We start from the raw sequence: 57490 nt of genomic DNA on the forward strand, positions 1-57490 counted from the left end.
GCGGTATATCAGTTTGCAGAGAGGCTGGATTTACCGACGCCATCGCGAGCAAGCTCGCTCCCACAGTTTTTTTTGAGCGTTCACAGATCAGGCGTCCACCATCGATCCTCTGTGGGAGCTGAGCTTGCTCGCGATAGCCGTATATCAGTTTGCAGAGAGGCTGGATTTACCGACGCCATCGCGAGCAAGCTCGGCTCCCACAGTTTTTTTGAGCGTTCAAAGATCAGGCGTCCACCATCGATCCTCTGTGGGAGCTGAGCTTGCTCGCGATGGCGGTGGGTCAGCTTGCATTGATGCTGGATGCAAGACCGTCATCGCGAGCAAGCTCGGCTCCCACAGGGGGATCTCCACAGGCTGCAACATCAGTTGTCGCTGCTGATGGCGATTTACGGATAGCTGAAGCTCTTGACCAGCGTCAGCTCGCCCACCGCCCGCATCGGCACGACGAAGGTTTCCATCTTCTCGTTCGGCGTGCCTTCCTCCGTGATCACGGTGACTTGTGCGGTGGTCAGGGCTTGTTGCGCTTGCTCTTCGCCGTCCTCTTCACTGCGATAACCGCCGCCGTAGTAGTTCACATACACCAGGTACTGGCCTTTGATCGGCGCCGGCATGGCGAAGATTTCCGGGCCGTAGCCGGTGGTGACGTCGACGTCGAGGGCGGCGCCGTTGGCAGCGGCGCGGTCGCCGTACCAGATGTGGGCACCATCGGGGGTGACCAGGTGCAGGTCCAGGTCGGTGCCGTCACTGTCCCAGGTCAGCAACACCCGCAGCTTGGCCGGCGTGGCGCCGCCACTGGTGTTGAGAAATTGCGTGCGGTGGCGCTGCTGGCCATCGGCGCTGCGCACTTCCACGCTGTTGCTGCCGTTGGGGAACGAGAACGGCCGGTCGAAGCGACCTTCGCCATCCAGCTTCAGCGGCAAGCTGACACCATTGACGATCAACTGGCCCGGCGCATTGCTGTCCTTGGGCGCGCCTTTGATCTGCCCGGTAATGCGGGCGGTGTTGGCCTGGCCTGGGGGCGTGTTGACCGACGAGGCCGGGTAGTTGACGGTCTGGCTGAAGCTTTCGCCTTCACCACCCGGCGCCCCGCTGCGCCAGCCGCCAACGGGAGTGTCGAGCTTGATGGCGTCAGCGGCCATGGCCGATGGCAACGCGGTCAGGGCGCAGAGCAACAGCAAGACCTGTGGATAACGGAGTGTCATGGTCTATTCCAGCAAGAGGTGACGGGCGAGCCCTTCGATATAGGTTTCGTCCTGGCCGTTGGGGTGAGCTTCGAAGGCCAGGTGCAGATATTCATGGGTCAGGTCGAGACGGTCTTGCAGCGACAGCACGCCGCGCACATAGATGCGCTGGCGCTCGCGGTCGACATAAGGCCGGCCAAAGGCAACGCGGCAGACGGCGAAAGTGCTGATTTCGTTGTAGCCCACTTCACCTTCCAGCCGCTCACGCCAGCCCCGGCGCTGCTTCAGCAGCCAGTCCTGGGCGGCGGGCAGCGCCTCGCAGGACGCCACCGGATTGTCCCAACGGCTGAGGCTGGCACGCGGGTAGGCGTGCAACAGGATGGCGTCGTAGCGTTGACCGGCATTGGCTTGTTCTACGGCTTGCGCCCAGGACAGTTTGTCCGGGCCGGGCTGGTCGGAATGGTAGGTGACGTCGGTGCCGGCCAGGACCAAGTCGCTGGTCCAGGCGGCAATGGCGCGGGCTTCAGGCGCCGCCGGGCGTGGCGCGACGCGCTGGCGATGGCTGCTGTCGTCGATGCTCAAGCAATCACCGTTGCGTTGGGCGTTCTGCAGCAGATAGGTGCGGATCGCCACGGCCAAGGCCTTGGCGGCTTCGACGGGCTCGGCCTTGGCTTCGCGCTGCAGGACCCGGGCGACGTACTCCTCCCGGTCCAGGCGCGCCACCAGTTTGCCGGGCATCAGGAACAGCTCGCCATCGCTGTGGATGTCCAATTGGTTGCCGTTGGTGAATTCGACGCGGTAATCACCGCGCAATTGACCCGGCGCGGCAGGCCGGTCACCGGCCATCACCCGCTGCCAGGGATAGCGGGCAAACAGGCCGACTTCCACGCAGCGCCCGGTTTCCGCCGGCCAGCGGGACGGCAATGCCGCCGCCAAACCTTCGCCGTAGACCTTCAGGACCTGCTGGCTGGTGCCACGGCCCCCGGCCCACACCGGGGTGCCGTCAGCCAGCCAACCGGCGAAACCGCCTTGTCGGGAGGAAGGCCCCTGGTCACCCAGCCAGCTCCAGGTCTTGACCCGCAGGCGACTGCCCAACTCGCCGACCAGCCGCCCGTCCGCCGCGCCGAGCACCACATCCAGCAGCACCCGACGGGCCTGGTCCTGAGCCGGCAGCATGGCCAGGGCCTTGAGCAGTTCCGCGACCGACACCTGCGTCTGGGGCTGCAAGGCCGGCAGGTCCGACAACCAGGCCGGCGCCTGGCGGGCCTGCCAGTAATCGCGCCAGTTCGAGGCCGAAAGCCCAAGCCGCTGCGGTTCGAAATACAAACCGCAGGATTTCACCAAGGCTTGATCGCGACCGATGCTCTGCCCGGCACTGCAGCAATAGACCTCTTCCTTCGACTCGCCGCGGCACTCATAGACCGGCTCGCGAGCGTCGGTGTCCACCAACCAGGCGTAGACAAACAGTTTCCACAGACTGCCCAGTGGCGCCTGCAAGGAAGCAGGCAGCGGCTGGCGATCCAGCACCTGGGCCTGGCTCACTCGCAGCAATTGATCGTCGAAGGCCAGGCGCAACGGCTCGTCCTGCGCCGTTGCCAGCGCAGGGATCAAGCACAACAACCACCCAACCCACCGCCCGCGCATGTCAGTTGACCGTGACCTGACCAAGCGCCGGTTTCTGTTCACGAGCCTGATTCTGCGGCGCGTAGACCTGGGTGAAGCGCACCGGTGGCAAGGTGAACTGGCCCTTCTGGGAGAAGCGCACCAAGTGCCGCAGGCGCAGCTCGCCACTGAGGGCGTCCACCGGTACCGCGTACGCCATCTGGCCGGGCTCGAAGCGGGCCTTTTCCAGGGACGTCGGTTCGCTGTCGGCCTTGCCCATCAACTGGATGCCCCACGTGGTGCGCTCCACATCGGCGCCCGGCGGCAGCGGCACTTCGAGCATGCCGTAGCGCAGCGGCGTCGAGGCCTTGCTGTTGATGATCACTTCATCCAGATAGAGGCTGTCGCTGGACAACGGTTTGTTGCCCACGGCTTCGAGCTTGAAGGTGAAGGCCTCGTCCCCTGGCACCAGGCGCGACAGGCGCCGGGTGATGGACACCGCCATTGGCGCTACCGGTGGTTGCTGGCTCTGGAAGCTCAGTGCCGCTTGCAATGGGCGCTCCTGGGCACCGGTCAGGGTCAGCGCCGTTGGAAGCTGCGCGCCCTGCCACTGCCAGTAGGTTTCACCGGTCGCGCCCTGCTTGGCGGCCCAGCCTTCGCCCGGTGCCAAGGCCACGGCCGGCGCTGCCTGTTCGATGCTGCGCTGCAACCAGGTCAGGGCCAGGGCCCGTTCCAGGGTGGACTGCTGTGGCAACACGCGCTCCAGCAGCGCGGTGGCGCGGGCCTGATCGAAGTTCTGCAACGACAGCACCAGGGCCTCGACGAATGGCTGGGAGCTGAGTTCCAGTTGCTGTTGCGCCGCATCGGCTTGACGGCTGAAGGCCGCCGGCAACGGCACCTTGGCCTGTTTCGCCAGGGACGCGGTCAGGACACGGGCGCTGGCCAAGCCAAGGGCCGAATCCGGCGCGTACATGACCAGGCTGTCTTCGCCGCTGTCCAGCACGCTCTCGGTGCTGTCTTCACTGGCCTTCGCCAGATCGTCCATCAGGCCGCTGAGCAAGGTGTTCACCGGCAGTTGCATCTGCTTGGCGAACGACAGAATCAACGCCCGTTGCAGCAGCGGCGTATCACCGGCCTGCTTGGCGTAGACCTCCAGCACCCGCTGCCAGTGCTCCGGCGGCAGGCTCAGGGCCAGGGCCTGGCTGGCGTGCCAGTCGGCGTAATAGGCATAGGCGGTGAGGAAGGCATCCGGCTCACCGTCCTGGCCCCACCAGGTGAAGCTCGCCGACGGTCCGGCCATCTGCACCAGGCGCAAGCGGCTGTTTTGCATGATCAACCGCAAGCGGTCGCGGATCTGCGGGTTCGACGCCAGGGTCGGATAGGCGATGCTCAACGGCAGCAGACGGCTGGCGGTCTGCTCGACGCCTCCGTACGGGTAGCTCAGCAGGTCGTCCAGGGCTGAACGGAACAACGCTTGCGGACTGTCATCCAGGCGCAGGCGAATATCGCTGGCGTCGGCCGGCAGGGTCAGCGGGGTGTCGGTGCCCAACACGTCAACGCGCTGGCTCTGGGTGACTTGCCAGCCGTTGCCAATGGCGTTCAAGTGCATGGCCAGGGCATCCTGGGTTTCGCCGTTCAACTGCAACTGCACGCTCAAGTCGCCACTGCTCAGCTCCATGGCTGGCAGCGCCACGTAGTTGATGCCGTTTTTCAGCTCCGCCACCACACGCTGTTCAGCACCGGCGTAACGAATCAGCAGTTCGGCCTTCAGTGGTTTTTCCGATTGGCTGAACGCGAACAGGCCCAGTTGCGGCTTGTCGCCCGTGCGGAAACGGGTCGGGCCGCTCCACTTCAGGTACAGCGGTTTTTCCGAGGCGATGAACTGTTTCTTCTGCCCCACCTGGCCGTCGTCAGCGATCGCCTTGGCCGTGATGCGCCAGCGGGTCAGGGAGTCCGGCATCTTGAAGGTGAAGCGCGCCTTGCCGCTGGCGTCGGTGACCAACTCCGGCTGCCAAGCGGCGGTGTCGACGTCTTCACGCCGCGGCCGCTCCAGCACCTTGACCCCACGTTCGCTGCGGTTGGCCTTGCCCGGCGCACCGGGGCTGCCTGGCAGCGCCACGTCGTAGCTGATGAACGACAGGCTGGCACTGGTGCGCACGTTGTTGCGGCGCGGGTGATAGAAGAACTGGTCGATGGTCGGCGCGACTTCCGGTTGCAGGGCATAGACCATTTCGTCCACCACGCTGACCGTCAGGTGCGCCGGGATCGCCTTGCCGGCGAACTGGGTGCTCAGGTCCACGGTCACCGTGTCGCCGGGGCGGTAAGTCGCCTTGTCGGTGACGACGGCAACGTCGATCTGCGGCGTGACCACCTTGATGCCGGCGTTCTGGAAGCTGTACTGGCCGCCCTTGGTGTACAGCACCGAGAAGGTCAGGTTGGGCGCAAAGCTATCCTTCACGGCGATGCGCGCGCGGTATTGGGTGTCGCTGAGTTTTTCCATCTTCAGCCAGTCGCCGCCCTTGGACAGCAGTGCCGTGGCCTCGACCTTGTCCCGCTCCAGCGACAGCAACGCATCGCTGACCGGTTCCGGGAAGGTGATCAGCGCCAGCGCTTCGTCACCGGTCTTGTATTCAGGCTTGTCGAAGACGATCTCGACCGTGCCCGGCACGGCCTTGATGCCTTCACCGGTCACCGCATGGGCGGCGGCGCCGATGACCCGGCCATGGTCGTCCTTGAGCGTCAGGTTGTAGGTGCCCGAGCGCTCGAAGGTCAGGTTGAAGCCCTTGTCCTTGGCCGCCAGCTTGCCTTCGCCGGTGCTCTGGTCTTCCAGGCGCACCCAGGCGTAGCTGCCGGGTGTCACGGCCTTGGCTTGCTCGTTGCCACCTTCGTTGGCGTAGCTGAACGCCACTTTCTGGCCGACGGCGCTGAACCGCTGGGGAGCACTCAGGCGGAAGTTCGCCGCGCCACGGTCGATGAGGATTTCCTTGGTGGTCTTGACTCGATACGCCGCACCATCGCTGGCGAACACGGTGAGGGTGTAGCGGCTCGGCTTGTCGGCGGCCGGCAGGTCGAGGGTCGCGTTGCCCTTGGCGTCGGTGGTCACTTCGCTGCTGGTCAGTTCCACCGGGAATTGCCCCAGGTATTGCAGCTCGTTATCCACCATCGACAGTTGCTGGGCGCGCAGGCTCAGGCTCACTTTGGCATTCACCACGGGCTTGCCGTCCGGGTACAGCAACACGAGGTTGCCCTTGACCGGCTCGCCGGTCCGGTAATCCTGCTTGGCCAGGTTCAAGGCGATCTCGAAGTGCGGCTTGATGTATTCGGCCACACGGAAGGCGCTGCTGTAGAGCTGGTCCTTGTAGCTGAAGCGCAGTTCATAACCGCCGGCCACGGCGTTTTCCGGCAGTTGGAAACGGCCTTGGGTGCCGGCCTTGGCGTCCAGCTTCAGGGCCAGGGTTTGCAGCGCGGTGCCGGTGGCGTCCAGCACGCTGACATTCACGTCGGCGGCGGTCGGCTGTACCGAATCGCGGGCGTTCTTGAACTCACGGCCAACGATTTTCAGCGACACCCAGTCCCCCGGACGGTACAGCGGCCGGTCGGTGAAGGCATAGAGCTTGGTGTCGTAGATTTCGCTGTCGTAATAGAAGTTTTCCGAGACGAATACCCCGCCCTCCTCGTCTTCACCGATCACGAACGAACGTTCCGGACTGACGTGCTTGAGGCGCAGCAGACCGTCTTCATCGGTGGCACCGCTGCTCATCACACCCAGGCCGTCGGTCCACAGCACATTGACCTTGGGCACCGAACGCCCCTCATGCTTGCGTGCGGCCCAGACCAGCAATTCGTCGCCGGCAATCTTGCTCACGGCCACGGTGTTGGAAACGAAGACCATGGTGGTCGCGCGGTATTTACCGATCAGCGCTTCCACCAGGTACAGGCCCGGCTTCAACTGGCCCAGCGGCACATAGACATTGCCCGGCGCGACGCTGACGAACTCACTGGAGGAACCGGCCAGGTTGACCCCGGCTGGCGGCTGGATCGGCTTGGCCTGCCACAGCGGATAACGGAACTGGCTGACCACCGGCAAGCCCGGGATCAAGGCGAACTGTGCCGGCGCTTCATACGGCGTCGGCGCGACCAGGGCGTCGCCAATCTTCAATTCCGGCACTTCTTCGGTGACCTGCTGGCGGGACTCGTAGGAGAACGCCCGTTGCATCACCCGACGGGACTTGCGGTACCAGTTGTCCCACAGGTACGCGAGGGTGTTCGACAGGCCTTCGCCCTTGAACTGGCCGTCGCTGACCACACGGTGCAGGTTCTTCTGGCGCTTGAGGAAATCCAGCGGCTTGTCGATGCGATAGACGCGGATGTCGGCGCCGCCGTAGGGCTCCATGCGGAACCGACGGTAGTCGCGGCCCGGCGCTTCGAGGCGAACCATGGCCTGTTCGTCGCTGGCGAAGCTGCTGTCGGCCAGCAGGAAGAAACTTTCACCGGCCACCGGCGTGTAGCCGCTGGGCTCCACCGTGTCTTCGGCATTCACGACAGGTGCCAGCAACAAGGCGAACAGCAGGGGCAATTTTGAACACAAGCGCAGCATGCGGGCACCGGTCATTGGGAGAGAAAGTTGAGTCGATAGACGCCGATGAAGTTGGGGTTGGCTGCGTCGGGTATCCATCGGGTGTCCTTCCAGTTCATGAGTTGTTGCAGGCTTGCGGAGCGCATGCCGTTGTCGGTAGGGGTTGTGGTGCCGGTGTGATAGGCGATGTAGCGGCCCATCCAGATCATCAGGTGCTGGTCGTCGCCCTGGTCGAAGAACATCAGGTCGCCGGGACGGGCCTGGGCGACATCGCGGCCCACCAGGCGACTGTTGAACTGGATCAGCTTGATGGCGTTGACGTAGGGCCCGACCTTGCCGCCGCCCTGCTGCCATTGCTGGGCGAGGCGCCGTTGCGCATCGCTGAGCGGCAGTTCCGGCGGCAGGTAGCGATTGGACAGGCCATTGCTGCGCAGCCATTTTTCATCGTGGACCTTGAGCGCTTCGTTGGCGGCGAAACGCACCAGCCCGGCGCAGTCCTGCTGATACCAGCGCGGGCTCGGGCCTCTACTCAGTTGTTCCTGGGCAATGCGCACGAACCAGGCGCGAAAGACCTGGGATTGCTGTACATCCAGCGCCGGCGCCTCGACGGCAAGCGCCGGCCCGCCGAGCAGCAACGCCAGCAGCAACGTCAACGCGGGGTTGCGGATCAGTGCTGTCACAGCGCTTTCCATTCCAGCGGCAGCCACTGCCAGTGACCATCCGGTTCGCTGCCTGCAGGCAAGGTCAGCGCGTACTTGCCATAGCCACCGAGGGTGCGCAGTTTCGGGATCAGGTAGGTTTGCGCGGCGTTGTAGAACACCGGTTCCATGTCCTGGGGCAAGCTGTCGAGGGTTTCACGCTGCATCAGTTGCGCCATGGAATCCGGGCCGAAGTAGACCGGCATCAGCAGGTCCTTGGGCACGACGTCGGCCATGGGCGGGAAGCGTTTGTCGAGGGTGCCGAGGGCCTTGTCCACGAGTTTGTCATCGAGGGAGAACAGCAAGGTCGAACCGTGGCGTGCCAAGCTGACCCGCAGGAACGCCTTGCCGGTAATCGCCTCGGGCTGCTCCGCTTCCTTGGCCAGGTAAGGGCCGAAATTGGAGCTGACCTGACGCAGCCACTGGTGGGTCGAGCCTTGTTGTTTCTCGACGACCGGGAATGCATGTTCGGCGACATTGTTTTCGTAGGCGCCGACCATCGAACCGAACAGGTTGCCCAGGTCGGCATCGAGCTTGCCATCGTCTTCATTCAGGCTCGCCACCAACAGCGGCGTGTACAGGCGCGAATCGGCGTACCAGCACAGGCCTGCGGCGCCGGCCACATGGTCGACCATGGCCTGGGCGGCTTTTTCGTCGGCGCCGAGTTTGACCAGCAACGGTTTCTGTTGCTCGGCGGCCAGGGGCAAGGCTACGCAGGCGCTGGCGCCCATGGGCATGGCTTGCCAGATCGGCTTGAAGTCGAAGTCCGGCTGGTTCTCCAGCTCGTCCATGGCCAGGAAGCTGTGCCAGCCCTTGTCGTCCATGTCGAAACGCAAACCGGCGAAGTTCGGGATGAAACGCTGGTAGCCCATGGCGAGCACGCTGGCGTTGACCGAGATGCGTTGCTTGACCTCCGGCGCCTTGGGCGGCAGGCCGAAGGCTTCGGGGAACAGTTTGTCGCCGTTGAGCAAGGCAGCCAGGGCAGTCGTCGAAACGCTGCCCGGTTCAACCGCGGAGCCGCTGGCCGGGTCGTACAGCTTGGTCGGGTTGGACAGCACGACCAGCTTGTCGCCATGGGAGGCGAAGAGCAGGGATTTGCTGGCGTTGTAGCTGAGCTGGTAGAGCGCAACGTCGTCACCGCCGACCTTCAGGTCACTGAGCTTGCTCAGTTGCGCGTCATCCAGTGCGACTTTCGCCAACGGCTCCAGCACCTTCGCCAGGCCGCCGCGATCCATCACCAACAGGAAATCCTTGAGGCGACCGTCCGCACCGCGCCACAACGCGACATCGGCCGGCTGGTCGAAAAGCTCTTCGATCAGGCTGTCCTGCAGCTTGAGGTCATGCTCGTAGATGATCCGGCGCAGGCTGCCGATCAGCCCGAGGCGGTCGGCGTGGGCCTCGTAATAGAAGACAAAGTCCTCGGTGAGCGTGGCCTTGAGGAACGGCACCGCCAACAGGTCCTTGGGCAACTGGCTCAGGGAATGCGCCTCGAGCAAGCCGTCGGGGCGACTCAGGCCGAGTTTTTCCAACGCCAACTCCATGGGCGGCGCCTTGGGCTTGGTCATGAACCAGCCCAACCCGGCAGCCACACCCGCGACCAGGCACAGCCCGATCAGTATCGCCGGCCAGCGGCGCACAGGTTTGGCGACAGGGGTCGGCGTGGTCGGGGAAGCAGTGTTGTCGCTCATATTCACAAGGGCCTGTTCATCCGTGGAGCGGATACTTAGTAGTTGAAAGTCTTGACCAGCAACAGATCGCCAATGGCGCGCAGGGGCACGACAAAGGTCTCGCGTTTTTCATCGACGGTGTTTTCGTTGAGCACCAGGTTGATCTGCGAGGTGATCACCTCGTTCTGGTTGCTGGCCTCATCAAAGTTGTAGCCGCCGCTGCCGTAGTTGCCCCAATAATTCACGTAGACCAGGTAGGTGCCGTGCATCGGCGCGGTCATGGTGAACATTTCAGGGCCGGGGCCGTCGACGCCATCCGGGTCGAGACCGCCGCCGTTGGTCAGCGCCGGCCGACCGAAGAACGCATGCTGGCCGTCGGGTGTGACGATATGCAGATCGAGTTCGGCCTGAGGGTCGTCCCAGCCCAGCACCACGCGGATCTGTGCCGGGGTGCGCAGGTTGTTGGCTTCATAGAATTGCACGCGCTTGAGGGAGCGGCCTTCGGAGCTGCGCACCTCGACGCTGTTGGAACCGGCGCCGAACGCATACGGCCGGGCGAAACGGCCCTCGTCGTCGGTATAGAGATTCAGTGGATTGCCGTTGACCGCCAGGCTATGGGGCTGGCGAGCCGTGCCCATGTCCTTGATCCGGCCCTCGATCATCGTGCGGTTGCGTTGCACGCCCCGGTCAATGGGCGGGGTGGGATAGGCGACCTGCGGGTTTTCCGTGCGATCGAGCAGGCCACTGTAGCGCCAGCCCCCGACCGGCTCCGACAGCTCGGCCGAAGGCTCGGCCCACGCCAACGGCGCACCGAGCAACACGATCAATAAAGAAAGAAAACGCACGTATGCCTCCTGCCATGCACAACGCAACCCGGCGCCCTTCCTCGGCGCTGCTTGTCATTATTCGGGTTTCGTCTGGAGGCCCCGTTACAAAGGGCCGTAGATGGCGCGAAGAGTAGCTATTCGGCGGATTTTCCACAATCGGGGAACACGCGATTCTGTGTGGGAAATCACGTACTGGGAGGTGCGTGAGCCGAATAGCAGGCGTATTCGGCTCACGAAATGAGCCGAATACGAAAACTGACGTTTATTTCGGAGGCAAACCCGTGGCGAGGGAGCTTGCTCCCGCTGGGCTGCGAAGCGGCCCCAACCTGCGGGGGCTGAACCGGATTGCGACTGCTGCGCAGTCGAGCGGGAGCAAGCTCCCTCGCCACAAAAGCAGGTCGGTGCAAGCCCGTTGTCCCGCTTCGATCCCCCCGCCCTGATTTGCCCCAAAACCCCATGTCTGCTAGTGTCGCGCCGGTTTAACAGTCAACCGGAATAGCCGCCATGGCCCGCAAAAAAGCTGCACTGGATTTCGAACAATCTCTGGCCGACCTGCAAACGCTGGTGGAACGGCTGGAGAACGGCGAATTGTCGCTGGAAGACTCGCTGACCGCCTTCGAGCAGGGTATCGGCTTGACTCGCGACTGCCAGGCGGCGCTGGCCCAGGCCGAGCAGAAGGTGCAATTGCTGCTCGAGCGCGACGGTGAGCTGACCGAAGAGCCTTTCGACGCGGAACAACCTGAATGATCGGTGCCTATCAGGCCAGCAGCCAGGCCCGGGTCAATGCTGCACTGGATACGTTGTTCAGCGCCCCGAGCCCGGAACTGGCGCGCCTGTACGAAGCCATGCGCTACAGCGTGATGAACGGCGGCAAGCGTGTGCGTCCGCTGTTGGCCTATGCCGCGTGCGAAGCCTTGGGCGGCCAGGCCGAACAGGCCAACGGCGCGGCCTGCGCGGTGGAGCTGATCCACGCGTATTCGCTGGTGCACGACGACTTGCCAGCCATGGACGATGATGACCTGCGCCGCGGCCAGCCGACCACCCACAAGCAATTCGACGAAGCCTGCGCGATCCTCGCCGGCGACGGCTTGCAGAGCCTGGCCTTCAGCGCCTTGCTGGACCCGGCCCTGAGCGACTGCCCGGCGCAGATTCGCCTGGACATGGTCAGCGCCCTGGCGTTGGCGGCGGGCCCCGCTGGAATGGTCGGCGGCCAAGCCATCGACTTGGGTTCGGTGGGCCTGAAGCTGGACCAGAGCGCCCTGGAATACATGCACCGGCACAAGACCGGCGCGCTGATCGAGGCCAGCGTCCAGCTCGGTGCCCTGGCCAGCGGCCGGGCCACGCCCGCCCAGTTGCAAGCCTTGCAGACCTACGCCCGGGCCATCGGCCTGGCGTTCCAGGTGCAGGACGACATCCTCGACGTGGAAAGCGATACCCAGACCCTCGGCAAACGCCAGGGCGCCGATATCGCCCGGGACAAGCCGACCTACCCGGCCCTGCTCGGCCTCGCCGCGGCCAAGGTCTACGCCCTGGAGTTGCGCGACCAGGCCTTGGCCGCGCTGCGACCCTTTGACGCGGCGGCCGAGCCGTTGCGCGACTTGGCGCGCTATATCGTCGAACGACGCAGCTGATACAGGGTCAACCCATTCATAAGTGCGTATCGGCCAAGTTCCGGCCTACGCGTGGGCAGCTTGCGATGCATAAGGTAAACTGCCGCCTCTTTCTATACCTATAACGATTCGCCTGATGCCCACGACGTTTCAAGAGATTCCCCGCAAGCGCCCGACCACGCCCCTGCTGGACCGCGCCAACACGCCGGACGGCCTGCGTCGCCTGGGTGAAGCCGAGCTGGAAACCCTGGCCGATGAGTTGCGCCTGGAACTGCTCTATACAGTCGGCCAGACCGGTGGGCACTTCGGTGCCGGCCTGGGCGTCATCGAGCTGACGATCGCGCTGCACTACGTGTTCGACACCCCGGACGACCGGCTGGTGTGGGACGTCGGGCACCAGGCCTACCCGCACAAGATCCTCACCGATCGTCGCGAGCGCATGGGCACGCTGCGCCAGAAGGACGGTATCGCCGCCTTCCCGCGTCGCTCCGAGAGCGAATACGACACCTTTGGCGTCGGCCATTCCAGCACGTCCATCAGCGCCGCCCTGGGCATGGCGATTGCCGCCCGCCTGCAAAACAGCGAGCGCAAGGCCATTGCCGTGATCGGCGACGGCGCACTGACCGCGGGCATGGCCTTCGAGGCGCTGAACCATGCGCCGGAAGTCAACGCCAACATGCTGGTGATCCTCAACGACAACGACATGTCGATCTCGCGCAATGTCGGCGGGTTGTCCAACTACCTGGCGAAGATCCTCTCCAGCCGCACCTACGCCAGCATGCGCGAAGGCAGCAAGAAGGTGTTGTCGCGCCTGCCCGGCGCCTGGGAAATCGCCCGCCGCACCGAAGAGTACGCCAAGGGCATGCTGGTGCCCGGCACGCTGTTCGAAGAACTGGGCTGGAACTACATCGGCCCCATCGACGGCCACGACCTGCCGACCCTGATCGCCACCCTGCGCAACATGCGCGACCTCAAGGGCCCGCAGTTCCTGCACGTGGTCACCAAGAAAGGCAAAGGCTTCGCCCCGGCGGAGGTCGACCCGATCGGCTACCACGCCATCACCAAGCTCGAACCCCTGGACGCACCGGCCGCCGCGCCGAAAAAAGCCGGTGGACCGAAGTATTCCAGCGTTTTCGGCCAATGGCTGTGCGACATGGCCGCCGCCGATCCACGCCTGGTGGGCATTACCCCGGCGATGAAGGAAGGCTCGGACCTGGTGGCGTTCAGCGAACGCTACCCGCAGCGCTATTTCGACGTGGCGATTGCCGAGCAGCACGCCGTGACCCTCGCCGCCGGCATGGCCTGCGAAGGCGCCAAGCCGGTGGTGGCGATCTATTCGACCTTCCTGCAACGGGCCTACGACCAGTTGATCCATGACGTGGCGGTGCAGAACCTTGACGTGCTGTTCGCCATCGACCGTGCCGGCCTGGTGGGCGAAGACGGCCCGACCCACGCCGGCAGCTTCGACCTGTCGTTCCTGCGCTGCATCCCCGGCATGTTGGTGATGACCCCGAGCGATGAGAACGAGCTGCGCAAGATGCTCACCACCGGCCACCTGTTCAATGGCCCGGCGGCGGTGCGCTACCCTCGTGGCACCGGCCCGAACGCGCCCCTCTCGACCGACCTCGAACCCATCGAGATCGGCAAGGGCGTGATCCGCCGCCAGGGCAAGCAAACCGCCCTGCTGGTGTTCGGCGTGCAACTGGCCGAGGCCTTGAAAGTCGCCGACTCCTTGGACGCTACCGTGGTGGACATGCGTTTCGTCAAACCCCTGGACGAAGCCCTGGTGCGCGAGATGGCCGGCAGCCATGACCTGCTGGTGACCATCGAGGAAAACGCCATCATGGGCGGTGCCGGCGCGGCGGTCAGCGAGTTCCTGGCCCGGGAGAACATCCTCAAGTCGGTGCTGCACCTGGGCCTGCCGGACAGTTACGTCGAACACGCCAAGCCGGCACAGATGCTGGCCGAATGCGGGCTGGACGAGGCGGGGATCGAAGCGGCGGTGCGTCAGCGGTTGCAGTTGTTGGGCCTGTAAGTTCAGCCAACACAAGCCCCTGTGGGAGCGAGCTTGCTCGCGATAGCGGTGTGTCAGCCAATGGATGACTTGACTGATCTTCCGCTATCGCGAGCAAGCTCGCTCCCACAAGGGGTTTGTGCAGACCAGAAATGTCCGGAACCCCATGAAACTCCGCCTCGCCCTAACCCTGTCCCTACTGCCAACCCCAGAACTGCTGGCCGACACCTTCGAACGCGACCAGGCCTTGAAGCTGCCCGACATCGTGATCAGCGCCAACCGCCAGGTCGAGGCCCGTAACGACAGCAGTGCCGCCAACACCGTGTTCACCCGCGACGACATCGAGCGCTTGCAACCGGCCAGTGTCACGGACTTGCTCAGCCGCGTGCCGGGTGTGCAAGTGGCGCCGCTGGGTGGGCGCGGCAGCCTGCCGGGGATTTACATTCGCGGGACCAAATCGGCCCAGAGCCTGGTGCTGGTGGACGGCCAGCGCATCGGCAACGCCACCTCCGGTGACAGCAACCTGCAACGCCTGAACATCAACCAGATCGAGCGCGTGGAAGTGCTGCGTGGTTCGCGCTCGGTGATCTACGGCGCCGACGCGGTGGGCGGGGTGATCCAGATTTTCACCCGGCGCGGCAACACTCAAGGTCTGCAACCGCGCCTGCACGTGGGGGTCGGCAGCCACCAGACCTGGGAGCGCAGCCTGGGCCTGTCCGGCGGCGACGAGCAGACCCGTTTCAACCTCGGCGCCAGCCTCGACGACAGCGCCGGTAGCAACCGGACCCACGAGTCCTACGCCAGCGACCGCGACGACGATGCCAACCGCAACCAGTCCTTCAGCCTGAGCCTGAGCCATGCGGCCAGCGATGACCTGGAAGTTGGCCTGAACCTGCTGGATAACCGCGGCAAAAGCGAATACGACAATCCGTTCGGCCGCTTCGACCCGAGCACTTTCGAGTCCCTGCCCCAGCAACCCTACAGCGAGTTCGCGGTGAGCAGCTTCAGCACCTATGTGGACGGGCGCATCAACGACACCTGGAAATCCCGCCTGGAACTGGGCCACAGCGAGAACCGCGAAAAGACCTTCGACAAGCTCAGCGATGTCCGCGAAGTCTTCAACACCTATCGCGATTCGGTGACCTGGCAGAACGATGTGACGCTGGACGAGCGCAACAGCCTGATCGTCGGCGGCGACTGGTATCAGGACCGGGTCAACAGCAGCACGCCGTTCGACGAGGACAGCCGCTGGAACCGTGCAGCGTTCATCCAGCACCGCTTCCAGGCCGAAACGTTCTCGACGGAACTGGGCCTGCGTCGCGACCAGAACCAACAGTTTGGCGGTCAGAACAGTTGGAGCGGCACCCTCACCCTGCCGATCAATCCGGCCAATGACCTGTTGCTGACCTACAGCGAGAGCTTCCGCGCACCGACCTTCAACGACCTGTACTACCCGGACTTCAGCAACCCTGACCTGAAGCCCGAGACGGCCAAGAGCTACGAGCTGCAATGGCGCAGCCAACTGAGCGACAGCGCCCGCCTGGAAACCTCGCTGTACCGCACCGACCTGGAAGACGCGATCATTTTTGGCCGCGACTCACGCCCGCAGAACGTCGCCTCGGCGCGGATCAACGGCTTTGAAATGGCCTACCTGCAGGATGTCTTCGGCTGGCAAGGCAATCTGGCCCTGGCCATCATCGACCCGCGCGACCGCGACAGCGGTCACACCCTGGCCCGCCGCGCCCGGCGGACCTTGAGCCTGGACCTGGACCGGCAATTCGACCGCCTCGGCCTGGGCGCCACCTGGCAAGCGGTGAGCGGCAGCTATGACGATGAAGACAACCGCAACGCCCTGGGCGGCTATGCCCTGCTCGGGTTGCGCGGCAGTTGGGCGCTGACCCGGGAGGTGAAGCTGGAGATGAAGGTGGATAACCTGCTGGACAAGGGTTACAGCCGGGCGCTGTATAGCCATGATGGGGGGCAGTATGGGTATAGGGAGGAAGGTCGGGCGTGGTTGTTTGGGGTGACTTGGACCCCGTCACTCTGATCCAGAGCTTGTGGTGCTTGAACTGGCCTCTTCGCGGGCAAGCCCGCTCCCACAGTTGATCGATGTTGCCGGCTAGGACGCGGTCCACTGTGGGAGCGGGCTTGCTCGCGAAGGTCGCGCCGCGGCCTATCGGTCTGGCGCAATCAACTCACATAACCGCGCCGTCGCCTCGATCATCTGCCCACTGGGCCGCTCCAGGCCTTTGTCATTGACCAACAACAACCGCCCCTGCGCCACCGGCCAGGTTTTCCAGGCATCGAGCTGCGTCTGTTCCGTGGCCAGGATGACGTGCGGATTACGTTGCAGCACCGCTTCCACACTCACCTGCGGCGCCGGCACGCTCAGGTCGGCAAAAACGTTGTGGGCACCGCATACGCTCAGCGCATCACTGATGATCTGCCCGCCACCAACGGTGTACAGCGGCCGGTCCCAGACCTGGTAGAACACCGGCAACGGCGGGTCCCGTCGATAGCGCTGGCGTAGCGCCTCGAGACGCACGCGCAACTGCGCCGCCCGCTGCACGCCCCGCTCCGGGCGGCCTAGCAGCTTGGCGATGGCTTCGATTTGCGTAATGAGTTGGTCGAGGCTGCGGGGCTCGGCGACATGGATGGGGATGCCCAGGCCCTTGAGCTGCTCGCGCTGGGCCGGGCCGACACTGCCAGGCCAGAGCAGGAGCAGATCGGGCTTGAGGCTGAGCAAGCGCTCCATGTCCAGTTGCCCGTAACGGCCTACCGAGGGCACGTCCCTGAGCGCCGGCGGGCGATCCCCGCCATCCAGCACGCCCACCAACAGGTCGGCGGAGCCCAGTTCAACGACGATTTCCGACAGCGACGGCGCCAGGCTGACGACCCGCGAGGCCGCCATCGTCGAGGCGCTGACGGCCAGCAGCAAGACCGCCAGCCAGCGGCTCATCAGCCGAGTTGACGCGGGATGCGGTACAGGTAGAACAACACGGCGGTCGACAAGGCCAGCAGCATCAACGGCACGGCTTCCAGGCCCACGAACACCGCCAGGGCGCCGATCCAGGCCGGCAACCCGGCCACCAGGAAGGCGGCGCGACGACGGGCCGCCAGGTCGATCCAGGCCTGGGGCTCTTCGGGTGTGTCGAGGGCTTTCTGGGTGGCGACCAGGGCCTGCTTGTACGGCCCGAAGAATCGCAGGCTGACAAACATCGACGCCAGGCCGGCAATGAACAACGGCATCGCCAGCACCGGCAGAATCGCTTCGCCCTGGCCGAACACCGCATTGATCACAAACAGTGGCAGCAAGGCCAGGGCCAGGTATTTCCACCAACTGACCGACAGCCGCCGCCGAACCTGACCGCGCGTCACGCCCGGTCAACCTCGCCTTGGTGCTCGTTGCCCATCATGTGGTCGAGCTTGCTGGCCTTGGTTGCCAGGTAGAGTTTGTTGTGGGGGTTGTGACCGGTGTGCAGCGGCACACGCTCGGCCACCACGATGCCCATGTCGGTCAACGCCTTGACCTTGCGTGGGTTGTTGGTCATCAAGCGCAGCGACTTCACGCCCAGATGCTCCAGCATCGGCAGGCAGATGCTGTAGTCGCGCAGGTCGGCGGCAAAGCCCAGGCGCTCGTTGGCTTCCACGGTATCGGCGCCGCCATCTTGCAGTTCATAGGCGCGGATCTTGTTCAACAGGCCAATGCCACGGCCTTCCTGGCGCAGGTACAGCAACACGCCACGGCCTTCACGGGCGATGGCCTGCAGCGCGGCCTCGAGTTGCGAACCGCAATCGCAGCGCTGGCTGAACAGGGCATCACCGGTCAGGCATTCGGAATGCAGGCGGCCCAGCACCGCAGAACCGTCGGCGAAATCACCCAGGCTGAGCACGACGTGCTCGCGGCCGGTGGCTTCATCGAGAAAACCATGCATGGTGAATTGCGCAAAGGGCGTTGGCAGCTTGGAAGCGGCAACAAAAACGACAGGCACCGGTGTGCTCCTGATCTAGTACTGGAGTTTCGCAGAGGCGGGCATTGTAACAGCACGTCCCGACCGACGCTTAGGCTGAATTGTCGGCCATAACCATCGAAAAGTTTGATTACGGCTTCGGTGGCTTGCCATTCTCGTCGAAAGGATAGGGTTGCTTCCAGTGTTCGAAAATCGGCTTGAGCTGGCCGCTTTTCACCAGCACTTCCATCCGCCGATCGAACAGCTCGCTCAATGCCCGTCCGTTGGCGGTGTTGGCAAAGCCCAGGTAGAGAGGCAAATTGATCAGCGGCGAGAGTTTGAACTGCTTCGGGTTATCGGCCTTGGCGAGCACTTCTTCGATTTCCATCGACGCATCGATGTAAAAATCCGCTCGCTCATGGATCAGCATCGGCAAGATACCCACCGCCCGGTGGATCTCATTGAAACGCCGGATGTTGGGCAGGTAGTTGTTGTATTCGTACCCGCGCATCCAGACCAGCCGATAGTTGCCAATCGTCGCCAGGGTGGGCGTCGGCTTGGAGGCCAACCCCAAGGCATAGATGTGATCGACGTCGTAGTGCCACTTCGGGTAAAGCACGCCTTCCGATTCATCCCGATAGGCGCCGACCTGCACGTCGACCTCGCCGCGCTGCACCAGCCCGATCGAACGGGTGTAGGGCACGCTGCGGATTTCCAGCTTGACCCCTTCAGGCTCGAACACCGCGCGCAAGATGTCCCAGCCCATGCCCTGTCCGTCGGCCTGGGTGTAATCGGCCCACTCCTCACTCGCCGCGCGGACCTTGTCAGGCAGCGGCGCCGACTCGGCCACCCTCACCCCCATACAGGCTCCTAAACACAGCAACAGCAGTAGTGCGCGGCTTACGCCCATGCCTGGCTCCTTCAGGTGAAACACCACACCAATCCTTGCATTGCCAGCCAGGCGAAAACCCCGGCCAATACATCGTCGAGCATGATCCCGACACCTCCGTGCACCTGTCGGTCGATCCAGCGGATCGGCCACGGCTTGAGGATATCGAAGAAACGGAACACCAGAAATCCCGTCAGCAACCAATACCAGCCTTCCGGCACCAACCACAAGGTGATCCACATGCCGACCATTTCGTCCCAGACGATGCCTTCATGATCGTGCACCCGCAGGTCGTCCGCCACTTTGCCACACAGCCAGAAGCCAAACAGCATGGTGATGCCAAGCATCAACCAGTAGCCCCAGTCCGGCAACATCTGCCACAACGGAATGAAGGGTAGCGCAACCAGCGAGCCCCAGGTGCCCGGCGCTTTAGGTAAAGTGCCCGAACCAAAGCCAAATGCCAGGAAATGCCAGGGATTGCGCCAGACCGAAGGCGGAACGAACTCTGCCGGGACCTGGTTGGGATGATCTGTCACGGTGTCTCCCGAAAATGTTGATAGCCCCGTACGTGCGGGGTGATGTCGTGCCCGTCGCTGTCCACCAGCGTGACGCCTTGCCCGGCCAGGACGCTGCCGATCACATGGATCGGCCAGCCTTCGGCCTGCAACGCTGACAATCGGTTCGGTGGCAGGGCGAACAGCAGCACGTAATCGTCACCACCGCTCAGGGCGGCCTGCGCGGCATCGGCCTCGCCAAGAAACGCGACCAGAGCGTTGGACAGCGGCAGTCGGTCCCGTTCAACCTGCAAGGCTACCCCGGACGCCAGGGCAATATGCCCGCAATCGGCCAGCAGGCCATCGGAAATATCCATCGCCGCGCTGGCCTTTCCCCGCAACGCCAGGCCCAAGTCGATCTGCGGTCGGGGCGACCAATAATGTGCCAACAGTGGCTCGGCAATCCCAGGCTCGGCGCGCCGCTGGCCAAGCACCAACGGCAAGGCGCCGGCGGCATTGCCCAGTTCGCCGCCGACACACAGCAGGTCGCCGGGCCGTGCGCCGCTGCGGGTCAGGGCCTGGCCGGAAGGCACGTGGCCGAACACGGTCATGGTCAGGCTCAACGGCCCACGCGTGGTGTCCCCTCCCACCAGGGCCACGCCACAGGCCTGGGCCATCTGGTTCAAACCGCGGGCATAGGCTTGCAGCCAATCGGTGGTCACCGCCGGCAAGGTCAGGGCTAGGGTAAAGGCCAAAGGCTTGGCGCCCATGGCAGCCAGGTCGCTGACCGCCACGGCCAGCGAGCGCTGGCCGAGCAGGAACGGATCGCAAGGCTCTGGAAAATGCACACCGGCCACGAGCGTGTCGGTGGAGACCGCCAGCTGTTCCCCGGGAGGAGCTGTCAGCAAGGCGCAGTCGTCGCCGATCCCCAGCGCAACGCCCTCGCCGCCTTGCGCGCAAGGCGCGGCGGCGAAGTAGTTACGGATCAGCTCAAACTCACCCATTGGGATAACAAGCGCCAATCAGCGCTTGAACGCCTTCACTTCAGCTTCACGCAGGCGCGGGGCGAGCTTGTCGAGCACACCGTTGACGAACTTGTGGCCATCGGTGGAACCGAAGACTTTCGCCAGTTCGATCCCTTCGTTGATCACCACGCGGTACGGTACGTCGACGCGCTTGAGCAGTTCCCAGGTGGACAGGCGCAGAACCGCCAGTTCAACCGGATCCAGCTCTTCGATGGTCAAGTCCAGGCAAGGCGTGAGCGCGGTGTCGATTTCGGTCTTGAACTGCGGGACCCCATGCAGGATCTCGCGGAAATAAGCACCGTCGACATCACTGAAATCGTTATCGACCCGAAACTGCGCTTCGATCTCGTTCAGCGATTGCTTGGCCATGTGCCATTGATACAGCGCCTGGGTCGCGAGCTGACGGGCTTCGCGACGCTTGACGCTTTTCGATGGCTTGCCGGCGTCCGCAGGCTTTGGATCGCGCGGGTTGAAACGATCGCTTTCGTCGCTAATCACTTGGCCTCCAACTGCGCCAGCAGGCTGACCATTTCCAGGGCGGACAGGGCAGCTTCGGCACCTTTGTTACCGGCCTTGGTGCCGGAACGTTCGATGGCTTGTTCGATGGAATCAACGGTCAGCACGCCAAAAGCGACCGGCACGCCGAATTCCATGGACACCTGGGCCAGGCCCTTGGTGCATTCGCCAGCCACGTATTCGAAGTGCGGAGTACCGCCACGAATGACCGCGCCCAGGGCGATGATCGCCGCATATTCGCCCTTTTGAGCGACTTTCTGCGCAACCAGCGGAATTTCGAAGGCGCCAGGGGCACGGATGATGGTGATGTCGCTTTCGCTCACGCCATGGCGAACCAGGGCATCGACCGCACCGCCAACCAGGCTCTCGACCACGAAACTGTTGAAACGGCCCACTACCAGAGCGTAGCGGCCTTTAGGGGCGATGAAGGTACCTTCGATGGTCTTCAGGGTCATTCGTCAGATCTCTTAAAGAGCCAGAGCGCATTCTATACGCGCTCCTTCAGTGATATTAGCCACGAATTACAGCACTCGCAGATCCCGCATTGCCGCTCACTTGCGTACCTTTGTGGCGAGGGGATTTATCCCCGCTGGGCTGCGAAGCGGCCCCTTTTTTGGGACTGCTGCGCAGTCCAGCGGGGATAAATCCCCTCGCCACAATAATCTAACAAGCCTGAACAATAATGCCGGAATCCGCAGGCCATTATTCGGAGGGCACGTATTCTACAACTTCCAGATCGAAACCGGATATCGCATTAAATTTCATCGGTGCGCTCATCAGGCGCATTTTACGCACGCCCAGGTCACGAAGGATCTGCGAACCGGCACCGACGATGCTGTAGGTGGTCGGTTTTTTCACCGCTGCCTGATCGCCGGTTTCACGAATGTGCGCCAGCAGCACGTCGCCATCGAGCGGGTGGCCGAGCAGCAACACCACGCCGCTGCCGGCCTCGGCCACCGCGGCCATGGCGGCCCGCAGGCTCCAGCGGCCGGGTTGCTTGACCATCAGCAGGTCGCGCAGCGGGTCCATGTTGTGCACGCGCACCAGGGTCGGCTCTTCGGCGCATACAGTACCCAGGGTCAGCGCCATGTGCACGTCGCCTTCCACCGAGTCGCGGTAGGTCACCAGGTTGAACTGGCCCAGTTCGCTGTCCAGCGGCTGCTCGGCAATCCGCTGAACGGTACGTTCGTGGATCATCCGGTAGTGGATCAGGTCGGCGATGGTGCCGATCTTGATGTTGTGTTCGGCGGCGAAGGTTTCCAGCTCCGCGCGACGGGACATGGTGCCGTCGTCGTTCATCACTTCGCAGATCACGCCGCTGGGCTCGAAACCGGCCATGCGCGCCAAGTCGCACGCCGCTTCGGTGTGGCCGGCGCGGGCCAGGGTGCCACCGGCCTGGGCCATCAGCGGGAAGATGTGGCCGGGGCTGACGATGTCTTCGGCCTTGGCGTCCCGGGCGGCGGCAGCCTGTACGGTGCGCGCGCGATCAGCGGCGGAGATCCCGGTGGTCACGCCTTCGGCGGCCTCGATGGACACGGTGAACTTGGTGCCGAAGCCCGAGCCGTTGCGTGGCGCCATCAGCGGCAGCTTCAGCAGTTCGCAGCGCTCGCGGGTCATCGGCATGCAGATCAGCCCACGGGCGTGCTTGGCCATGAAGTTGATGTGCTCGGCCTTGCAGCACTCGGCGGCCATGATCAGGTCGCCTTCGTTCTCGCGGTCTTCGTCATCCATGAGGATGACCATCTTGCCTTGGCGGATGTCTTCAACCAGTTCTTCGATGCTATTGAGCGCCACGCGGCACCCCCTTGGGTCAGGATTTGAGGTAGCCGTTGGCGGCCAGAAAACTTTCGGTGATGTTACCGGCCCGCCGTTGTGAAGAGTCAGGCTCTGCGGCCTTGTCTCCCATAAGCAGGCGTTCCAGGTAACGGGCCAGCAAGTCGACTTCCAGGTTGACCCGGCGACCAGGCCGGTACGAAGCCATGATGGTTTCGCTCAACGTGTGGGGAATGATCGTCAGCAGGAATTCGGCGCCATCCACCGCGTTGACCGTCAGGCTGGTGCCGTCGACGGTGATCGAGCCTTTATGGGCGATGTACTTGGCCAGCTCCTTCGGGGCGCGGATGCGAAACTCCACGGCCCGGGCGTTATCCGTGCGCGAGACCACTTCGCCGACGCCGTCCACGTGGCCGCTGACCAGGTGCCCGCCCAGGCGAGTGGTGGGGGTCAGGGCTTTTTCCAGGTTGACCGGGCTGCCGCTCTTGAGGTCGTTCATGGCCGTGCAGTCGAGGGTTTCGCGGCTGACGTCCGCCAGGAAGCCATTGCCTGGCAGTTCAACGGCGGTCAGGCAAACGCCGTTTACCGCGATGCTGTCGCCCAACTTGACGTCGCTCAGGTCGAGCTTGCCGGTTTCGACGTAGACCCGCACATCGCCGCCCTTGGGGGTGAGTGCACGGATGCTGCCGATGGATTCGATGATGCCGGTAAACATGGAGTCCTCCTCGAGAACGGGCCGCCGCGTGAGCGAAAGCCGGGAATTATACGCTGGCCGGTGGCACGGGAACGGCGATGACTCGCCAGTCATCGCCCACGGCGCGGATTTCGGTGATTTTCAGCTGGGGAGCGTCCTTCATCTGCGCCAGCGGCCAGTCCAGCAGTGGCCGCGCCGAAGAACCGAGGAACTTGCCGGCGATGAAAATCTGGAACTCGTCCACCAGCCCCTGCCGGGCGAAAGCCCCCGCCAGGCGCGGACCGGCCTCCACCAGCACTTCATTGACATCCCGGGCAGCCAGCGCCACCAGCAGCCGACGCAGATCGACCTGGCCGTCATCGCCCGCCACGATCATGCATTCAGGACCGTTGGCGTATTGTTCTTCCACCGCCATGCAGGTAGCGACCAGCGCCGGGCCGGCCTTGAAAAACGGCGCATCCAGCGGCACCCGCAGGCGCCCGTCCACCAGTACCCGCAACGGCGGACGGCTCATGACCAACGCAGTCTGCTCGGCATCCAGCCCGAGCTCATCGGCGCGCACGGTCAGCCGGGCATTGTCCGCCAGCACCGTGTCGGCGCCGGTCAGCACCACACTGGCCTGGGCGCGCAGGCGCTGGACCGCCGAACGTGCGGCCGGGCCGGTGATCCACTGGCTTTCGCCGCTTTCCATGGCGGTGCGGCCATCCAGGCTCATGGCGAGCTTGACCCGCACGAACGGCAGGCCCTGTTCCATGCGCTTGAGAAACCCTTCATTGAGCTTGCGCGCCTCACCTTCCAGCACGCCGCTTTCGGTGGCGATGCCGGCCTGGGCCAGGCGTTGCAGGCCGCGCCCGGCGACTGCCGGGTTAGGGTCCTGCATCGCTGCCACCACCCGCGCCACGCCGGCGTTGACCAGCGCATCGGCACAAGGCGGGGTACGCCCGTGATGACTGCAAGGCTCGAGGGTCACGTAGGCCGTGGCGCCCCGGGCGTTGTCACCGGCGGCCCGCAGGGCATGGACTTCGGCATGGGGCTCGCCAGCGCGGATGTGCCAGCCTTCGCCGACAATCTGCCCGTCACGCACGATCACGCAACCGACCCGGGGGTTGGGGTGGGTGGTGTAGTGACCGCGCCGCGCCAGCTCCAGGGCACGGGCCATGTAGTGGGCGTCGAGGACGGCCTGCTGCGCCGGGACAGTCATTCTTTCACCGGTTCGCGGGCCAGGCGGTCGATTTCTTCACGGAACTCGTTCAGGTCCTGGAAGCGCCGGTATACCGAGGCGAAACGGATGTAGGCGACTTCGTCGAGCTTCTGCAACTCGGCCATCACCAACTCTCCGACCACCAGGGACTTGACCTCGCGCTCGCCGGTCGCCCGCAGCTTGTGCTTGATGTGCACCAGCGCCGCTTCCAGGCGCTCGACGCTCACCGGGCGTTTTTCCAGGGCGCGCTGCATGCCGGCGCGCAGTTTTTCTTCGTCGAACGGCTGGCGGCTGCCGTCGGTTTTGATCAGGCGCGGCAACACCAGTTCAGCGGTCTCGAACGTCGTGAAACGCTCGCCGCAAGCCAGGCATTCGCGGCGGCGGCGGACTTGTTCGCCCTCGGCGACCAGTCGCGAGTCGATGACCTTGGTGTCGTTGGCACCGCAGAAGGGACAGTGCATGGTGGCAGGCAACAAAAAAAGGGAGGGCCATGGTAGCGCATCCCACTGGCAAGACAAGCCATAGGGTTTACGGTATACAGACGGGCTTACCGTCAGATCCATGGAATTCACCTTGCTGGAGCCACACATGCCGCTACGATCGCTCGTTTTGCTCAGTTTTTTCAGCCTGCTGATGGCGTGCAGCAGCGATGCCCCCAAGCCCGCCGCTCCCGCTCCGGCCCCCGCGCCGAAACAGGCCCAGGAAAAGGCCCGGCAGGCCACCGAGCTGGGACCGCTGCCGGCGTACCAGCGCGAGTTGAGCGGCACCCTGCAAGGCGTGCCGGCCGGAGCCGAAGTGGAACTGGCGCTGCTGGTGATCGACGACAAGGACCGTCCACAACAACTGCTTGCCAGTTCCAGCCTGATCGGCACCAACCAGGTCCTGCCCTTCCGCTTGCGCTTCAACCCGGAAGCCTTCCCGGTGGGCGCCCGCGTGGAACTGCGTGGCCGCGCCAGCCAGTCCGGCCAGTTGATCCTGCACTTGCCGGAACAACGCATCAGCCAACCGACCACCCAGGCGTTGGGCACCCTGCAATTCGTCAAAGCGCCATGAGTGCACCGCAAGACCTGCAGTTGGCGTTGAGTGAATTGCTTGGCGACGCGCGTCTGGTGGCTTGTCCGCTACCCGGCGCTGACTTGAAGTTGTGGCTGATCGACGGCGACAACATGGACCGCGCCTTCAGCCCGGAAGAAACCCGGCGCATTCTCCACGAGCCGCCCTATTGGAGTTTCTGCTGGGCCAGCGGCTTGGCGATGGCCCGCTACCTCGCCGAGCAGCCGCAGTGGGTCGAAGGCAAGCGGGTGCTGGACTTTGGGGCCGGTTCCGGCGTGGCGGGCATCGCAGCGGTCAAGGCTGGGGCGCTGGAGGTGGTGGCCTGCGACCTCGACCCACTGGCGATTGCCGCCTGTCAGGCCAATGCTGCGCTCAATGACGTGGCGTTGGATTATTCGACGGACTTTTTCGCCGAGGCCGATCGTTTCGACCTGATCCTGGTCGCCGACGTGCTCTACGACCGGGCCAACCTGCCACTGCTCGACCAGTTCCTCAGCCGTGGTCGCGAGGCGTTGGTGGCCGATTCCCGGGTGCGGGATTTCCAGCATCCGCTGTACCGACGCATCGAAATGCTCCAGGCCATCACCCTGCCGGACCTGGCCGAACCGGAAGAGTTTCGGCATGTGAGCCTGTACCACGCGCGGCGCGCCTGAAAAGCTTCGCGAGCAAGCCCGCTCCCACAGGGGGCTGAGATCCCTAGTGGGAGCGAGCTTGCTCGCGATGGGGCCCTGCCAATCTCCACACCTCTCACCGCCACCCCGCTTTCAGCCACCCCCCACCACGCCGTATAGTTGCCCCATTCAAGCGCTCTACGAGATTGCCCATGACTCAGGAAACGCCCTACATCTTCGACGCCACCACGGCCGATTTCGACCAATCGGTGATCGCGAACTCTTTCCACAAACCGGTATTGGTGGATTTCTGGGCCGAGTGGTGTGCACCGTGCAAGGCTCTGATGCCAATGCTGCAAACCATTGCCGAGAGCTATCAAGGCGAATTGCTGCTGGCCAAGGTCAACTGCGACATCGAGCAGGATATTGTGGCCCGCTTCGGCATTCGCAGCCTGCCGACGGTGGTGTTGTTCAAGGACGGTCAGCCCGTTGATGGCTTTGCCGGTGCCCAGCCGGAATCGGCGGTACGCACGATGCTCGAACCCCATGTGCAGATGCCACCGCCGGCCGCCGCCGACCCGTTCGAACAGGCCCAGGCGCTGTTCGACGACGGTCGCTTCGCCGACGCCGAAGCCGTGCTCACCGTCTTGCTGGGTGAAGACAACACCAACGCCAAGGCGCTGATCCTGTATGCCCGCTGCCTGACCGAGCGCGGCGAGCTGGACGAAGCGCAGACGGTGCTCGACGCGGTGAAAAGCGATGAGCACAAGGCCGCCCTCGCCGGTGCCAAGGCGCAGATCCAGTTCCTCGGCCTGGCCAAGCACCTGCCGGACGCCGCCGATCTCAAGGCGCGCCTGGCAAAAGACCCGCAAGACGACGAAGCGGTGTACCAACTGGCGATCCAGCAACTGGCGCGCCAACAGTACGAAGCGGCCCTGGATGCGCTGCTCAAGCTGTTCGTGCGTAACCGCAGCTACAGCGAAGGCCTGCCTCACAAGACCTTGCTGCAAGTGTTCGAACTGCTGGGCAACGATCATCCGCTGGTGACGACCTATCGTCGCAAGCTGTTCGCGGCGTTGTATTGACTCCCCTGTAGGAGCTGCCGAAGGCTGCGATCTTTTGATCTTTCGCTTGAGACTCAAGCGTCTGGGGAAAGATCGCAGCCTCGCTTCGCTCGTCAGCTCCTACGCGGTTTCGTGCCAGCTATAGAGTGGTGTGTCGCCGCCACTGATGACTTCTACATCCGGGCTATGGCGCAGGCGCACCAACAGGCGCTTGCCCGCCGAGGCGCTGCCGGTCAGGCCTTCGAGCTGCTCCAGCAGGTCCGGACCGCTCAGTTGGCCGGCCTTGCGCAGCAGTTCCTTGGCGATCTGCCATTGGGCATCGTCCTGGTTCGTCGGTTTGGCCGCCGGTGCCGTCGCGCCTTCGGATTTGGCCACTTGCAACTGCGCGCCGAGCTGCGCCCAGTCGCCCTCATCCATTTCGATCGTCAAGTCCACCGGCCACTCGCCGACGGTTCCGCGTATCCGCAACATCACCGTGCTCCTGAATATTTCATGTACGCATGCTCCCATGGCCCTTGCGCGACGCCAAGCAGACGGTCAAACTCTCCGCACTTTCGTTATAAGATTACATAACCTTTTCGGAGACTCGTCATGCGTCGTCTGCTTCTCGCTTTGCCGTTCGCCCTGCTGCCATTGGCTGTCGCTCATGCGGCGGTGGAGCATGACCACGACCATGATCACGAACATGGCAGCCTCGGCGCCCATGAACACGGCGTTGCTCGACTGAACGCAGCACTGGATGGTCAGACCCTGGAGCTGGAACTGGAAAGCCCGGCGATGAACCTGGTGGGCTTCGAACACGCCGCCACCAGCGATGCCGACAAGGCCAAGGTCGCCGCGGTACGGGCGCAGTTGGATAAGCCGCTGGCGCTGTTCAACCTGCCGGCCGCCGCCAAGTGCACCGTGGCCCAACAGGAACTGGAAAGCCCGCTGTTCGGCGATGAACCGGACCACGATGACCATGACGAAGACGCCGATGGCGACGAACATCACGAGCACAGTGAGATCCATGCCCATTACCAGTTCAACTGCGCCGCCGCTGGTGCATTGAAGAACCTGGACCTGGCGACACTGTTCAAAACCTTCCCGGCCACCCAGAAAATTCAGGTACAACTGATCAGCCCGAGTGGCCAGCAAGGCGTGGAAGTGACGGCCAAGGCGCCAACCCTGAAATTCTGATTCACCGCAAAACCCAATGTGGGAGCGAGCTTGGTGGGAGCAAAGCTTGCTCGCGATAGCGGTCCAACAGTCAACATCCAAGTTGAATGTGATGGCCTCATCGCGAGCAAGCTCAGCTCCCACAGGTCTCCCGCAGGTTCCACTTTGAAGCGACAAACATGACCCAAGCACTCATCGAACTGTCCGACCTGGGCTTCAGTTGGCCCGGGCATCCGCCCTTGCTGGATATCCCGGCGTTTCGCCTGGAAGCGGGTGAAACCTTGTTCCTCAAGGGCCCGAGTGGCAGCGGCAAGACCACGCTGCTGGGGCTGTTGGGCGGGGTGCAAACGCCGGATCGCGGCAGCATCCGCCTGCTCGGCCAGGAACTAAGCGAACTGGCCGCCGGCCGCCGCGACCGCTTTCGCGTGGACCATACTGGCTATATTTTCCAGCAGTTCAACCTGCTGCCGTTTCTCTCGGTACGCGAGAACGTCGAACTGCCCTGCCACTTCTCGAAACTGCGCGCGCAGCGGGCCACCCAGCGCCATGGCAGTGTCGATCAAGCGGCCGCCACACTGCTGGCCCACCTGGGCTTGACCGACCCGAACCTGTTGGAGCGTCGCGCCGACTCGTTGTCCATCGGCCAGCAACAACGGGTCGCCGCCGCCCGGGCCTTGATCGGTCAACCGGAACTGGTGATCGCCGACGAACCGACTTCAGCCCTGGACTACGACGCCCGGGAAAACTTCCTGCGGCTGTTGTTCGCCGAATGCCGCGAGGCCGGGTCGAGCCTGTTGTTCGTCAGCCACGACCAGAGCCTGGCGCCGCTGTTCGACCGCCACCTCTCGCTGGCCGATCTCAATCGCGCCGCCACGCCACTCGAGGTCTGAGATGTATTTGTTCCGTCTAGCCATGGCCAGCCTGGCGAACCGCCGCTTCACCGCGATCCTCACCGCGTTTGCCATCGCCCTCTCGGTCTGTCTGTTACTGGCGGTGGAGCGAGTGCGCACCGAGGCGCGAGCCAGTTTCGCCAGTACCATCAGCGGCACCGACCTGATCGTCGGTGCCCGCTCCGGCTCGGTGAACCTGCTGCTGTATTCGGTGTTTCGCATCGGCAACGCCACCAACAACATCCGCTGGGACAGCTTCGAACAGTTCGCCAAAAACCCGAAAGTGAAGTGGGCGATCCCCATGTCCCTGGGCGACTCTCATCGCGGCTACCGGGTGATGGGCACCACCGAGGCCTACTTCGAGCATTACCAGTACGGCCGCCAGCAGCACCTGGAACTGGCCGATGGCCGGGCCTTCGCCACCGATCCGTTCGAAGTGGTGCTCGGTGCCGAAGTCGCCGAGGCTCTGCACTACAAGCTCGGTGACAAGCTGGTGCTGGCCCACGGCGTGGCGGCGATCAGCCTGGTCAAGCATGACGACAAGCCCTTCACCGTGGTCGGGATTCTCAAGCGCACCGGCACCCCGGTGGATCGCACGCTGCACATCAGCCTCGGCGGCATGGAGGCGATTCACATCGACTGGAAGAACGGCGTGCCGGCCCAGGGCAATGGGCGCATCAGCGCCGACCAAGCCCGCAACATGGACCTCACGCCCCAAGCGATCACCGCGTTCATGCTCGGCCTCAACAGCAAGATTTCGACCTTTGCCTTGCAACGCGAGATCAATGAGTTCCGTGGCGAACCGCTGCTGGCCATCCTCCCTGGCGTAGCACTGCAGGAGTTGTGGAGCCTGATGGGCACGGCGGAAAAGGCCTTGTTCGTGATTTCGCTGTTCGTGGTCCTGACCGGGTTGATCGGCATGCTCACGGCGATCCTCACCAGCCTCAACGAGCGTCGCCGGGAAATGGCGATCCTGCGTTCGGTGGGGGCGCGGCCGTGGCATATCGCGACGCTGCTGGTACTTGAAGCCTTTGCCCTGGCGCTGGCCGGGGTCACCGCCGGGCTGGCGTTGCTGTACATCGGCATCGCCGCCGCCCAGGGTTACGTGCAGTCGGCCTACGGCTTGTACTTGCCCCTGGGCTGGCCGAGCGAATATGAATGGACGCTGCTGGCTGGCATCCTGGTCGCCGCCCTGCTGATGGGCAGCGTGCCGGCCTGGCGCGCCTATCGCCAATCGTTGGCCGACGGCCTGTCGATCCGTCTATGAGGACCTTGAAGATGCCCCGCGCCCTGCTAGCGCTGTTGATGATGGTCGCCCTGCCGCTGTGGGCGGCCGAGCCGAGGGACCTGGCCTGGTCGGAAATGATCCCGCCGGACGCACCGCCGGAAGTGCCGAACATGACGCCGCTGCACGACCTGTCGAAGATGAGCGACGCCCTGGCCGCCGAGTCCGCTCCAGCCGCCAAGCAGGATTTGCCCAACGCGCCGGTGGTCAAGGCCCTCGATGGCCAGCAGATTCGCTTGCCGGGCTACATCGTGCCGCTGGAAGTCAGCGAGGAAGGTCGCACCACGGACTTCCTGCTGGTGCCGTATTTCGGCGCCTGCATCCACGTGCCGCCACCGCCGTCGAACCAGATCGTGCATGTGAAAAGCGAGGTCGGCGTGAAGCTCGACGAGTTGTACCAGCCGTATTGGGTCGAGGGGCCGATGCAGGTCAAGCCGTCCACCAGTGAACTGGCCGACGCCGGGTATCAGATGGAGGCGCAGAAGATTTATGTGTATGAGTTGCCGGAGTGAATCGGGTGGTGATGGGCAGTCCGTCAGATAGCTATCGCGAGCAAGCTCGCTCCCACAGGAGATCTCAGTGCCTATGCGACCTGTGTGGGAGCGAGCTTGCTCGCGATGGGGCCGTCAAGGCTTGCTCATCATCATTTCATTGAGCTGAGTCAATTAATCGGCCAAGACTCATTGAGCTGTGTCAAAAGACCGGGCCAGGCGGCTCCGTACCATGGGACATCAATTTTGAAATGTCCTCTGGAGCCCCCATGCACAAGTCCTTGCTCAGCGCTTCCCTCGTTGCCCTCGCGCTCGCAGCCCCGCTCGCCCAGGCCCATACGGCCGGTGACATCATCGTTCGCGCCGGCGCTATCACCGTCAACCCAGAGGCCGACAGCTCCAGTGTCAAGGTCGACCGTGGCCCGCTGGCCGGCGCCGACCTGGGTGGCAAGGCGACCATGAGCAGCGACACGCAACTGGGCCTGAACTTCGCCTACATGCTGACCAACAATTGGGGTATCGAACTGCTGGCGGCCTCGCCGTTCGAGCACGACGTGAAAATCAAAGGCACCGCCCTCGGCGCGGCCAATGGCAAGCTCGGCACCCTCAAGCACCTGCCGCCCACACTGAGCCTGGTCTACTATCCGCTCGACGCCAAGTCGGCGTTCCAGCCCTATGTCGGTGCCGGTATCAACTACACCTGGATCTACGACGAACACGTCGGCAGCGAAGCCAGCGCCAATGGCTTCAGCAACTTCCGGGCGAAAAACAGCTGGGGCATGGCGTGGCAAGTCGGTGCCGACTACATGCTGACCGACAACATCATGATCAACGGCCAGATCCGCTACATCGACATCGATACCACCGCCTATGTGGACAACAACGCCGTGGCCGGCGGTACCCGGGCCAAGGTGGATGTCGACGTGGATCCGTTCATCTACATGGTGGGGTTGGGCTACAAGTTCTAAGCCGAACTTAAAGGTACGAATATCCCTGTGGGAGCGAGCTTGCTCGCGATGACGGTGGATCAGCCAGCAATGATGTTGACTGACCCAGCGCTATCGCGAGCAAGCTCGCTCCCACAGTTTTGGGGCGGTGGGAAACTCAGCGCCCCAGCAACCGCGCCAACCCCACACTCATCGGTGTTTGCGGGGGAAAGCTGAAACGCTCCAACAACCGATGGTTGTCGGCCCGGGAATGGCGAATATCGCCGGAACGCGCCGGGCCGTAGCTGATCGGTGGCAGGTCGCCCACCACGGCGGCCAGGGCCTGGAGCATCTGTTTGAGGGTCGTGGCCTGGTTCCAGCCGACGTTCACCGCGCCCACTTCCACCTCGGGCTTCTCGATGGCCTGCACCAGCAAGTCCACCAAATCTTCGACATAGACAAAGTCCCGGGTCTGCTCGCCGTCGCCGAATACGGTGATCGGCAGGCCTTTCTGTGCCCGTTCGCTGAAGATGCTGATGACCCCGGAATACGGCGAGGACGGGTCCTGGCGCGGGCCGTAGATGTTGAAGAAGCGGAACACCACCGGTTCCAGCGCGTGCTGGCGGCGATAGAAATCGAAGTAGAACTCGCTGGCCAGCTTGTCCGAGGCATAGGGCGTGAGCGGGGCCTTGGGGGTCTCTTCGTCGATGGACTCGCCTTCACCGTTGTTGCCGTAGACCGCTGCGCTGGAAGCGAACAGCACCCGCTTCACACCGGCCTGGCGCATGGCTTCGCAGACATTCAGGGTGCCGATGAAATTGCTCTGGTGGGTGCGCACGGGGTCGTCCACCGAGGCTTGCACCGAGGCCACCGCCGCCAGGTGCGCCACGGCGCTGCAACCGGCCATGGCCCGGGCCACCAGCGCGGCATCGGCGACGTCGCCTTCGATCAGTTCGACCGCCGGGTTGTCCAGGGGCAGGTTGCTGCGCTTGCCGGTGGACAGATCATCGAGGATACGCACCGCATGCCCCTTGGCGAGCAAGGCGTCGGTCAGGTGCGAACCAATGAAACCCGCGCCGCCGGTGATTAAAACAGGGCCTTCAGCCATGGCGATAAAACCTATCCAGTAAGCCCGGGAGTGCGGCGCGCCAGGCGCGGGGCTTGATCCCGAAAGTGTGCAGAATTTTCTTGCAGGCCAGCACCGCGTGCTGCGGTTCTTCCGCGGCGTCCGGCCGTGCGGCATGGGCCTGGGGCGTGGGCGACTCGATGGCCAGCGGATGCAGGGCGCGGGCTTCGGTGAGGATCGCCTGGCCCAGCGCCAGTGGCGTGGTCGCCTCATGCCCGGCGTAATGATAGGTGCCCCACAGCGGCGCCGCGCAATCGAGCTGCTTGAGCACCGAAATGATCACCCGCGCGGCATCGTCCACGGGCGTCGGATTACCCCGGCGGTCATCAGCCAGCAACAGCTCTTCGGGCTGCTCGGCCCGGGCCAGGAAACGGCCGAGGGTACCATCGGCGCTGTCGTCCAGCAGCCAGCCGAAACGCAGCAACACATGTTGCGGGCAGGTGGCGCGCACGCTTTGCTCGATCCGCCACAGCGCCTGGCCGCGCACGCCCAGGGGCACGGGCTCGTCCTTCTCGCTGTAGGCGGTGGCACGGGAACCGTCGAACACTCTATAGCTCGACGGTTGTAGCAAGATGATGTTGTGATGCTGGCACAGCCCGGCCAGACGCTCGACAGCGCGCTCCTGGCTGGCCAGGCGCTGCTCGCTGACGGCCTCGGCCTGGAACCAGTCGAAGTAGTACGCCAGGTTGATCAAGGCGTCCGGGCGGGTGTCGTCGAGCAGTTGCGTCAGGCTCGCGGCATCCCAGCCGTCTTCGGGCGGGCGGGGGGCAAGAAAACCGATGTCTTCTTCTGCACCGAGGCGAATCAGCGCCTGCCCAAGGGCATTTCCGCCGCCCAGTAACATAAGGCGCATTCGCATAAAGTCAGCAGGCCCACTCTATTGGCACAAAAAATTGGGTCGACAACGCCCGCAGGCGTTGCCGGAATCGTTGCATTTTGCGGGTTTAGTGCGCAACCGTCATCCGTAAAGTGTGGATCCGGCATTTGTGTGCGTCTTGAGGCCGCTATCGCGAGCGAGCTCGCTCCCACAGGGATCGCATAGGCACTGATATCTCCTGTGGGAGCGAGCTTGCTCGCGATGAGGCCCTGACAGACGATGGATCTCTCAGCCGATACTTGCATCTCCCCCGCTCCGCCCGCATAAACTGCCCTATGAATCTGCCCCTTGCAGCCGACCACGCCATGGCAGGCTTTCACCCCGCCGTTCGCGCCTGGTTCAGCCAGACCTTCCCGGCGGTCACGGCCGCCCAGGCCCGGGCGTGGCCGTTGATCGGCCAGCGTCGCTCGGTGCTGGTCGCGGCGCCCACCGGCTCGGGCAAGACCTTGACCGCGTTCCTCGCGGTGCTCGATGACCTGGTGCACCGCGGCCTGGAACAAGGCGGCCTGCCGGACCAGACCCTGGTGGTCTACGTCTCGCCGCTCAAGGCCCTGAGCAACGATATCCAGATCAACCTGCAGAATCCCCTGGCCGGCATCACCGAGCAGTTGCAAAAAATGGGCTTGCCACCCTTGCCGATCACCACCGCCGTACGCACCGGCGACACGCCGCAAAAAGACCGCTCGGCGATGCGCAAGACCGCGCCGCACATCCTGGTCACCACGCCCGAATCGCTCTACGTGCTGCTGGGTTCCGATTCCGGCCGGCAGATGCTCGCCAGCACCCGCACGGTGATCGTCGATGAAATCCACGCCATCGCCGCCAGCAAGCGCGGCAGCCACCTGGCCTTGAGCCTGGAGCGCCTGCAAGCCCTGTGCGCCGAACCCCTGATGCGCATCGGCCTGTCGGCCACGCAAAAGCCCATCGAAGCGGTGTCACGATTTCTCGTCGGTGAAGGCCGTGCCTGTGAAATCGTCGACATCGGCCACGCCCGTCCCCGGGACCTGGACATCGAGGTGCCGCCGGTGCCGCTGTCGGCGGTGATGGCCAATGACGTGTGGGAGCTGGTCTACAACCGCCTCGCCGAGCTGGCCCGGGCGCATCGCACCACCCTGGTGTTCGTCAACACGCGGCGCCTGGCCGAACGCCTCAGTCGTCATCTGAGCGAACGCCTGGGCAAGGACGCCGTGGCCGCCCACCATGGCAGCCTGGCGAAGGAGTTTCGCCTCGACGCCGAACAACGCCTCAAGCGCGGCGAACTGCAGGTACTGATCGCCACTGCATCCCTGGAGCTGGGCATCGATATCGGCGATGTCGACCTGGTCTGCCAGATTGCCTCGCCCCGCTCGATCTCGGCGTTCCTGCAAAGAGTGGGACGCTCTGGCCACCACGTCGGCGGCACGCCCAAGGGCCGCCTGTTCGCCACCACCCGCGACGACTTGATCGAATGCGCCGCCCTGCTCGATTGCGTGCGCCGTGGCGAACTCGACATCCTGCACATCCCCAAGGCGCCGCTGGATGTGCTGGCCCAGCAGATCGTCGCCGAAGTCAGTTGCCAGGAATGGCCGGAACAGGCGCTGTTGGAAACCTTCCGCCGCGCCTCGCCCTACGCCGAGCTGGACGAAGGGCATTACCAGGCGCTGTTGCAGATGCTCGCCGAAGGCCTCAATGGCCGCCAGGGCGTGCGCAGCGCCTACCTGCACCGCGACGCCGTGACCCGGACCCTGCGCGGGCGTCGGGGCAGCAAACTGACGGCGGTGACCAGCGGCGGCACCATTCCGGACAACGCCGACTACAGCGTGCTGCTCGAACCCCAGGGCTTGAACATCGGCAGCGTCAACGAAGACTTCGCGGTGGAGAGCATTGCTGGCGATGTGTTCCAACTGGGCAATACGTCTTACCGCATCATCCGCGTCGAGACCGGTCGCGTGCGGGTCGAGGACGCCCAGGGCCAACCGCCGACCATTCCGTTCTGGCTCGGCGAAGCCCCGGGGCGCAGCGACGAATTGTCTTGGGCCGTGGCACGCCTGCAAGCCCAGCTCGACCACCTGCTCGGCGCCACGCCGGGCAACCTGCAACCGGCCCTCGACTGGCTGACCGGCACCTTGCGCCTGAACCTCGCCAGCGCCGAACAATTGGTCGATTACCTGGCCCCGGCGCGCCAAGCCTTCGGCGCCCTGCCGTCCCAGGACACGCTGCTGATGGAGCGGTTTTTCGACGAATCCGGCGGCACGCAACTGATCATCCACACGCCCTTCGGCAGCCGCATCAACCGCGCCTGGGGCCTGGCCTTGCGCAAGCGCTTCTGCCGCACCTTCAACTTCGAATTGCAGGCCGCCGCCAGTGAAGACGCCATCGTGCTCTCGCTGTCCACCAGCCACAGCTTCGAACTGGACGAGGTCTGGCGTTACCTGAACAGCCACAGCGCCGAACAGATCCTGATCCAGGCGGTGCTGGATGCACCGCTGTTCGGCGTGCGCTGGCGCTGGAACGCCGGCGTGGCCCTGGCCCTGCCGCGCTACACCGGCGGGCGCAAAGTCGCCCCGCAGATCCAGCGGATGAAAAGCGAAGACCTGATCGCCAGCGTGTTTCCGGACCAGATCGCCTGCCTGGAAAACCTCGCCGGCGAGCGGGAGATCCCCGATCACCCGCTGGTGGAACAGACCCTCGACGATTGCCTGCACGAAGCCATGGACAGCGAAGGTTGGCTGACGCTGTTGCGGCGCATGGAAGCGGGCCAGATTCGCCTGATCAGCCGCGACCTGCCGGCGCCCTCGCCGCTGGCGGCAGAAATCCTCAGCGCCCGTCCCTACACCTTTCTCGACGACGCGCCGCTGGAAGAACGGCGGACCCAGGCGGTGATCAACCGGCGCTGGAGCGATCCACAATCCACCGACGACCTTGGCGCGCTGGACGCCGAAGCCATCCAGTCGGTCCGGGATGAGGCCTGGCCGACGCCGGCCAATCTCGATGAGATGCACGAAGCCTTGATGAGCCTGGCCTGCATCGCCGACAGCGAAGCCGACGCCCACCCATCGTGGCGGGATTGGCTGCAAGCACTGGCCGCGAGTGGGCGCGCCAGCCACATACAGATCAGCGCCGAGCGAGGTCTGTGGGTGCCGCTGGAGCGCCTGACCTGCTTGCAAGCCCTTTATCCACAGGCTCGCTGGGAACCGGCGCTGACCCCACCAGCCGATTTCGATGAAGCCTGGAACGTTGACGAAGCCCTGGTGGAAGTGCTCCGCGCCCGGCTCAGTGCCTTCGGTCCACTGCCGTTGAAGGCCATCGCCTACCCGCTGGGGTTATCGACCCCGCAGGTCACCCAGGCCCTGGCGCAGCTCGAGCAGCAAGGCTACGTGCTGCGCGGGCGCTTCACGCCGGGCATCGGGCAGGAGGAATGGTGCGAGCGGCATTTGCTGGCGCGGATCCATCGCTACACGGTCAAGCGCCTGCGCCGGGAAATCGAGCCGGTGATGTTGCAGGACTTCATGCGGTTCCTGTTCGACTGGCAGCACCTGTCGTCGTCCACCCAGGGCCGGGGCAATGCCGTGCTGCCGTCGATCCTCGGCCAGTTCGAAGGCTACCCGGCCGCCGCCTCGGCCTGGGACAGCGACCTGTTGCCCGGGCGGATCAAGGACTATTCGCCCAGTTGGCTCGATGAGTTGTGCCGCAGCGGCAAATGGGTATGGACGCGCCTGAGCGCGCGCCAGAAGCCGTCCGCCAGTGCCCTGCGCAGTACGCCGGTGGTGTTGCTGCCGCGCAGCCAGGTGGCGTTGTGGAGCAGCCTGGCCGGGCAAACAGCCCTTGATGAGTTGTCACCCAAGACGCAGAAAGTCCATCAGGCCCTGAGCGAGCATGGCGCGCTGTTTTTCGATGAACTGGCCCATGAAGCCCACCTGCTGCGCAGCGAACTGGAAATCGCCTTGCAGGAACTGGTGGGCGCCGGGCTGGTGAATGCCGACAGCTTTGCCGGCTTGCGCGCGCTGATCACCCCGGCCAGCAAACGCCAGGCCCGCAGCAGCCGGCGCGGGCGCGGCGCGTTTGTCGGCGGCATGGACGACGCCGGGCGCTGGGCCTTGTTGCGCCGCAGCCAACCCGCCCCCGTGGAAGGCCACCGCCCGGCGCCCACAGCGCCGCAGACCCTGGAACACATCGCCATGACCCTGCTGCGCCGTTACGGCGTGGTGTTCTGGCGCTTGCTGGAGCGGGAGGCCGAGTGGCTGCCGAGTTGGCGCGAGCTATTGCGCACTTTCCATCGCCTGGAGGCGCGGGGCGAGATTCGCGGCGGGCGGTTTGTCAGCGGCCTGGCGGGGGAACAGTTCGCCCTGCCCGAAGCGATTCCGTTGCTGCGCGAAACCCGCCGCCGCCCCACTGACGGCAGCTTAGTGGCGGTGTGCGGGGTCGACCCGCTGAACCTGGCCGGCACCTTGCTGCCGGGGGCGAAAGTGCCGGCGCTGGCGAGTAATCGGCTGGTGTATCGGGACGGGTTGCCGGTGGCGGCGCAGATTGCCGGCAAGCAGCATCTTTGGATGGAGTTGGATGCTCAAGGGATGGCTGAGGTCCGGAATAAGCTTGTTCAGAAAAGTTGAGGGTGTCTGGGCGGGCCCTATCGCGAGCAAGCTCGCTCCCACAGGGGTTGTACATTCACCACAAACCTACTGTGGGAGCGAGCTTGCTCGCGATGGCGCCGGCAGCCCCACCCAAACCTCACCCACTACCGAGATGGATCAGGCACCTCTTCCCCCTCTTTCTTCTCCTCAACCAACCGCTTGGGCAACATCACCTGCTGTGGATAAGTCTGCGCAAAGTGCACCGCCGGGTGGTTATCCACAAGCTTCTTCAACTGCTGGTTGAACGCCCGGCTCACCGCATATTGCCCACCCGACACGGTGCGGAACTGCGCCGTGAGCACCACGCCGTTGAGGTCCATCTTGTCCACGCCGAACACATCCAGCGGCCCTTGCAGGTTGAACTTGAGGAACGGGTCTTCGGCGATCGAGCGCCCGGCTTCGCGGATCAGCTCGATGGCCTGGTCGACATCGGTGTCGTAAGTGAATTGCACGGAGAAAAACGCAAAGGCGAATTGCCGGGACTGGTTGGTCACCGCCTTGATCTGGCCGAACGGCACCGAGTGCACGAAACCCTTGCCGTCGCGCAGGCGCAGGGTGCGGATGGTCAGGCCTTCGACCGTGCCGGCGTGGCCCGAGCTGAGCACCACCCAGTCGCCGATGGACAGCGTGTCTTCAATGATGATGAACAGCCCGGTGATCACGTCCTGCACCAGTTGCTGCGAACCGAAACCGATCGCCAGCCCCACCACTCCGGCACCGGCCAGTAACGGTGCGACGTTGATGCCCAGGTTGGCCATGGTGGTGATTGCGCAAATCACCACCAGGATGATTTTCGCTGCGTTGCGCAACAGCGGTAGGATGGTCTTGACCCGGGTGCTGGGCTGGCGGGCCCCGCGCTTGTTCAGTGGCGGCTTCAAGGCCTCCTGGATCGCCGTGTCGAGCACCACCCACGTGAGCCAGGTCATCAGGAAGATCAGGCCGATGCGGCTCAAGGAATCGCTGATCGCCCGGCCTATGGCGTTGCGCGAGGCGAACTCGAACAGGGAAATGCCCCAGATCCGCCCGAGGACTTCAATGAATACCACCGCCATGACGATCCGCAACAAAGCGTGCAACAGGCTCAACAGCCGCCCCTTGTAGGCGCTGTTGTGCTGGATGGCCTCGGCCTTGGGCGACTTGAAGACATGCTGGAACACCGTGCTGAGAAACACCGTGGCGATCAACAGGATGGTGGTGAACAGCGCGCAACGCAGGGCTTTCTGGTTGTCCTCGCCGACACCGATCAGGCTCACCGCCGACACCAGCACCATCAACAGGATCGGCCAATACCAGAGCCCGGAAAAAATCCGCAGCGACTCCTGCAAGGCCGGTTGTTTCAAGCGCTGGGCCAGCGGGCGGTTGCGGATCAGGTGCGCCACCGGGCGGCGCATGCGGATCACCAGCCAGCCAAAGATCATCGACGCCGACAACCCGGTGAACACCGCGATGCTGCTGGTGATGTTGCCGCCCAGTTGCCGGGCGATCTGCGGGCTGGTCAGGGCATCGCTGAGGGCTGCGAGAAAGCCGATCAGGAACAACGGTCGGGGGCTGAAACGCCGGATCATCGCCACCGCCCGGCGTTTGTGGCCGGCGTTGAACATCACGATCACGCACAGCAACACCGAGGTGGAGAAAATACCGCTGCTGGTGGCGTAGGCGAAGCACAGCGCCAGGGCGCGACCGACCGAGACTTGCAGAAAGTGGCTGACATAGAGGGTCAGCGGCAGGCAGATCAATGCCGCAGCGGTGTACGGCAGCAGATAACCGAGCAGGTCGCGCAGGCGCCGGCGGGTGCGCAGCCAGCGCCGGTGGCCCAGATGTCGCAACAGCAACCGCGCCGCAGACCAGATCAGCGCAAACGCGCCGATCCAGACACTGGACAACAACAGGAAATCCCCCGCCACGCGCCAGGACGAACGGGACGTCTGGTCCACCAGCCGGTCCACCTCATCCGCCGCCCGGTCCGCCCGCAGGCGCCAGGCATCCACCAGGCTTTGGTTGAGGTCGAGTTTGTCCTGGACGTCGTCGATGCTCGAACTGATGGCCCCCAATAAACCGCCCTGCACCAGCGGCGCAGGTTCGGCGGGCGGTTCATCGGGCTTGGAGGTGCCAGGGACGGCGGCGGTCCCGTAGGCGCTGGTGCCGGTCAGCGCCAGCAAGAACAGCAGCAATACAGTGCTCAATCGAGACAAAACGCGAGGCTCCTTCACGCGGGATCGGTAAGGAACTGATCAATATTGCGCCAGCAAGTTCGGTTTTGGCGGGATGTGAGCATCGAGAGCCAATAAATCTCTGTAGGAGCTGCCGAAGGCTGCGATCTTTTGATCTTGAGCTTTCACTCGCGATTCAATTGTCTGGGACAAGATCGCAGCCTCGTTGCACTCGGCAGCTCCTACAGGCGTAGTCCAGCAGGGAGCCCCTCGCCCCGACAGTATTCACTGCCGCCGGGCATCCCATCGAAACTTTCCGGGCCGCGCAATAGTCATCAAAAGACACAGGCGGTACGAGGTCATTGGCACGGGAGGGATACATGACGGCGATCCACATTGGTATTTCCGGCTGGCGCTACACGCCTTGGCGGGGAGATTTCTACCCCAAGGGGCTGACCCAGAAACGGGAACTGCAATTTGCCTCGCGAGCGGTCAACAGTATCGAAATCAATGGATCGTTCTACGCCCTGCAACGCCCCGAACGGTATGCCCAGTGGTATGCCGAGACACCGTCCGGCTTCGTGTTCAGCGTCAAGGCCCCGCGCTTCATCACCCACATCAGGCGTCTGCGGGACATCCGCAAGCCTTTGGCCAACTTCTTCGCCTCCGGCGTGCTGGAACTCAAGGAGAAATTGGGGGCGATCCTCTGGCAGTTTCCACCCAGCTTCAAATTCGATCCCGAGCTGTTTGAAGATTTCCTCAAGCAATTGCCCCACGACACCGAAGGCGCCGCCGCCCTGGCCCGGGAGCATGAGCCGCGCCTGGACGGCCACGCCAGCACCACGACTGACAAAAAGCGCCCACTGCGCCACGCCGTGGAAATCCGTCATGAGAGTTTCATCGACCCGCACTTCATCACGTTGCTCAAGCGCTACGACGTGGCCCTGGTGATCGCCGACACAGCCGGCAAATGGCCCTATCGTGAAGACGTCACCAGCGATTTCGTCTACCTGCGCCTGCATGGCGCCGAGGAGCTGTACGCCAGCGGCTACACCGACGAGGCGTTGAAGCGCTGGGGCGACCGGATCGAGGCCTGGAGCCACGGCAAGCAGCCGAGCGACGCGCACCTGATCGACCCGGACAAGAAACCCCGGGCACGCCAGAGCCGGGAAGTATTCTGCTATTTCGACAACGACATCAAAGTCCGCGCGCCCTACGACGCACGCCATTTGCTGGAACATTTCCATCTGGACAAGGACCTCGCCACCGCGCCCGGCCAGCGACCAGCCGAAGGGGTGTTGCCATGAACCGTCCGCAAACCAGCGAAGCGACCTGCGAGCCGACCCGACAAGGGGGGCAGGATCTCGACAGGGTGAGCCGTTTCACCGTGCTGACCGTCAACACCCACAAGGGCTTCACCGCCCTGAACCGGCGCTTCATCCTGCCGGAACTGCGCGAAGCGGTGCGCAGCGTGTCCGCCGACGTGGTGTTCCTGCAGGAAGTCCACGGCACCCACGAACACCATCCCCAGCGCTACAGCAACTGGCCGAGCATGCCGCAATACGAATTCCTCGCCGATACCCTCTGGCCACAGTTCGCCTATGGGCGCAACGCGGTGTACCCGGCGGGCGACCATGGCAATGCGTTGTTGTCGAAATTCCAGATCATTCGCCACGACAACCTGGACGTGTCCATCAGCGGCCATGAAAACCGCGGCATGCTCCACAGCGTGCTGCGCCTGCCGGGCGATGGGCAGGATGTGCATGCCATCTGCGTCCACTTGGGGCTGCGCGAAGGTCATCGTGTCGAGCAACTCAAGCTGCTTCGCCAACGCTTGAGCGAACTGCCGCCCGATGCACCGGTGATCGTTGCCGGCGACTTCAACGATTGGCGCGGCAAAGCCAGTGAACTGCTCGAACCCTGCGGCCTGCGGGAAGTGTTCGCCGAGCAGTGGGGCAAGCCGGCCCGCAGCTTTCCGGCGCGCCTGCCGATCCTGCGCCTGGACCGCATCTACGTGCGCAACCTCAAGGCCCATCATCCCAAGGTGTTGAACGTACGACCCTGGTCGCACCTTTCCGACCATGCACCGCTGTCGGTGGAGATCGAATTATGAGCGCGACGATGGACAAGGCGACGGTAGAACAGGTCGACACGACGCCCACCGAACGCGACCCGGCGCTGGCCGATATCGAATACGGCTGGCACGGCAACAATCGCGTCACGTTGCTGGAAAACGGCGAGGAATATTTCCCCAGGGTCTTCGAGGCCATTCGCCGGGCCGAAACAGAAATCCTGCTTGAGACCTTCATTCTGTTCGAGGACAAGGTCGGCTACGAACTGCGGGACCTGCTGGTGGAAGCCGCCCAGCGTGGCGTGCGCATCACCGTCAGCCTCGATGGCTTCGGCTGCGGTGAGTTGACCACCGGTTTCCTGGCCTCGTTGAGCGACGCCGGGGTGCGCTTGCAGATGTTCGACCCGGCCCCCCGGCGCTTGGGCATCCGCACCAACTGGTTCCGCCGCCTGCACCGCAAGATCGTGGTGGTGGACGGGGTGATTGCCTTCATCGGCGGGATCAACTTTTCCGCCGACCACTTGGGGGATTTCGGCCCCGAGGCCAAGCAGGACTATTCCGTGGAGATCAAGGGGCCGGCGGTGGTGGACATCCATCACTTCGCCCTGCTGCAAAGCGGCCGTCCGTCCCGGGCCAAGTATTGGTGGCAACGCCGCCGCAGCCGCCGCAATGAGCTGGCCGTCAACGACCATGACGGCCAGGTGCGCCTGGTCTACCGGGATAACCACGAGCATCAGACCGACATCGAAGAGGTCTACCTGCAGGTGCTGCGCAGCGCCCAGCGGCGGGTGGTGATCGCCAACGCGTATTTCTTCCCCGGCTACCGGTTGCTGCGCGAGATCCGCAACGCGGCGCGGCGCGGCGTGGAGGTGCGGCTGATCCTGCAAGGGCAACCGGACATGATGATCGCCAAGCTCGCGGCCCGGATGCTCTACAGCTACCTGCTCAAGGCCGGCGTGGTGATCTACGAATACTGCGAGCGGCCGCTGCACGGCAAAGTCGCCTTGGTGGATGAGGACTGGAGCACGGTGGGTTCAAGCAACCTCGACCCACTGAGCCTGTCGCTGAACCTGGAGGCCAACGTGCTGATCCGCGACCGGACGTTCAACCGTGAGCTGTTCGAGCGCCTCGACTACCTGAGCCGCAACCATTGCACGGTCATGCCCGAAAACCATGCGCCGCGGGGCCTGCTATGGCGCATGACCATCGGTTTCATGGTGTTCCACTTTTTGCGCCATTTCCCGGCCTGGGCCGGCTGGCTGCCGGCCCATAAACCACGCCTGAAACCTTTTTCACCGCCGACGGCGGTCCGGAGCGAACCCCATGAACCACTCTGAAGCGCACACCGCGCCGAGAGATGCCCATGCGCCGGAACAGGCCAAGCCCAAATCCCGCTGGAGCCGTTGGAAAAGACCGCTGACCCTGGCGTTTTTCCTGCTGTTGATCGTGCTCTTCACCGCCCTGGCCCGGCGCATCGATTGGTCCGAGGTGTTCGCCACCCTGGCCGATTTCAAAGTGCGCACCTTGATCATCGCCGCTGCGCTGACCATCACCAGCTTCATCACCTACGCCTGCTTCGATCTGATCGGACGCACCTACATCCGCCAGAAACTCGGTTGGCGGCAGATTTTGCCGGTGGGGGTGATCAGTTATGCCTTCAATCTCAACCTCAGCGCCTGGGTAGGCGGTATCGCCATGCGCTATCGCCTGTATTCGCGGCTGGGCGTCAGCAGCGGGAACATCGCCAAGATCCTCGGCCTGAGCCTGGCCACCAACTGGTTCGGCTACATGACATTGGCCGGGGTGGTGTTCAGCAGCGGCCTGGTGACCATGCCGCCGGGCTGGAAACTCAGCAGCGATGCGTTGCAAGGCGTAGGCGTGCTGTTGTTGCTGGCGAGTGCCGGGTACCTGGCGGCCTGCCGGTTTTCCAAGCGTCGGGCCTGGACCATCCGCGGCATGGAGATCAACCTGCCGTCGCTGCGCATGGCGGTGCTGCAACTGGCATTGGGCGCACTGAACTGGTCGTTGATGGCGGCGGTGATTTTCACCTTGCTGCCCAGCAAACTGGATTACCCGATGGTGCTCGGGGTGTTGCTGATCAGCAGCATTGCCGGGGTCATCACTCACATTCCGGCGGGGCTCGGGGTGTTGGAGGCGGTGTTCGTTGCCCTGCTGCAACATGAGGTGTCGCGGGGCAGTCTGCTGGCGGGGCTGATCGCTTACCGGGCGATCTATTTCATCCTGCCGTTGCTGATTACCGTGGTGATGTACCTGGTGATCGAGGCGAAGGCCAAGGCGTTGCGGGTCAAGCCTGGGGTCAAGTGAAGTGATGGGTTGCCTGGCCTGGCCTCATCGCGAGCAAGCTCGCTCCCACATTGGATCGGTCGTGAACACACCTATCTCGATCGCCACACACCCTCCTGTGGGAGCGAGCTTGCTCGCGATGAGGCCCCACGATCAGCGCGCCTGAATAATGCTCAACCGCTCTCCCACCACCATTTCCGTGATCCAGTCCACCAGGATCGAGGTGTAGGCCTGTTGTGACACGGGGTCGCTCAAGGCATGGTCGGCGCCGTCGATGATCCGGTGGGTCAGTGAATGGGTCTGCTGGCACGCCGCCCGGTAGCTCATGATGGTGGCATGGGGCACGTAGGCATCGGTCTCGGATTCCACCAACAACACATCGCCGGTGAACTGCGAGCACGCGTGCAGCGCGCGATTGGTGCTGGCGTGCACCAGGGTGCTGCGGTAATCCAGCAGGTCAGTCTTGTCCAGGTCGCGCTTGGGCGTGTGCCATTGCTCGTCGCGGTACAACGCCGGCACCCGCAGGGCCAGCCAGCGCACCGGGCGCAGCGACGTCAGGATCGAGGCCAGGTAACCGCCATAGCTGGTGCCCACCACGGCAATCGCCGAGGTATCCAGGGCGGGGTGGGCGAGCAAGCGGTCGTATGCCGCCAACAGATCCCGCAGGTTGTCCTCACGGGTCACTCGGGACAACGGGATGCCCGCCCCGCCGGTGTGCCCGCGCAAGTCGAAGGTCAGGCACACGCAACCGAGGCCGGCGATGCCTTTGGCCCGTTCCAGGTCACGCTCCTGGCTGCCACCCCAGCCGTGTACGAACAACACGCCAGGGACCTTCGATTTGGGGCTCAGGAACGTCCCGTCCATGCGTTCATCGTCTATTTCGATTTGAATGGTTTCACTTCTAGCCGTCATAGGATTGAACCGTTACGTATTTGAGAAGAAAGTCGCTGTTGTGGGCCTCGCCGCGATAAACCTCCCTGGCCCCGGCTGGCAGCGGTTGGTCGAGGTAGGTTTCCACCGAAGACACCCGGACCGCGTTGGTCTCAGGCGTTTCGACGAACACCTGCAACGCCGCCAGTTCGGCGCTGCTGGCCCCGCCCATGCGCCACGACTGTTCCAACACGCCGCCACGGGGCTGGCCGGCGGCATCCAGGCCCTGGGCAATGTCGTAATTGCGCCGCGACGCAAAAAAGCTCGGGTAGGCCTGGTTGGCGGCGTCATCGAACACTTGCGCCAGCCGCACCGCCTCGCGCACGTCGTCGGGCAGTTCGAGCCTGAGCAGCTCGATGTAGCCGCCCTGCACCACCAGCAGGTCCGACCCGCCGTACACCTCCAGCCCTTCGCTGTCGTGGGTCAGGTGTTGCACGCCGCAATAGCTCAGGACCTGGCCGTTGATGAAGCTCTGGCCGACGCTCTGGGTCTTGACCTCGTTGAGGTGCTGTTCCAGCACCACCCCTTCACCAAACAGCGCCTGGGCGTCGGGCCCGGCGGCGATTTCATCGAACTGCTCCAGGCTCTTGATCAGCCGTTGACCACGTCCGGCGCAGGCATGGATCGGCTTGATGCGGATCGGCCCGGTGTAGAGCAAATGTTCGGCGGCCGGGCGGGCGTCCTTGAGCGAAAAGACCGTCACGCCGTCGAGCACCGCGCCTCGCGTCAGCTTGGCAAACAGCGGCGACCAGCCTTGGGGCGCCACCGCGTCCTTATTCAACAGACCGTGGGTAATCGCCTTGGTGCAGATAAAATCATGCTCGACATACCCACCCCACACATCCTCCGGCCCCTTCACCCCCAGGCGCATCAAGGTTTCGGGGCCGATCAGGGTTTGCGTGGGCAACAGATAAAGATCCTGACCGGCACTGAAGTCATGGCTGTCGCCGTACTCCCATCCAAGGATCTGTGCCAGCCACTGGGCCAGTGCACGGTTGGTCTCGACCTCATGGCGCGGCGCTTGTGGATTGACCGAATAAGCCACGACCCGTTTGTTGCGATTGACTGATGTCATGCGATGCCCTTCCTCCTGCGCTCGATGGCTTTAGGTAAGGATAGGTGCAGAGATCAGGCCAATGATGTCATCGGCCAGGAGGGGTCAGCCAAGCGGGCGCCTTGTGTGCAGTTGATAGCAACGGGCCTGTTTCATTCTGCACGACACAGGCTTGGCATCCCGCAAATTGCACGATATCCAGCAGCAGACGCAGCCCCCTGTGGCGAGGGAGCTTGCTCCCGCTGGGGTGCGCCTGTAGGAGCTGTCGAGTGCAACGAGGCTGCGATCTTTCCATCACCCATTGAGTCTCAAGCGAAAGATCAAAAGATCGCAGGCTTCGCCAGCTCCTACACCCAGCGGGAGCAAGCTCCCTCGCCACAAAAGGTCCAGTGTCAGCCTTTGGGAATGCCCAGCGGGCTCACCCCAAACCTCGCCCGATAATCACTCGGCGCCAACCCGGTGATTTTCCTGAACGTCGCGCGAAAGGCACTGGGATCCTGGTAGCCGACGGTCCAGGCAATGTGGTCGATGGTGCCATTGGTGAACTCCAGCATTTCCCGGGCCTTGCCGACCCGCAGGTGCTGGCAGTATTCGGTGGGTTTGAGCCCGGTGGCGGCACGGAACCGGCGCAGGAAGGTGCGCTCTTCCAGCCCGGCCCGTTCGGCCATCGCACCGAGGGAAACCTCCACCGCGCCGTTGCTTTGCAACCAATGCTGGACCTTGAGAATCGCCGCATCGCCATGGCCGAGGATGGGCGCGAAGTTACTGCCGCACTGGCTCGCGCTGTCGCTGTGTTCGATCACCAGAAATTGCGCGGTGCGCGTGGCGATGCTGGGCCCGAGCAGGCGGTCCACCAGGCGCAGTCCCAGTTCCGACCAGGCCATCAGCCCGGCGGTGGTGATCAGGTCGCCGTCGTCGACAATCGGTTTGTCGGCATTGAGCTTGATCTTCGGGTAACGGGCGGCGAAATCCTTGGCCGAGCTCCAATGGGTGGTGGCGCTGCGCCCATCGAGCAGGCCGCTTTCGGCCAACAGGATCGAGCCAACACACACACCGCCCAACACAGTGCCGCCCGCATGCTGCGCACGCAGCCAATCCATCAGCGTCGGCGAGGCCAGGTCGTCATCGAAGCCGGCGAGGGACGGCGGAATCAGCAACGCCACCAAATGGCCCGCTGGGCCGGTTTCGCTGTCGAACACCCGCCGCGGCGCCTCGCCGTTGTCGGTCTGCCAGTGACTGACCCGCAACCGTGGCAATTGTGCACTGGCGTGCTCGGCCGCGATCCGCTGGGCCACGGCGAACAGATCGGTCAAGCCATGCACCGCCGCCATTTGCGCGCCGGGGTAGATGAGCACGCCAAGCTCGGCGACTGCCCTTTGCTGCGCCATTGTCAGTTTTCCCTCGCTTATTGTCGTTGCGGCCAATCCTCGAACCGGCGGTAAAGGCCAATACTGGCGCCCTACCCCACCTGATCAAGGAAGCCCTCATGTCCAAGCAAGCGCTCATCGTAGTCGATATCCAGAACGACTACTTCCCCCAGGGAAAATGGCCGTTGGTCGGTGCCCATGCCGCCGCCGATAACGCCGCACGGTTGATCGAAGCCTTTCGCCAGGCCGGCGACAGCGTGGTGCACATCCGCCACGAATTCACCTCCGCCGACGCGCCCTTCTTCACCCCAGGTTCCGAAGGCGCACAGTTGCACCCCAAGGTGCTCAACCGCGCCGATGAGCCGGTGGTCCTCAAGCACTTCGTCAACTCGTTTCGCGAAACCGAACTGCAAGCACTCCTCGACCAGCACGGCATCGAACAATTGGTGGTGGTCGGCAGCATGAGCCACATGTGCGTCGATGGCGTGGTGCGGGCGGCGGCGGACCTGGGCTACGGCGTCACGGTGATCCACGACGCCTGCGCGACCCTCGACCTGGAATTCAACGGCGTGGTCGTGCCGGCTGCCCAGGTGCATGCGGCGTTCATGGCAGCGCTGGGGTTTGCCTACGCGAGCGTGGTGAGTACCGAGCAATTCCTGGCCGACCATCAGTAAACCCACGGCACAGCTAAAAAACCGCGCTTCATCACCCAAGTGCGGTTTTGCCTCAGGCATCAACGGCGTGTCTGAAGGCGATCAAGTCTCCAGCGCGAGCAACAACCGCGGCATCGTCGCCACGAACCCCATCTGCTGCGCTTCGCGCGCCATCCCCTTCAGCTTCTCGCCGCTGGCTTGATCGCCGTTGCGCAGCCACTGGCCCGCCACATCGATCAGCCGCACATGATGGTTGATCCAGGCGCACGACGCCGACTCGGGCAATGCCGCCATCTGTTGCCCATGCCAGATAGCCTTTTCGGTATTGCCCGCCAACAGGCAGGTTTCAGCGGCAGCCACGCGAAAGCGCAAGGCGTTGTGGGCCAGGCAGGCTTGGGTGAGCTGGGCTTCGCCCTTCGCCAAGGCCTGCTGGCTGAACGGTCCGTCATCGCTGATCATCGCCAGGCTGCCGTAGACCCAAGGCCCGATGTAGCGCTGCAACTCGAAGCGCTCCACCAGGCTCGCCGCCTCCATGATCAAGGTCTGCGCCAGCCCGCGCTCGCCCTGGCGCAACGCCACCCGCGCCAACCCTTCCAGCAGGATCGCTTCGAAACGGCTGGCGCCAAGGCTGCGTGCCAGCGTCAGGGCACTGCTCAGCTCTTGTTCCGCCAAGGCATCCTGGCCGCCCGCCACCAGCACCCAGGCCGCAGTGAGCCGCGAGAAAACCTGCGCTCGATGATTGCCCAGCCGGGCGCTGCATTCGATGGCCTCCATGGCGTCACGCAAGGCGGGCTCTGGCTGGCCCAGGTACAACTGCGCCGATCCACGGGCGCTGCGATTGGCCGCCTCCACGTGTGTCCAGCCATTGCGCTCGCACAGGCGTACGCATTGATCGAAGACCTCGTAGGCGGTCTGCATGCGCCCTTGTGCGTAGTAGGAGTCGCCAATGCCACTCAAGGCCTTGGCCTCGGTTTCCAGGTCCCGGCCGATGCGAGCAGAAGACAAAGCCTCTTCGTGAAGGCGGCGACACTCGGCGTAATCACCCCGTGGGAAATAGATATTCCCGCGCAAGTGATTCAACCGGGCAAGCGCCGCATGGGCCTGCATGGACCGGGCGATGGGCAGCATGTCCTCGATCAGGCGCTCCTCCTCGTCCAGGCAATCGAGGGTATTGAGGACTGCCGCCAGCCCCAACGCGGCCTCGATTCGATCCTGCGGCTGCTCGGCCAATGCCAAGGCGCGCTGGAAATGCGCCCGGGCCTCCACGGTCTGGCCCAGGCCCGAGCACGCCTGGCCGCACAGCAACGCGAAAGGAAAATTGCCCTGCGCACGTTCGGCAAACGCCGAGCATTGCCGCGCCAGCGCAAGGACACTGTCGTACTGGCAGGCCAGCCGTTTTTCGCCCATGGCCACCAACAGTGCGTCGAACGCCGCCGGATCGTTGGCCCGCAGTAAATGCTGGGCATAAAGCACCCGGTCGCGCGCGCGATAGAGATTCGCCACCTCACCGTGCAACTGCTCGCGCAGCAACGTGGGCATTGAATCGTAGAGGCAGTGCATGACCAGGTCGTGGACAAACAGATAGCTGCCTGGCTCGACCTCCCGCAACAGCCCCTGGCGCATGTCCGCGGTCGGCAGATAACCGGGCTGCCCCAGTGCTTCGCGCCACAGCGTCAGCTCGAAGCGATTGCCCAGCACCGCGGCGTAATGCAGGGCGCGACGTTGCTCGGGGGCCAATTTGTCAAAGCGGGTCTGGACCAGATGCCGCAGGCTGTCAGGGAAAACCCCTTGCTGGCTCGACAGCAGTTGCGTCAGGTACAGCGGGTTGCCTTGGGCACGGGCGACACATTCGGCCCGGTAACGCGGATCGACCTCAGTGAACTGCTCCGCCAGGACCGTGGCCTCCCGCGCCCGGATCGGCGCGATGTCGAGCAGACTCATGGGGCTGGAGGAATGCGTACGGATTTCGCTTTCCAGCGGATCGCCTTCGGGACGGGACGTCAGCAGCCAGACCACAGGCGCTTCGTCAGTGGCATCGAGCAGCCTGCCCAGCAGCATAAACAGCGTGGCATCGCCCCAGTGCAGGTCTTCGACGCAGATCAGCAAAGGCTGTTGCACCGCGCTGCGCAGCAACACGTCGAGCAAGGCCTGGAACAGCCCCTGGGTACGGGCCTGGTTGCTCATCGCGGCATACAGGGCCGGAGGCTCGGCAGACAACACCCCCGTCAGCACTTGCAAGAACATGCGATGTTCGGCGGCCACTTTCAGGCGGGACAAAGCGGCATCCAACAGCGAGGCGCTGACGGACGCCGCGCGCCCCAGGTTGAGCAGGCTGGCCAGCAGTTGCCCCAGGGGCCAAAGGCTGTTGTCCATGCCGAAATCCAGCACATCGCCGCGATGGCAGGCAAAGCCACGCTGCCGGGCCATTTCGAAAAACTCGCTGACCAGGCGGGTCTTGCCAATGCCCGCCATGCCGCGCACATAGACGATGTGCCCGTCCTGGCATTCCTGGGTGGCCTCGATCACCGCCTTGAACTGCAAGAGCTCGATGGCCCGTCCCACCAACGGACGCGGCGCGTTTTCGTCGAGGCTGCGTGGGCGCAGGCATTTGCGATAGGCCTGAAACTCATCGTCGCTGGCCGAAAACTCAAACCGTGCAGCGAGCTGTTCCAGCAGGTTTTGCGCAACATACACCGGCGCGTGCCCATGACGCTCCAACAGCGGCTTTTGCGCAAGCAAGACAGGCTCGACCGCAGGCTCCATGGTGTCGGCACTCAGGCGCACAAGCCGCAGTAACAGGGCATGCCCGGACGTGACGAATTGCTCCCGACTCAGGGCCAGCGCGCAGAGCAGGCCCCGCTCGCTATCGCTGCGATAGGCCTGCGGCGAACCGAACTGGGCGATCACCACATCCTGCGTCATCCCCAGTGGAACGCCACCGAACTGACGTACCAGGCGCTCGATTTCTTCCATGAACGTCATCGCGGGCAGCCCATCGATCCGAAAGGACAGCTCCAGCACGTAGCGGATGACGCTGTCATCGACCTGTTTCAGCGCCTGTTGCGCAAAGGCCGTCTGGTGCACCGCGTTCATCGTCTGTTGGATGTGCGCCAAAGCCACCGAGGCGGGAGTGCTCAGCAGCTCACTCACATCGACCCCGAAGGCCGTCGCCAAGTGCCGAGCCGTGCGGTAAAGCACCGGCTTACCGGTTTCGGCCCGCTTGATGGAGGCGATCGAGACGCACAAATGCCGGTTCAGGCAGGCCTCGGCCAGGGTTTCCTGGCTCAGGCCATGCTGTTTGCGCAGGCCTTTCAACGATACGGCGTCCAGCAGGACACGGCCGTCGGATATCGAAGCATCACGCCTGGGCAGGGCAACAAAGGTGTTTGGTCGGGAGTCCATGTCGATAGCCCTTTCTACCCTGGGACAACGGCAGCCGATCGAGTGTACTCCTGCGCCTCGCCCGGGTTAATGAAAAGATGGCATTTGGCCTGATACCAAACTGATACCGGACTGACACCGCTCTGGACTGTCCGCCTATCACCGCCCTCTCGATACTCACTCCCATCAATTGACACCCAGTTGATACAACCTGAGCGATGGGAGAAAGGCGATGAGCGATGGACTGAAGGGCAATGCAGGCGATGACGTGCGTGATATCGGTGGCTCGCAATTACTGGGGCGCGGACTGAACCGGCTCGATTGGGCCGGCGACAGCAAGGAGTGCCTGAAGGTCGGCGATACCGAGTCGGGCAAACGTGCGGTGCCGTACCGGAAAACGTCTTACAACGTGGGGAAAAACGTCACCATGTCCACGGTCGTGGCCAACGACAATTTCTCCACCGAGACGTTTGCCTCCCGCGACGAATTCGAAAGACATACCCAGACGAGTGTCGAAGCCTCCGGCAAATACGGCGCCTTTTCCGCCGGTTTCAAAGCCACCTTCGGCAGCGACATCAAGACGCTCGAAGAGCGCGAAGCCGCGCTCTACAGTCATACGGTGCGGTTATGGAAACTGACCCTCGAGGTCAGCCCGGCCAATGCGACGGAAACGTTCAAGAAGCGCATCGATGAGTTGCCCAAGGCCTTCGACCCGAGCAATCCGGCGCCATTCTTCAATTTCCTGGTCGACTTTGGTGCCGATATCGTCAGCGAAGTGACTGTTGGTGGCTCGCTGAACTATGCGATGACCGCACTCAAGAGTTTCCTCAGCAAGACCAACACCCTCGATGCCATGGTCAAGGCCGAATACGGCACCTTTGTCAGCGGCAGCGCGACCACCTCGGTCTCGGAAACGGTCAAGAAAAACATCGCCCATCGCAACGCCAACCTGACCACCCGGGGTGGCACGCACACCATCGCTTTCAACACAGTGGACCCGAGCAATTGCAATGCGGAGTTCGGCAAATGGCGCGAATCGCTGCCCGACGACCCGACAGTCGTGGAGTTGGCAATCGCGCCGGTCTATCGCTTCGTCAAGGAAGGCGAGACCCGTACGGCACTGGAGCAGGCCTACCAGTGGTACACCAGCTACAAGGCGGAAATCGAAGCCACTTGGCAAGACTCGGTGGTTGTCCTCGGCCGCTCCGGGCGGCAAGCCACCTCCAAGGCCGAAGCAACCCGCCCTGCCTTGCGAATGGTGTTCGTCGACAACAAAAGCAAGGAAACCAGCGAAAGCTTCCACTACCCACCCGCCGCGAATGCGTCGACCACGGAATTTGAACAGTTCTGGGATGCGCTGGCCCTGCTGCTGAGACAAAAAAACGGGCAAAAATTGCTGATGGCCACTGAGCGCTGGCCGCGCGACGCGCGCTACTACCCGACGTATGCCATGCGTGAGGCCCTGCTGTCCAACGGCGCCAGCGAAGTGTCGCTGATGCGCTGGGACACGCTGACCAAGCACATGCAGCCCAACCCGTTGTCCGGCCTGACCTATGTGCTGGCGGGAAATGACTTCGAGGTGCCCGGTGTCGATGGACTCATTGCCGGTTTTGGCCAGGCAGGCAAGGACCTCAACCCAACGGTGAAGGTCAAGGCTCGGTTTTCCCACGACTCGTTCGGCAAGGTCAAGTTGGTAAAAACCGCAACGACCGAGGAAGACCCTCGCACCGCGCTGTACATCGTGCGCAACAATACCGACGCCAAACCGGCCCTGGCGGTCGATCCGCAAAACCGGACCCGTATCGCCATGCAGACGCCGGACAGGCACAACCCAGGGCAATACTGGTACATGCCCGAGCTGGAAAAACCTTATCCGGAAATCAACCACCCGGTGCTGCTGATCAACTACGAGACGGGGACCTGCCTGCAGGGCATGCACGACCAGGGCGACTGCCGGCTCAAGCCCATCGAACCGGGTCGCCAGCAGGACGACGTCATCTGGGACCGACGCGGCGATGAGGTATTTCACCTGTTGATGGTCTACTACTGGATGGACGCCCTGTGCCTGACCCAGGTTGAAAAGCGCGCCGCCGTCCGGCCGTGGCGCCAACCTCACGGCATGGACTGGTTGCGTGAGCAGCATCGTCCGTACAGTTGACACCCAATAGTGAGATCCCCTGTGGGAGCGAGCTTGCTCGCGATAGCGCTGGTTCAGCTTGCTTCAATGTTGAATGTGCCGCCGCCATCGCGAGCAAGCTCGCTCCCACAGGTTCGTCGGGCGATTGAGCGCCCTTTTCTCTAGCCTTCTTGCGTGCGTGGTCCCCATACGATGCAAGTCTTCAACAGTGTTCCCTTTATCGGCGATGGCGTGGAAACAGCCCTCGATCCCCGCCGGTTTCCCTACCTGTTCAACGACCATGGCCTGGCACGACCGAGTGTCCAGGAGCGCGGCCACCTGATCCAGCTCAGTCCCGAGAACCCGGCCCTGTCCCTGGGCACTCGCTACTCGGGCATCAGTTGGCGGGACCGTGAGGTTGCAACGAACAGCGGTTCCTACTGGATCAAGACGTTCGACTTCCACGCCAGCGAAGTGCACTACGCACCGATCTGGGCAACCAAGGAAACGGCCCAGGCCTTTGGCATGACCCTGCTCGGCAACGGCGAATGCCTGCGTTTCGAGTATGACCAACTGATCCTGGGCCAATACACCTACGGCAAATGGGCCGGCCACCAGTCGCCCTACCTGGGCCCGGCGCGCCAGCGCGAGCTGCTGACCTACAACCCGACCGACCTCGAATACCACAACTTCCCCCACGCGTTCTTTTCCCGTTATGGCCGCTTGCCGCTGGTGATCAGCGTCGCCCGCTGGCGGCCTGCGTCGAGGGAAATCCATTTGGCCGATCTGTGGCTGCGGCCCGGCGATGCGCTGGTCCTGCCGCCCAAGCACTACCCCGACATCGCCCCCAGTGACGCCCACGGCGTCGAAAACTGGCCATCCGTCGTGGACCTGCACGGCAATCGAAACTCGGCGCTGGCCTGCTGGTTCGGAGAAGGTGAAGACTGTTTGCTGACGGAGACAATCCTGGCCAACTCGACCTTGATGAGCTCTCCCCAGGGCAAACCGCACTATCACGAAGAAAAAGCGCCGACGCGGCATGAGTTACCGGCGAACTATCGACCATGAAGGTGACGGCACGGCAGGTCAGACAGAAAAAACCTGGATTGGCGGGGGCCAGGAAGACCCCAACCTCAGGCGAACCGTTTTTTACTAGGCGTACTTGAGGAATAACGATAAGAATGGCCGGGCATTTTTCCCAAGAGCCAGCCGTATGAAACGCAAACGCCCGCCGCGCCTGGTCGAATCGCCGTTCCCGACCGCTACATCAGCGCCACTGCACCCGCCCACGTGGGATTGCTCAAGCGACGTATCCAGGCCGGGATACCTGGGCACAATGGTGTATGCCGTGGTGATACTGCTGGCCTTGCCGGTCTACGGGCTGGCAGTGCTATCGACGAAGCTGTTTCATGTCGGACAAAACCTGTCGCCCATCCACACAAGAGTGATCGAGGACCCTCTGTTCATAGCGCTCATGTTAATCAGCGCATTCGCGGCCGTCTGCGTGCTCAACTGGCTGGCATCCGAACCTAAGGTGCTCGGCTTCTGCTTTGACGAACGCCAGCAACGCCTCACCTTCACCCAACGCCGCCCTGCCCGGCAAACCACCGACGAATGCGTGCCGTACAGCGACATCCATTACATCAAGCCTTACAAAACGACCGCTTCCGCCAACATCTGTCACTTTGTGGTGGGCTTCGCCGGGGGCAATGGCAAGGCCATCGCACTTCGGGTAGGGGTGGATCTGACGGATCAGGACATGGCGTTTCATGCCGCGTGGTTGAGTCAGTCGATTGGCGAGAGAATGCAGGAGGTATTGGATCTGGATCTGTGAGCGAGGCCGGGCTTGCCCTGGCGTACCGGAAGCCACGAAACAGCCTTCGCCAGGCAAAAAAAGCCCCAAGTGCTGAGCACTTGGGGCTTTCGTGACCTACCTGCGTAATGCGCTCAGGCGAGGATCAGAACGGGATATCGTCATCGAAGCTGTCGAAATCCGGAGCCGGTTGCGGCGCGGCCTGTTGTGGGGCCGGGCGCTCACGTTGTGGCTGTGGTGCCGACTGTGGACGAGGCGCCTGCTGACGCGGGGCCGGAGCCGACTGCTGGTAGTTGTTGCCACCTTGTTGCTGGTCGCCCTGTGGACGGCCGCCCAGCAATTGCATGGTGCCTTGCATGTCGACCACGATTTCGGTGGTGTAGCGCTTGATGCCGTCTTTTTCCCACTCGCGGGTCTGCAGCTTGCCTTCGATGTACACCTGCGAACCCTTGCGCAGGTATTCGCCGGCGATCTCGGCCACCTTACCGAACATCGACACGCGGTGCCATTCGGTCTTCTCGACCTTCTGGCCGGTCTGCTTGTCGGTCCACTGTTCGCTGGTCGCCAGACTCAGGTTGGTCACGGCGTTGCCGTTCGGCAGGTAGCGAACTTCGGGATCCTGGCCGCAAGTACCGACCAATATGACTTTGTTAACCCCACGGGCCATAACGTTCTCCTAGGCTTCGCACGTGGTCGGGGCCGGGTTGTTCACCAGGCGCTCGAGCGTCGCGCGATCCAATAATTCGGTGTCCAGTTTGATGTAAACGGCCGCCTCGTCGGCGACCACCACTGCATCGGTTACTCCAACGACGGCCTTCAGACGCTCGGTCAGGCCAGCCTCAC

49 protein-coding genes (1 of these 49 cut by a window edge) are annotated in these 57490 nt (G+C 63.7%); 21 read left to right on the forward strand and 28 right to left on the reverse strand.

Features of this window, described 5'->3' with window-relative positions; translation table 11 throughout:
• Positions 1 to 386 precede the first annotated feature (386 nt).
• From IB266_RS28725 to IB266_RS28750, 6 genes are read right to left on the reverse strand one after another with little or no spacing between them, the layout of a single operon-like run.
• The gene (locus IB266_RS28725) at positions 387 to 1202 is read right to left on the reverse strand and encodes a YfaP family protein (protein WP_192263996.1); all 816 of its coding nucleotides are present in this window, start codon (positions 1200 to 1202) and stop codon (positions 387 to 389) included.
• A 3-nt stretch (positions 1203 to 1205) separates the two neighbouring features.
• Positions 1206 to 2825, reverse strand: a complete 1620-nt coding sequence (locus tag IB266_RS28730; RefSeq protein ID WP_192263999.1) for a DUF2300 domain-containing protein — start codon at positions 2823 to 2825, stop codon at positions 1206 to 1208.
• Position 2826: 1 nt separating this feature from the next.
• Positions 2827 to 7395: an alpha-2-macroglobulin family protein gene (locus IB266_RS28735; RefSeq protein ID WP_192264002.1), complete on the reverse strand. Its 4569-nt coding sequence runs from the start codon at positions 7393 to 7395 to the stop codon at positions 2827 to 2829.
• Positions 7392 to 8051 (reverse strand): DUF1175 domain-containing protein, encoded by a 660-nt coding sequence (locus tag IB266_RS28740; RefSeq protein WP_060740429.1) that lies wholly within the window; start codon positions 8049 to 8051, stop codon positions 7392 to 7394. The genes IB266_RS28735 and IB266_RS28740 overlap by 4 nt, the downstream gene beginning before the upstream one ends.
• Complete coding sequence (locus IB266_RS28745) at positions 8036 to 9745, reverse strand: DUF2138 domain-containing protein (protein WP_060740428.1); 1710 nt, start codon at positions 9743 to 9745, stop codon at positions 8036 to 8038. The genes IB266_RS28740 and IB266_RS28745 overlap by 16 nt, the downstream gene beginning before the upstream one ends.
• 35 nt (positions 9746 to 9780) lie before the next feature.
• Complete coding sequence (locus tag IB266_RS28750) at positions 9781 to 10569, reverse strand: YfaP family protein (RefSeq protein ID WP_060740427.1); 789 nt, start codon at positions 10567 to 10569, stop codon at positions 9781 to 9783.
• 486 nt (positions 10570 to 11055) lie between these two features.
• On the opposite strand from IB266_RS28750, the gene IB266_RS28755 reads away from it, so the two are divergent.
• The 4 genes from IB266_RS28755 to IB266_RS28770 all read left to right on the forward strand — a co-directional run bounded on the left by IB266_RS28755 (position 11056) and on the right by IB266_RS28770 (position 16222).
• Complete coding sequence (locus tag IB266_RS28755) at positions 11056 to 11298, forward strand: exodeoxyribonuclease VII small subunit (protein WP_003185917.1); 243 nt, start codon at positions 11056 to 11058, stop codon at positions 11296 to 11298.
• Positions 11295 to 12182 (forward strand): polyprenyl synthetase family protein, encoded by an 888-nt coding sequence (locus IB266_RS28760; RefSeq protein ID WP_192264005.1) that lies wholly within the window; start codon positions 11295 to 11297, stop codon positions 12180 to 12182. Before IB266_RS28755 ends, IB266_RS28760 begins: the two co-directional genes overlap by 4 nt.
• Positions 12183 to 12297: 115 nt before the next feature.
• Entirely contained in the window at positions 12298 to 14196 is a 1899-nt protein-coding gene (gene dxs / locus IB266_RS28765) for a 1-deoxy-D-xylulose-5-phosphate synthase (protein ID WP_192264008.1), read from the forward strand.
• Between the two features lie 145 nt (positions 14197 to 14341).
• Complete coding sequence (locus IB266_RS28770) at positions 14342 to 16222, forward strand: TonB-dependent receptor domain-containing protein (protein ID WP_192264011.1); 1881 nt, start codon at positions 14342 to 14344, stop codon at positions 16220 to 16222.
• 126 nt (positions 16223 to 16348) lie between these two features.
• Here IB266_RS28770 and IB266_RS28775 read toward each other — a convergent pair whose 3' ends face one another.
• From IB266_RS28775 to nrdR, 12 genes are all read right to left on the reverse strand, one after another.
• A complete protein-coding gene (locus tag IB266_RS28775) occupies positions 16349 to 17134 on the reverse strand; it encodes a cobalamin-binding protein (RefSeq protein WP_412548324.1) in 786 nt (261 codons plus the stop codon).
• Positions 17134 to 17553 carry a hypothetical protein gene (locus IB266_RS28780; protein WP_060740421.1) on the reverse strand — a complete coding sequence of 140 codons (420 nt, stop codon included), beginning with the start codon at positions 17551 to 17553 and terminating at the stop codon, positions 17134 to 17136. The genes IB266_RS28775 and IB266_RS28780 overlap by 1 nt, the downstream gene beginning before the upstream one ends.
• The gene (gene ribA, locus IB266_RS28785) at positions 17550 to 18167 is read right to left on the reverse strand and encodes a GTP cyclohydrolase II (protein WP_092204490.1); all 618 of its coding nucleotides are present in this window, start codon (positions 18165 to 18167) and stop codon (positions 17550 to 17552) included. The genes IB266_RS28780 and ribA overlap by 4 nt, the downstream gene beginning before the upstream one ends.
• 109 nt (positions 18168 to 18276) lie before the next feature.
• Positions 18277 to 19035: a substrate-binding periplasmic protein gene (locus tag IB266_RS28790; RefSeq protein WP_192264014.1), complete on the reverse strand. Its 759-nt coding sequence runs from the start codon at positions 19033 to 19035 to the stop codon at positions 18277 to 18279.
• 11 nt (positions 19036 to 19046) lie between these two features.
• Positions 19047 to 19550, reverse strand: a complete 504-nt coding sequence (locus IB266_RS28795; RefSeq protein ID WP_186614572.1) for a phosphatidylglycerophosphatase A — start codon at positions 19548 to 19550, stop codon at positions 19047 to 19049.
• A complete protein-coding gene (gene thiL / locus IB266_RS28800) occupies positions 19547 to 20512 on the reverse strand; it encodes a thiamine-phosphate kinase (RefSeq protein WP_192264017.1) in 966 nt (321 codons plus the stop codon). Before thiL ends, IB266_RS28795 begins: the two co-directional genes overlap by 4 nt.
• 18 nt (positions 20513 to 20530) lie before the next feature.
• The gene (nusB, locus tag IB266_RS28805; RefSeq protein ID WP_003185935.1) at positions 20531 to 21031 is read right to left on the reverse strand and encodes a transcription antitermination factor NusB; all 501 of its coding nucleotides are present in this window, start codon (positions 21029 to 21031) and stop codon (positions 20531 to 20533) included.
• Positions 21028 to 21504 (reverse strand): 6,7-dimethyl-8-ribityllumazine synthase, encoded by a 477-nt coding sequence (gene ribE, locus IB266_RS28810; RefSeq protein WP_003206025.1) that lies wholly within the window; start codon positions 21502 to 21504, stop codon positions 21028 to 21030. The genes nusB and ribE overlap by 4 nt, the downstream gene beginning before the upstream one ends.
• Before the next feature lie 247 nt (positions 21505 to 21751).
• A complete protein-coding gene (gene ribBA / locus IB266_RS28815; RefSeq protein WP_003206026.1) occupies positions 21752 to 22843 on the reverse strand; it encodes a bifunctional 3,4-dihydroxy-2-butanone-4-phosphate synthase/GTP cyclohydrolase II in 1092 nt (363 codons plus the stop codon).
• A 16-nt stretch (positions 22844 to 22859) separates the two neighbouring features.
• A complete protein-coding gene (locus tag IB266_RS28820; RefSeq protein WP_028237110.1) occupies positions 22860 to 23537 on the reverse strand; it encodes a riboflavin synthase in 678 nt (225 codons plus the stop codon).
• 46 nt (positions 23538 to 23583) lie between these two features.
• Entirely contained in the window at positions 23584 to 24717 is a 1134-nt protein-coding gene (gene ribD, locus IB266_RS28825; protein ID WP_060740418.1) for a bifunctional diaminohydroxyphosphoribosylaminopyrimidine deaminase/5-amino-6-(5-phosphoribosylamino)uracil reductase RibD, read from the reverse strand.
• Positions 24714 to 25178: a transcriptional regulator NrdR gene (gene nrdR, locus IB266_RS28830; RefSeq protein WP_013694316.1), complete on the reverse strand. Its 465-nt coding sequence runs from the start codon at positions 25176 to 25178 to the stop codon at positions 24714 to 24716. The genes ribD and nrdR overlap by 4 nt, the downstream gene beginning before the upstream one ends.
• A gap of 127 nt (positions 25179 to 25305) precedes the next feature.
• Between nrdR and IB266_RS28835 the strand changes: the two genes are divergently transcribed.
• The 3 genes from IB266_RS28835 to trxA all read left to right on the forward strand — a co-directional run bounded on the left by IB266_RS28835 (position 25306) and on the right by trxA (position 27466).
• Complete coding sequence (locus IB266_RS28835; protein ID WP_103311341.1) at positions 25306 to 25770, forward strand: YbaY family lipoprotein; 465 nt, start codon at positions 25306 to 25308, stop codon at positions 25768 to 25770.
• The gene (locus IB266_RS28840; protein ID WP_192264021.1) at positions 25767 to 26423 is read left to right on the forward strand and encodes a class I SAM-dependent methyltransferase; all 657 of its coding nucleotides are present in this window, start codon (positions 25767 to 25769) and stop codon (positions 26421 to 26423) included. The genes IB266_RS28835 and IB266_RS28840 overlap by 4 nt, the downstream gene beginning before the upstream one ends.
• Before the next feature lie 170 nt (positions 26424 to 26593).
• Positions 26594 to 27466, forward strand: a complete 873-nt coding sequence (gene trxA / locus IB266_RS28845; RefSeq protein ID WP_060740415.1) for a thioredoxin — start codon at positions 26594 to 26596, stop codon at positions 27464 to 27466.
• Between the two features lie 99 nt (positions 27467 to 27565).
• On the opposite strand, the gene IB266_RS28850 is transcribed toward trxA, so the two are convergent.
• The gene (locus tag IB266_RS28850; protein WP_192264024.1) at positions 27566 to 27916 is read right to left on the reverse strand and encodes a hypothetical protein; all 351 of its coding nucleotides are present in this window, start codon (positions 27914 to 27916) and stop codon (positions 27566 to 27568) included.
• A 120-nt stretch (positions 27917 to 28036) separates the two neighbouring features.
• Here IB266_RS28850 and IB266_RS28855 point away from each other — a divergent pair, with 120 nt between their 5' ends.
• The 5 genes from IB266_RS28855 to IB266_RS28875 all read left to right on the forward strand — a co-directional run bounded on the left by IB266_RS28855 (position 28037) and on the right by IB266_RS28875 (position 32237).
• The gene (locus tag IB266_RS28855; protein WP_192264027.1) at positions 28037 to 28624 is read left to right on the forward strand and encodes a DUF2796 domain-containing protein; all 588 of its coding nucleotides are present in this window, start codon (positions 28037 to 28039) and stop codon (positions 28622 to 28624) included.
• Between the two features lie 158 nt (positions 28625 to 28782).
• Positions 28783 to 29493, forward strand: a complete 711-nt coding sequence (locus IB266_RS28860; protein WP_060740412.1) for an ABC transporter ATP-binding protein — start codon at positions 28783 to 28785, stop codon at positions 29491 to 29493.
• A gap of 1 nt (position 29494) precedes the next feature.
• Complete coding sequence (locus IB266_RS28865; RefSeq protein WP_092476109.1) at positions 29495 to 30760, forward strand: ABC transporter permease; 1266 nt, start codon at positions 29495 to 29497, stop codon at positions 30758 to 30760.
• Between the two features lie 11 nt (positions 30761 to 30771).
• Positions 30772 to 31290, forward strand: a complete 519-nt coding sequence (locus IB266_RS28870) for a DUF3299 domain-containing protein (RefSeq protein WP_025215734.1) — start codon at positions 30772 to 30774, stop codon at positions 31288 to 31290.
• Between the two features lie 248 nt (positions 31291 to 31538).
• Positions 31539 to 32237: an OmpW/AlkL family protein gene (locus IB266_RS28875; protein ID WP_060740410.1), complete on the forward strand. Its 699-nt coding sequence runs from the start codon at positions 31539 to 31541 to the stop codon at positions 32235 to 32237.
• 136 nt (positions 32238 to 32373) lie between these two features.
• Here the strand turns inward: IB266_RS28875 and IB266_RS28880 are convergent, their stop codons facing one another.
• Both IB266_RS28880 and IB266_RS28885 read right to left on the reverse strand, forming a co-directional pair.
• On the reverse strand, positions 32374 to 33303 hold the full coding sequence (locus tag IB266_RS28880; RefSeq protein WP_060740409.1) for an NAD-dependent epimerase/dehydratase family protein: 930 nt from the start codon (positions 33301 to 33303) through the stop codon (positions 32374 to 32376).
• A complete protein-coding gene (locus IB266_RS28885) occupies positions 33296 to 34180 on the reverse strand; it encodes a sugar nucleotide-binding protein (RefSeq protein ID WP_060740408.1) in 885 nt (294 codons plus the stop codon). Before IB266_RS28885 ends, IB266_RS28880 begins: the two co-directional genes overlap by 8 nt.
• Positions 34181 to 34473: 293 nt before the next feature.
• On the opposite strand from IB266_RS28885, the gene IB266_RS28890 reads away from it, so the two are divergent.
• Entirely contained in the window at positions 34474 to 38787 is a 4314-nt protein-coding gene (locus IB266_RS28890; RefSeq protein ID WP_192264032.1) for a DEAD/DEAH box helicase, read from the forward strand.
• 125 nt (positions 38788 to 38912) lie between these two features.
• On the opposite strand, the gene IB266_RS28895 is transcribed toward IB266_RS28890, so the two are convergent.
• Positions 38913 to 41000 (reverse strand): mechanosensitive ion channel family protein, encoded by a 2088-nt coding sequence (locus IB266_RS28895; RefSeq protein ID WP_192264035.1) that lies wholly within the window; start codon positions 40998 to 41000, stop codon positions 38913 to 38915.
• A gap of 338 nt (positions 41001 to 41338) precedes the next feature.
• Between IB266_RS28895 and IB266_RS28900 the strand changes: the two genes are divergently transcribed.
• The 4 genes from IB266_RS28900 to IB266_RS28915 are packed head-to-tail and all read left to right on the forward strand — an operon-like array spanning position 41339 to position 45354.
• Entirely contained in the window at positions 41339 to 42265 is a 927-nt protein-coding gene (locus IB266_RS28900; RefSeq protein WP_103308234.1) for a DUF72 domain-containing protein, read from the forward strand.
• Complete coding sequence (locus IB266_RS28905) at positions 42262 to 43071, forward strand: endonuclease/exonuclease/phosphatase family protein (protein WP_192264038.1); 810 nt, start codon at positions 42262 to 42264, stop codon at positions 43069 to 43071. Before IB266_RS28900 ends, IB266_RS28905 begins: the two co-directional genes overlap by 4 nt.
• Positions 43068 to 44366: a cardiolipin synthase ClsB gene (gene clsB, locus IB266_RS28910; RefSeq protein ID WP_192264042.1), complete on the forward strand. Its 1299-nt coding sequence runs from the start codon at positions 43068 to 43070 to the stop codon at positions 44364 to 44366. Before IB266_RS28905 ends, clsB begins: the two co-directional genes overlap by 4 nt.
• The gene (locus tag IB266_RS28915; RefSeq protein WP_192264045.1) at positions 44353 to 45354 is read left to right on the forward strand and encodes a lysylphosphatidylglycerol synthase domain-containing protein; all 1002 of its coding nucleotides are present in this window, start codon (positions 44353 to 44355) and stop codon (positions 45352 to 45354) included. Before clsB ends, IB266_RS28915 begins: the two co-directional genes overlap by 14 nt.
• A 132-nt stretch (positions 45355 to 45486) precedes the next feature.
• Here IB266_RS28915 and IB266_RS28920 read toward each other — a convergent pair whose 3' ends face one another.
• From IB266_RS28920 to IB266_RS28930, 3 genes are all read right to left on the reverse strand, one after another.
• Complete coding sequence (locus IB266_RS28920) at positions 45487 to 46245, reverse strand: alpha/beta hydrolase family protein (RefSeq protein ID WP_060740401.1); 759 nt, start codon at positions 46243 to 46245, stop codon at positions 45487 to 45489.
• A complete protein-coding gene (locus IB266_RS28925) occupies positions 46235 to 47338 on the reverse strand; it encodes a DUF3182 family protein (RefSeq protein WP_192264049.1) in 1104 nt (367 codons plus the stop codon). The genes IB266_RS28920 and IB266_RS28925 overlap by 11 nt, the downstream gene beginning before the upstream one ends.
• Before the next feature lie 371 nt (positions 47339 to 47709).
• On the reverse strand, positions 47710 to 48705 hold the full coding sequence (locus IB266_RS28930) for a GlxA family transcriptional regulator (RefSeq protein ID WP_192264052.1): 996 nt from the start codon (positions 48703 to 48705) through the stop codon (positions 47710 to 47712).
• A 98-nt stretch (positions 48706 to 48803) separates the two neighbouring features.
• Between IB266_RS28930 and IB266_RS28935 the strand changes: the two genes are divergently transcribed.
• Entirely contained in the window at positions 48804 to 49358 is a 555-nt protein-coding gene (locus IB266_RS28935; protein WP_060740398.1) for a cysteine hydrolase family protein, read from the forward strand.
• An 81-nt stretch (positions 49359 to 49439) separates the two neighbouring features.
• On the opposite strand, the gene IB266_RS28940 is transcribed toward IB266_RS28935, so the two are convergent.
• Positions 49440 to 52739: an AAA family ATPase gene (locus IB266_RS28940; RefSeq protein ID WP_192264054.1), complete on the reverse strand. Its 3300-nt coding sequence runs from the start codon at positions 52737 to 52739 to the stop codon at positions 49440 to 49442.
• A 211-nt stretch (positions 52740 to 52950) separates the two neighbouring features.
• Here IB266_RS28940 and IB266_RS28945 point away from each other — a divergent pair, with 211 nt between their 5' ends.
• The 3 genes from IB266_RS28945 (at position 52951) to IB266_RS28955 (ending at position 56668) form a co-directional block, all read left to right on the forward strand.
• A complete protein-coding gene (locus tag IB266_RS28945) occupies positions 52951 to 54876 on the forward strand; it encodes an MAC/perforin domain-containing protein (protein ID WP_192264057.1) in 1926 nt (641 codons plus the stop codon).
• A gap of 171 nt (positions 54877 to 55047) precedes the next feature.
• Positions 55048 to 55902, forward strand: coding sequence for a hypothetical protein (locus tag IB266_RS28950; protein ID WP_192264060.1), 855 nt, complete (start codon positions 55048 to 55050; stop codon positions 55900 to 55902).
• Positions 55903 to 56047: 145 nt separating this feature from the next.
• A complete protein-coding gene (locus IB266_RS28955) occupies positions 56048 to 56668 on the forward strand; it encodes a hypothetical protein (RefSeq protein WP_192264063.1) in 621 nt (206 codons plus the stop codon).
• 124 nt (positions 56669 to 56792) lie between these two features.
• On the opposite strand, the gene IB266_RS28960 is transcribed toward IB266_RS28955, so the two are convergent.
• Positions 56793 to 57314: a single-stranded DNA-binding protein gene (locus IB266_RS28960; protein ID WP_003206078.1), complete on the reverse strand. Its 522-nt coding sequence runs from the start codon at positions 57312 to 57314 to the stop codon at positions 56793 to 56795.
• A gap of 9 nt (positions 57315 to 57323) precedes the next feature.
• Positions 57324 to 57490 carry the 3' end of an MFS transporter gene (locus IB266_RS28965; protein WP_053125859.1) on the reverse strand. It continues 1231 nt past the right edge of the window, so 167 of the gene's 1398 nt are visible here — the last part of the coding sequence; its start codon lies beyond the right edge, outside the window; it ends in the stop codon at positions 57324 to 57326.

It is taken from the genome of Pseudomonas sp. Pdm06, from assembly GCF_014851795.1.
In the GTDB taxonomy this organism is placed as follows: Bacteria; Pseudomonadota; Gammaproteobacteria; order Pseudomonadales; family Pseudomonadaceae; genus Aquipseudomonas; species Aquipseudomonas fluorescens_AA.

Excerpts from the sequence above, each read along its gene's own strand:
- IB266_RS28945 (WP_192264057.1), top strand. The coding sequence starts at position 52,951 with ATGAGCGATGGACTGAAGGGCAATGCAGGCGATGACGTGCGTGATATC.
- IB266_RS28890 (WP_192264032.1), top strand. The coding sequence starts at position 34,474 with ATGAATCTGCCCCTTGCAGCCGACCACGCCATGGCAGGCTTTCACCCC.
- dxs (WP_192264008.1), top strand. The coding sequence starts at position 12,298 with ATGCCCACGACGTTTCAAGAGATTCCCCGCAAGCGCCCGACCACGCCC.
- IB266_RS28880 (WP_060740409.1), bottom strand. The coding sequence starts at position 33,303 with ATGGCTGAAGGCCCTGTTTTAATCACCGGCGGCGCGGGTTTCATTGGT.
- IB266_RS28920 (WP_060740401.1), bottom strand. The coding sequence starts at position 46,245 with ATGACGGCTAGAAGTGAAACCATTCAAATCGAAATAGACGATGAACGC.
- IB266_RS28775 (WP_412548324.1), bottom strand. The coding sequence starts at position 17,134 with ATGAGCCGCTGGCTGGCGGTCTTGCTGCTGGCCGTCAGCGCCTCGACG.
- IB266_RS28940 (WP_192264054.1), bottom strand. The coding sequence starts at position 52,739 with ATGGACTCCCGACCAAACACCTTTGTTGCCCTGCCCAGGCGTGATGCT.
- IB266_RS28790 (WP_192264014.1), bottom strand. The coding sequence starts at position 19,035 with ATGGGCGTAAGCCGCGCACTACTGCTGTTGCTGTGTTTAGGAGCCTGT.
- clsB (WP_192264042.1), top strand. The coding sequence starts at position 43,068 with ATGAGCGCGACGATGGACAAGGCGACGGTAGAACAGGTCGACACGACG.
- IB266_RS28885 (WP_060740408.1), bottom strand. The coding sequence starts at position 34,180 with ATGCGAATGCGCCTTATGTTACTGGGCGGCGGAAATGCCCTTGGGCAG.
- IB266_RS28755 (WP_003185917.1), top strand. The coding sequence starts at position 11,056 with ATGGCCCGCAAAAAAGCTGCACTGGATTTCGAACAATCTCTGGCCGAC.
- IB266_RS28925 (WP_192264049.1), bottom strand. The coding sequence starts at position 47,338 with ATGACATCAGTCAATCGCAACAAACGGGTCGTGGCTTATTCGGTCAAT.
- IB266_RS28840 (WP_192264021.1), top strand. The coding sequence starts at position 25,767 with ATGAGTGCACCGCAAGACCTGCAGTTGGCGTTGAGTGAATTGCTTGGC.
- IB266_RS28905 (WP_192264038.1), top strand. The coding sequence starts at position 42,262 with ATGAACCGTCCGCAAACCAGCGAAGCGACCTGCGAGCCGACCCGACAA.
- IB266_RS28850 (WP_192264024.1), bottom strand. The coding sequence starts at position 27,916 with ATGTTGCGGATACGCGGAACCGTCGGCGAGTGGCCGGTGGACTTGACG.
- nrdR (WP_013694316.1), bottom strand. The coding sequence starts at position 25,178 with ATGCACTGTCCCTTCTGCGGTGCCAACGACACCAAGGTCATCGACTCG.
- IB266_RS28960 (WP_003206078.1), bottom strand. The coding sequence starts at position 57,314 with ATGGCCCGTGGGGTTAACAAAGTCATATTGGTCGGTACTTGCGGCCAG.
- IB266_RS28900 (WP_103308234.1), top strand. The coding sequence starts at position 41,339 with ATGACGGCGATCCACATTGGTATTTCCGGCTGGCGCTACACGCCTTGG.
- IB266_RS28860 (WP_060740412.1), top strand. The coding sequence starts at position 28,783 with ATGACCCAAGCACTCATCGAACTGTCCGACCTGGGCTTCAGTTGGCCC.
- IB266_RS28870 (WP_025215734.1), top strand. The coding sequence starts at position 30,772 with ATGCCCCGCGCCCTGCTAGCGCTGTTGATGATGGTCGCCCTGCCGCTG.
- IB266_RS28855 (WP_192264027.1), top strand. The coding sequence starts at position 28,037 with ATGCGTCGTCTGCTTCTCGCTTTGCCGTTCGCCCTGCTGCCATTGGCT.
- IB266_RS28865 (WP_092476109.1), top strand. The coding sequence starts at position 29,495 with ATGTATTTGTTCCGTCTAGCCATGGCCAGCCTGGCGAACCGCCGCTTC.
- trxA (WP_060740415.1), top strand. The coding sequence starts at position 26,594 with ATGACTCAGGAAACGCCCTACATCTTCGACGCCACCACGGCCGATTTC.
- IB266_RS28950 (WP_192264060.1), top strand. The coding sequence starts at position 55,048 with ATGCAAGTCTTCAACAGTGTTCCCTTTATCGGCGATGGCGTGGAAACA.
- ribD (WP_060740418.1), bottom strand. The coding sequence starts at position 24,717 with ATGACTGTCCCGGCGCAGCAGGCCGTCCTCGACGCCCACTACATGGCC.
- IB266_RS28770 (WP_192264011.1), top strand. The coding sequence starts at position 14,342 with ATGAAACTCCGCCTCGCCCTAACCCTGTCCCTACTGCCAACCCCAGAA.
- IB266_RS28955 (WP_192264063.1), top strand. The coding sequence starts at position 56,048 with ATGAAACGCAAACGCCCGCCGCGCCTGGTCGAATCGCCGTTCCCGACC.
- IB266_RS28745 (WP_060740428.1), bottom strand. The coding sequence starts at position 9,745 with ATGAGCGACAACACTGCTTCCCCGACCACGCCGACCCCTGTCGCCAAA.
- IB266_RS28730 (WP_192263999.1), bottom strand. The coding sequence starts at position 2,825 with ATGCGCGGGCGGTGGGTTGGGTGGTTGTTGTGCTTGATCCCTGCGCTG.
- IB266_RS28835 (WP_103311341.1), top strand. The coding sequence starts at position 25,306 with ATGCCGCTACGATCGCTCGTTTTGCTCAGTTTTTTCAGCCTGCTGATG.
- IB266_RS28875 (WP_060740410.1), top strand. The coding sequence starts at position 31,539 with ATGCACAAGTCCTTGCTCAGCGCTTCCCTCGTTGCCCTCGCGCTCGCA.
- IB266_RS28725 (WP_192263996.1), bottom strand. The coding sequence starts at position 1,202 with ATGACACTCCGTTATCCACAGGTCTTGCTGTTGCTCTGCGCCCTGACC.
- IB266_RS28935 (WP_060740398.1), top strand. The coding sequence starts at position 48,804 with ATGTCCAAGCAAGCGCTCATCGTAGTCGATATCCAGAACGACTACTTC.
- IB266_RS28820 (WP_028237110.1), bottom strand. The coding sequence starts at position 23,537 with ATGTTTACCGGCATCATCGAATCCATCGGCAGCATCCGTGCACTCACC.
- ribE (WP_003206025.1), bottom strand. The coding sequence starts at position 21,504 with ATGACCCTGAAGACCATCGAAGGTACCTTCATCGCCCCTAAAGGCCGC.
- thiL (WP_192264017.1), bottom strand. The coding sequence starts at position 20,512 with ATGGGTGAGTTTGAGCTGATCCGTAACTACTTCGCCGCCGCGCCTTGC.
- IB266_RS28760 (WP_192264005.1), top strand. The coding sequence starts at position 11,295 with ATGATCGGTGCCTATCAGGCCAGCAGCCAGGCCCGGGTCAATGCTGCA.
- IB266_RS28735 (WP_192264002.1), bottom strand. The coding sequence starts at position 7,395 with ATGACCGGTGCCCGCATGCTGCGCTTGTGTTCAAAATTGCCCCTGCTG.
- IB266_RS28740 (WP_060740429.1), bottom strand. The coding sequence starts at position 8,051 with ATGGAAAGCGCTGTGACAGCACTGATCCGCAACCCCGCGTTGACGTTG.
- IB266_RS28915 (WP_192264045.1), top strand. The coding sequence starts at position 44,353 with ATGAACCACTCTGAAGCGCACACCGCGCCGAGAGATGCCCATGCGCCG.
- IB266_RS28930 (WP_192264052.1), bottom strand. The coding sequence starts at position 48,705 with ATGGCGCAGCAAAGGGCAGTCGCCGAGCTTGGCGTGCTCATCTACCCC.